Source organism: Methylomonas defluvii (genome assembly GCF_033949435.1).
GTDB lineage: Bacteria > Pseudomonadota > Gammaproteobacteria > Methylococcales > Methylomonadaceae > Methylomonas > Methylomonas defluvii.
In genome coordinates this window covers 1-57671 of the sequence record NZ_JAXARY010000006.1, presented here as the reverse complement: position 1 = coordinate 57671, position 57671 = coordinate 1, and the positions used below count along the sequence as shown (strand labels likewise).

The 57671-nt window shown below is 52.4% G+C and carries 51 protein-coding genes and 3 tRNA genes (1 of these 54 running past the window's edge); 32 read left to right on the top strand and 22 right to left on the bottom strand.

Going from position 1 to position 57671, the window contains the following annotated elements:
- The 3 genes from QLH52_RS08130 to QLH52_RS08120 all read left to right on the top strand — a co-directional run.
- A protein-coding gene (locus QLH52_RS08130) for a Wadjet anti-phage system protein JetD domain-containing protein (protein WP_319961191.1) crosses the window boundary here: on the top strand, window positions 1-842 show its 3' portion. It extends 367 nt beyond the left edge of the window; only the last 842 of its 1209 coding nucleotides appear in the window; its start codon lies beyond the left edge, outside the window; it ends in the stop codon at window positions 840-842.
- Between the two features lie 2 nt (window positions 843-844).
- A complete protein-coding gene (locus QLH52_RS08125) occupies window positions 845-1645 on the top strand; it encodes a 4'-phosphopantetheinyl transferase family protein (protein WP_319961190.1) in 801 nt (266 codons plus the stop codon).
- Between the two features lie 272 nt (window positions 1646-1917).
- Complete coding sequence (locus tag QLH52_RS08120) at window positions 1918-2334, top strand: hypothetical protein (RefSeq protein WP_225893035.1); 417 nt, start codon at window positions 1918-1920, stop codon at window positions 2332-2334.
- An 87-nt stretch (window positions 2335-2421) separates the two neighbouring features.
- Here the strand turns inward: QLH52_RS08120 and QLH52_RS08115 are convergent, their stop codons facing one another.
- Both QLH52_RS08115 and QLH52_RS08110 read right to left on the bottom strand, forming a co-directional pair.
- Window positions 2422-3105, bottom strand: a complete 684-nt coding sequence (locus QLH52_RS08115) for a response regulator (protein ID WP_033158867.1) — start codon at window positions 3103-3105, stop codon at window positions 2422-2424.
- Entirely contained in the window at window positions 3102-4454 is a 1353-nt protein-coding gene (locus tag QLH52_RS08110; protein WP_033158868.1) for a sensor histidine kinase, read from the bottom strand. The genes QLH52_RS08115 and QLH52_RS08110 overlap by 4 nt, the downstream gene beginning before the upstream one ends.
- A gap of 193 nt (window positions 4455-4647) precedes the next feature.
- Between QLH52_RS08110 and QLH52_RS08105 the strand changes: the two genes are divergently transcribed.
- The gene (locus QLH52_RS08105) at window positions 4648-4779 is read left to right on the top strand and encodes a hypothetical protein (protein ID WP_256438966.1); all 132 of its coding nucleotides are present in this window, start codon (window positions 4648-4650) and stop codon (window positions 4777-4779) included.
- Complete coding sequence (locus tag QLH52_RS08100) at window positions 4776-5288, top strand: DUF2380 domain-containing protein (protein WP_033158869.1); 513 nt, start codon at window positions 4776-4778, stop codon at window positions 5286-5288. Before QLH52_RS08105 ends, QLH52_RS08100 begins: the two co-directional genes overlap by 4 nt.
- A 70-nt stretch (window positions 5289-5358) precedes the next feature.
- Here the strand turns inward: QLH52_RS08100 and rpsI are convergent, their stop codons facing one another.
- From rpsI to def, 8 genes are all read right to left on the bottom strand, one after another.
- A complete protein-coding gene (gene rpsI, locus QLH52_RS08095) occupies window positions 5359-5748 on the bottom strand; it encodes a 30S ribosomal protein S9 (RefSeq protein ID WP_033158870.1) in 390 nt (129 codons plus the stop codon).
- A gap of 15 nt (window positions 5749-5763) precedes the next feature.
- Window positions 5764-6192 carry a 50S ribosomal protein L13 gene (gene rplM / locus QLH52_RS08090; RefSeq protein WP_020482941.1) on the bottom strand — a complete coding sequence of 143 codons (429 nt, stop codon included), beginning with the start codon at window positions 6190-6192 and terminating at the stop codon, window positions 5764-5766.
- A 73-nt stretch (window positions 6193-6265) separates the two neighbouring features.
- Window positions 6266-7627, bottom strand: coding sequence for a sigma-54-dependent transcriptional regulator (locus tag QLH52_RS08085; RefSeq protein WP_033158871.1), 1362 nt, complete (start codon window positions 7625-7627; stop codon window positions 6266-6268).
- Complete coding sequence (locus QLH52_RS08080) at window positions 7624-9780, bottom strand: sensor histidine kinase (protein WP_033158872.1); 2157 nt, start codon at window positions 9778-9780, stop codon at window positions 7624-7626. The genes QLH52_RS08085 and QLH52_RS08080 overlap by 4 nt, the downstream gene beginning before the upstream one ends.
- Window positions 9762-10328: a DUF4390 domain-containing protein gene (locus QLH52_RS08075; protein WP_240617952.1), complete on the bottom strand. Its 567-nt coding sequence runs from the start codon at window positions 10326-10328 to the stop codon at window positions 9762-9764. The genes QLH52_RS08080 and QLH52_RS08075 overlap by 19 nt, the downstream gene beginning before the upstream one ends.
- On the bottom strand, window positions 10303-11598 hold the full coding sequence (gene rsmB, locus QLH52_RS08070) for a 16S rRNA (cytosine(967)-C(5))-methyltransferase RsmB (RefSeq protein WP_101051811.1): 1296 nt from the start codon (window positions 11596-11598) through the stop codon (window positions 10303-10305). Before rsmB ends, QLH52_RS08075 begins: the two co-directional genes overlap by 26 nt.
- Entirely contained in the window at window positions 11595-12521 is a 927-nt protein-coding gene (gene fmt, locus QLH52_RS08065) for a methionyl-tRNA formyltransferase (RefSeq protein ID WP_101051810.1), read from the bottom strand. The genes rsmB and fmt overlap by 4 nt, the downstream gene beginning before the upstream one ends.
- Before the next feature lie 12 nt (window positions 12522-12533).
- The gene (gene def / locus QLH52_RS08060) at window positions 12534-13037 is read right to left on the bottom strand and encodes a peptide deformylase (protein ID WP_033158876.1); all 504 of its coding nucleotides are present in this window, start codon (window positions 13035-13037) and stop codon (window positions 12534-12536) included.
- Between the two features lie 280 nt (window positions 13038-13317).
- On the opposite strand from def, the gene QLH52_RS08055 reads away from it, so the two are divergent.
- The 4 genes from QLH52_RS08055 (at window position 13318) to topA (ending at window position 18329) form a co-directional block, all read left to right on the top strand.
- Window positions 13318-14349, top strand: coding sequence for a LysM peptidoglycan-binding domain-containing protein (locus QLH52_RS08055; protein ID WP_033158877.1), 1032 nt, complete (start codon window positions 13318-13320; stop codon window positions 14347-14349).
- A 68-nt stretch (window positions 14350-14417) separates the two neighbouring features.
- Window positions 14418-15515 carry a DNA-processing protein DprA gene (gene dprA / locus QLH52_RS08050; RefSeq protein WP_225893038.1) on the top strand — a complete coding sequence of 366 codons (1098 nt, stop codon included), beginning with the start codon at window positions 14418-14420 and terminating at the stop codon, window positions 15513-15515.
- Window positions 15516-15523: 8 nt separating this feature from the next.
- Window positions 15524-15991, top strand: a complete 468-nt coding sequence (locus QLH52_RS08045) for a Smg family protein (RefSeq protein WP_020482932.1) — start codon at window positions 15524-15526, stop codon at window positions 15989-15991.
- Between the two features lie 16 nt (window positions 15992-16007).
- On the top strand, window positions 16008-18329 hold the full coding sequence (topA, locus tag QLH52_RS08040) for a type I DNA topoisomerase (RefSeq protein ID WP_319961189.1): 2322 nt from the start codon (window positions 16008-16010) through the stop codon (window positions 18327-18329).
- 2 nt (window positions 18330-18331) lie between these two features.
- On the opposite strand, the gene QLH52_RS08035 is transcribed toward topA, so the two are convergent.
- Complete coding sequence (locus QLH52_RS08035; RefSeq protein WP_319961188.1) at window positions 18332-18790, bottom strand: DUF192 domain-containing protein; 459 nt, start codon at window positions 18788-18790, stop codon at window positions 18332-18334.
- 69 nt (window positions 18791-18859) lie between these two features.
- On the opposite strand from QLH52_RS08035, the gene QLH52_RS08030 reads away from it, so the two are divergent.
- The 15 genes from QLH52_RS08030 (at window position 18860) to QLH52_RS07960 (ending at window position 35945) form a co-directional block, all read left to right on the top strand.
- Window positions 18860-18943: transfer RNA gene (locus QLH52_RS08030), tRNA-Leu, on the top strand.
- Between the two features lie 108 nt (window positions 18944-19051).
- On the top strand, window positions 19052-20347 hold the full coding sequence (gene tig / locus QLH52_RS08025) for a trigger factor (protein WP_319961187.1): 1296 nt from the start codon (window positions 19052-19054) through the stop codon (window positions 20345-20347).
- A gap of 46 nt (window positions 20348-20393) precedes the next feature.
- Window positions 20394-20999 (top strand): ATP-dependent Clp endopeptidase proteolytic subunit ClpP, encoded by a 606-nt coding sequence (clpP, locus tag QLH52_RS08020; protein WP_171697797.1) that lies wholly within the window; start codon window positions 20394-20396, stop codon window positions 20997-20999.
- Window positions 21000-21102: 103 nt separating this feature from the next.
- Window positions 21103-22380, top strand: coding sequence for an ATP-dependent Clp protease ATP-binding subunit ClpX (gene clpX / locus QLH52_RS08015; RefSeq protein ID WP_033158881.1), 1278 nt, complete (start codon window positions 21103-21105; stop codon window positions 22378-22380).
- A 172-nt stretch (window positions 22381-22552) separates the two neighbouring features.
- Complete coding sequence (gene lon, locus QLH52_RS08010) at window positions 22553-24970, top strand: endopeptidase La (RefSeq protein WP_319961186.1); 2418 nt, start codon at window positions 22553-22555, stop codon at window positions 24968-24970.
- A 207-nt stretch (window positions 24971-25177) separates the two neighbouring features.
- Complete coding sequence (locus QLH52_RS08005) at window positions 25178-25450, top strand: HU family DNA-binding protein (RefSeq protein WP_020482925.1); 273 nt, start codon at window positions 25178-25180, stop codon at window positions 25448-25450.
- Between the two features lie 13 nt (window positions 25451-25463).
- Window positions 25464-25539: transfer RNA gene (locus QLH52_RS08000), tRNA-Val, on the top strand.
- A 6-nt stretch (window positions 25540-25545) separates the two neighbouring features.
- Window positions 25546-25622, top strand: a tRNA-Asp gene (locus tag QLH52_RS07995).
- Between the two features lie 98 nt (window positions 25623-25720).
- The gene (locus QLH52_RS07990) at window positions 25721-27589 is read left to right on the top strand and encodes a SurA N-terminal domain-containing protein (RefSeq protein ID WP_319961185.1); all 1869 of its coding nucleotides are present in this window, start codon (window positions 25721-25723) and stop codon (window positions 27587-27589) included.
- Between the two features lie 359 nt (window positions 27590-27948).
- Window positions 27949-29139 (top strand): enoyl-ACP reductase FabV, encoded by a 1191-nt coding sequence (gene fabV / locus QLH52_RS07985; protein ID WP_319961184.1) that lies wholly within the window; start codon window positions 27949-27951, stop codon window positions 29137-29139.
- Window positions 29140-29313: 174 nt separating this feature from the next.
- Window positions 29314-31170 carry a peptide-binding protein gene (locus QLH52_RS07980; RefSeq protein ID WP_319961183.1) on the top strand — a complete coding sequence of 619 codons (1857 nt, stop codon included), beginning with the start codon at window positions 29314-29316 and terminating at the stop codon, window positions 31168-31170.
- 15 nt (window positions 31171-31185) lie between these two features.
- A complete protein-coding gene (locus QLH52_RS07975; protein WP_319961182.1) occupies window positions 31186-32262 on the top strand; it encodes an ABC transporter permease in 1077 nt (358 codons plus the stop codon).
- Window positions 32255-33436 carry an ABC transporter permease gene (locus tag QLH52_RS07970; protein ID WP_319961181.1) on the top strand — a complete coding sequence of 394 codons (1182 nt, stop codon included), beginning with the start codon at window positions 32255-32257 and terminating at the stop codon, window positions 33434-33436. Before QLH52_RS07975 ends, QLH52_RS07970 begins: the two co-directional genes overlap by 8 nt.
- Window positions 33433-35196, top strand: coding sequence for an ABC transporter ATP-binding protein (locus QLH52_RS07965; protein ID WP_319961180.1), 1764 nt, complete (start codon window positions 33433-33435; stop codon window positions 35194-35196). The genes QLH52_RS07970 and QLH52_RS07965 overlap by 4 nt, the downstream gene beginning before the upstream one ends.
- Window positions 35197-35477: 281 nt before the next feature.
- Window positions 35478-35945 (top strand): hypothetical protein, encoded by a 468-nt coding sequence (locus QLH52_RS07960; RefSeq protein ID WP_319961179.1) that lies wholly within the window; start codon window positions 35478-35480, stop codon window positions 35943-35945.
- 577 nt (window positions 35946-36522) lie between these two features.
- Here the strand turns inward: QLH52_RS07960 and QLH52_RS07955 are convergent.
- The gene (locus tag QLH52_RS07955) at window positions 36523-36786 is read right to left on the bottom strand and encodes a hypothetical protein (RefSeq protein ID WP_319961178.1); all 264 of its coding nucleotides are present in this window, start codon (window positions 36784-36786) and stop codon (window positions 36523-36525) included.
- A 184-nt stretch (window positions 36787-36970) separates the two neighbouring features.
- Here QLH52_RS07955 and QLH52_RS07950 point away from each other — a divergent pair, with 184 nt between their 5' ends.
- Entirely contained in the window at window positions 36971-38050 is a 1080-nt protein-coding gene (locus QLH52_RS07950; protein ID WP_319961177.1) for an acyltransferase family protein, read from the top strand.
- A gap of 111 nt (window positions 38051-38161) precedes the next feature.
- Here QLH52_RS07950 and QLH52_RS07945 read toward each other — a convergent pair whose 3' ends face one another.
- The 10 genes from QLH52_RS07945 to QLH52_RS07900 form a co-directional block, all read right to left on the bottom strand.
- Entirely contained in the window at window positions 38162-38452 is a 291-nt protein-coding gene (locus tag QLH52_RS07945; protein ID WP_319961176.1) for a hypothetical protein, read from the bottom strand.
- Window positions 38453-38624: 172 nt separating this feature from the next.
- On the bottom strand, window positions 38625-40019 hold the full coding sequence (locus tag QLH52_RS07940; RefSeq protein ID WP_319961298.1) for a sigma-54-dependent transcriptional regulator: 1395 nt from the start codon (window positions 40017-40019) through the stop codon (window positions 38625-38627).
- A 91-nt stretch (window positions 40020-40110) separates the two neighbouring features.
- Window positions 40111-41535, bottom strand: coding sequence for a sensor histidine kinase (locus QLH52_RS07935; protein ID WP_033157973.1), 1425 nt, complete (start codon window positions 41533-41535; stop codon window positions 40111-40113).
- Window positions 41536-41593: 58 nt separating this feature from the next.
- Complete coding sequence (locus QLH52_RS07930; protein ID WP_101052904.1) at window positions 41594-42616, bottom strand: PIG-L deacetylase family protein; 1023 nt, start codon at window positions 42614-42616, stop codon at window positions 41594-41596.
- A gap of 20 nt (window positions 42617-42636) precedes the next feature.
- The gene (locus QLH52_RS07925) at window positions 42637-44100 is read right to left on the bottom strand and encodes a carbohydrate porin (RefSeq protein WP_319961175.1); all 1464 of its coding nucleotides are present in this window, start codon (window positions 44098-44100) and stop codon (window positions 42637-42639) included.
- Window positions 44101-44105: 5 nt separating this feature from the next.
- Complete coding sequence (locus QLH52_RS07920) at window positions 44106-44432, bottom strand: P-II family nitrogen regulator (protein ID WP_033157971.1); 327 nt, start codon at window positions 44430-44432, stop codon at window positions 44106-44108.
- Window positions 44433-44441: 9 nt separating this feature from the next.
- On the bottom strand, window positions 44442-47510 hold the full coding sequence (locus tag QLH52_RS07915) for an efflux RND transporter permease subunit (RefSeq protein WP_319961174.1): 3069 nt from the start codon (window positions 47508-47510) through the stop codon (window positions 44442-44444).
- A 21-nt stretch (window positions 47511-47531) separates the two neighbouring features.
- Window positions 47532-48689 (bottom strand): efflux RND transporter periplasmic adaptor subunit, encoded by a 1158-nt coding sequence (locus QLH52_RS07910; RefSeq protein WP_129871462.1) that lies wholly within the window; start codon window positions 48687-48689, stop codon window positions 47532-47534.
- A gap of 34 nt (window positions 48690-48723) precedes the next feature.
- Window positions 48724-50073 carry a TolC family protein gene (locus QLH52_RS07905; protein ID WP_319961173.1) on the bottom strand — a complete coding sequence of 450 codons (1350 nt, stop codon included), beginning with the start codon at window positions 50071-50073 and terminating at the stop codon, window positions 48724-48726.
- Window positions 50074-50477: 404 nt separating this feature from the next.
- Window positions 50478-52343 (bottom strand): sigma-54-dependent Fis family transcriptional regulator, encoded by a 1866-nt coding sequence (locus tag QLH52_RS07900; RefSeq protein ID WP_319961172.1) that lies wholly within the window; start codon window positions 52341-52343, stop codon window positions 50478-50480.
- A 268-nt stretch (window positions 52344-52611) separates the two neighbouring features.
- Between QLH52_RS07900 and QLH52_RS07895 the strand changes: the two genes are divergently transcribed.
- From QLH52_RS07895 to QLH52_RS07865, 7 genes are all read left to right on the top strand, one after another.
- Window positions 52612-52890, top strand: coding sequence for a BufA1 family periplasmic bufferin-type metallophore (locus tag QLH52_RS07895; RefSeq protein ID WP_205453588.1), 279 nt, complete (start codon window positions 52612-52614; stop codon window positions 52888-52890).
- Window positions 52891-53024: 134 nt separating this feature from the next.
- Window positions 53025-53906, top strand: coding sequence for an MNIO family bufferin maturase (gene bufB / locus QLH52_RS07890; RefSeq protein ID WP_319961171.1), 882 nt, complete (start codon window positions 53025-53027; stop codon window positions 53904-53906).
- Window positions 53890-54666, top strand: a complete 777-nt coding sequence (locus QLH52_RS07885) for an HvfC/BufC N-terminal domain-containing protein (protein ID WP_319961170.1) — start codon at window positions 53890-53892, stop codon at window positions 54664-54666. The genes bufB and QLH52_RS07885 overlap by 17 nt, the downstream gene beginning before the upstream one ends.
- A 3-nt stretch (window positions 54667-54669) precedes the next feature.
- Window positions 54670-55191 carry a DoxX family protein gene (locus QLH52_RS07880; RefSeq protein WP_319961169.1) on the top strand — a complete coding sequence of 174 codons (522 nt, stop codon included), beginning with the start codon at window positions 54670-54672 and terminating at the stop codon, window positions 55189-55191.
- Window positions 55188-55910 (top strand): SDR family NAD(P)-dependent oxidoreductase, encoded by a 723-nt coding sequence (locus QLH52_RS07875; RefSeq protein WP_319961168.1) that lies wholly within the window; start codon window positions 55188-55190, stop codon window positions 55908-55910. The genes QLH52_RS07880 and QLH52_RS07875 overlap by 4 nt, the downstream gene beginning before the upstream one ends.
- A 46-nt stretch (window positions 55911-55956) precedes the next feature.
- Window positions 55957-56889, top strand: a complete 933-nt coding sequence (msrP, locus tag QLH52_RS07870) for a protein-methionine-sulfoxide reductase catalytic subunit MsrP (protein ID WP_319961167.1) — start codon at window positions 55957-55959, stop codon at window positions 56887-56889.
- A 3-nt stretch (window positions 56890-56892) separates the two neighbouring features.
- Window positions 56893-57522, top strand: coding sequence for a protein-methionine-sulfoxide reductase heme-binding subunit MsrQ (locus tag QLH52_RS07865; protein ID WP_319961166.1), 630 nt, complete (start codon window positions 56893-56895; stop codon window positions 57520-57522).
- Window positions 57523-57671: the final 149 nt, after the last annotated feature.

Sequence of the window (57671 nt, the reverse complement as noted above, 5' to 3'; positions counted from 1 at the left end):
ACGATTTCGCCGCCCTGCGGCCTTGGTTATTGAAATATCCGTTACGTGTCTTGGAGCACGCCGACGAATGGCAAAAATTGTTGAGCGTGGCTGGCTGGGTCGTAAAACATCCTCGGCCAGGCATTTATCTACGCCAAACCAGCCTGCCCCGTATCGACAGCAAATTCATCGAAAGCCGCAAGAAGTTGCTTGGCGAATGGCTGGATTTGCTGTTGCCGGCCGCGGCGATCGATTCTACGCAAACCGGCGTCGCCGGCTTCGAGTTGCGCTACGGCTTTTTGGCGAAGCCGGCGACGATTCGTTTCCGCTTACTGGATAGCCGGCTGCGGATTGCCGGCTTGAGCGATCTGACGGTGACCGCCGGGGAATTCGCGACTTTGAATTTGCAGGTCAAGCGGGTATTCGTCACCGAAAACGACATCAACGGCCTGGCGTTTCCGCCGTTTGCCGATAGCATGGTGATCTTCGGCAGAGGCTACGGGTTCGATGCCTTGGCGCAAGCCGAATGGTTGAAGGATAAGGAAATTCACTATTGGGGTGACATCGACACCCACGGCTTCGCTATCCTCAGCCAGTTTCGCCAGCATTTTCCGCAAGCCCAATCCTTGCTGATGGACGAGGCCACTTTAATCGCGCATCGCTCGCAATGGGTCGAAGAAGCTAGCCCGATTAACGCCGAATTGGCTTATTTGACAGTGGACGAGGCGGCGCTATACGACGTGTTGCGGGATCATCGTTATGGCCGTGGGCTGCGCCTGGAACAGGAGTATGTCAGCTTTGCGCTTCTGTCGGAACGGCTGGCGGCGCTGGATTTGCTAACGGCTGGCGGCGAGGGCGCGTAGCGGTGAGTGCGTATTTCGTGGATGTTTGGCAAGGCAGATTGAGCGTATCTGCCGACACATTAGCGCGATTGGCGTCGCGATTATCGGACGACGAAATGTTGAAGGCGCAAGCGATCAAGCTTCCAACCTTACGTGATCGCTACGTTGCCGCGCGCGGCATGTTGAGAGAAACGCTGGCCGGCTATTTGGCGGTCGATCCGGCGACGTTAAAATTCGTGTCCGGCCCCTACGGCAAGCCGGGTTTGATTGATGAGCCTTTACAATTCAATATCTCGCATACTGCTGATTTATTGTTAATAGCCATCGCTAATTTTGCTGACATTGGAATTGATGTGGAGACGGTTAAGCTGCGGCGCAATTTTGAAAATTTGGCGCAGCGTTGCTTTTCCGTGCGGGAGTATCAAGATTGGTGCGAACTGCCGGTGGAGTGGCAGGCGGACGCATTTTATCGGTTATGGACCAAGAAAGAGGCCTTTGTCAAAGCAGTCGGTCGCGGAATTGCTTTGGGCTTGGAGCAATGCGAGTTTGCAGTGGAGGCGGGTGGGCAGTTGCGAACTATTCCCGACGAGTATGGTTCGGCCAGTGCGTGGCTGGTTCACGAATTGAGTGTTGCTGCTGTTAATTCGGCCCTTAGCGTTTCGTGTTCCGGCGGTGGCTTGAGTTTGGCTCCTGAATTAGAGTCCGGATTTGGCGGTGATGACGGCTCTGGAGTATTGCAGAACCGAGTCGGCAACAACTGCGCGGCATTGGTTACGCCGGCCCGGTGCTATGCTTTGCGGCGGTTGTTGCTGCAAGCCGATTGAGGCTTACTGAAGCCTCGCAATCGGCTTGCAGCGATCGAAAACCCTTTGTGGTTTGTCCCGTCTATGTGGTTGCATTTGCCGGCTATGTGGGTTTTGTAACAAATATCTCTTCCTGTTATTAACGCGCCCCTCTGAATAATTGCCTTTGTTGAGCCACACAGGGCGCCGGATTGCTCACTAAAAGCGGTTTGCCGGCTTTGTTGCTGTCAATTAGTAACTTGGAACGGGATTTGCTGAGTAGACTAAAAAACGGACTATTTAGTGAGGTTGATATGACTATACACATTGCATCCATGATGCCGGACCGTGCGCTTGACGAGAGTGTCATCGCCAAAGCTATTACGAAAATTGCCGTTGATTTGGCAAGATTTCGTGATGAGCCGATACAAAAACGGACGCCGATCCTGGACTTGATATTTCTATTACCCAGCCGCCAGGAGAGGGCTGATTTCGAGGGTTTGCGTTTGCATTCGTTCGATAAAACCTCGCAGACTTTGCGGATAGAATGTGCCGTACCGGAAAAAATGGTGGCATCCACTCACGCTGAGCGTTTTGTGGTCGCGGTGATAATGGACACCATTGATGCCGCTGCAGAATTTTTCACCGAGCAGCGCATATTGTTTAATGCAGCCGGGCATTTGGCATTGGCGGAGGCGCTGGTGGTGCGTGAACACTATGCGATCAATTAATCGATAACTGAGTTTATCGAAGGGCGCGCCCGTCTGGGCTTCGGCGAGCTCAGCGCGAACGGAATACCCGTGATAAATAGCGCCGGGTTAATAGTGGCCTGCTTGAGCTGGATCGGTCAAGTCCAGTAAGCTAACCACATTCAGTTTGATCGCTAACCGCGTCAACTCGATGTCGCTGTTCACTCCCAGTTTGTTTTTGATCAGGTAATGGCAGTTGCCGACGGTTTTCCGGCTGATGTTAAGCGTATTGGCAATCTCGTCTTGCGTGTTGGCTTCGACCAGTAGGCGCAGAATTTCGAATTCTCTGGCGGTTAAACTATTCAGTGCTATCGAATCATTGCCGAGTTTTTCCAACGCCAACGCTTGGGCGATGTCGGTGCTGAGAATGTGTTTGCCAAGATAGACGTGCCGGATCGCCTGCAACAGCAAATCCGGTGTGCTGCTTTTGGTGACATAACCCAAAGCGCCGGCACGGCAGGCTTGGCGGGCAAAGCTGGGGTTTTGATGCATACTGAAAACCAGTATCCTGGCTTTGTGGTCGCGTTGTTTGAGGCGGCCTATCAATTCCAGGCCGCTTGAGCCGGGCATGGTTAAATCGGTTACGACCACGTCGGGTTGGCATTCCTTGTATAGGCAATAGGCGTCTACGCCGTTCGCGGCTTCGGCAATGACCTTTAAGTCTGTTTGTTTGCTGAGCAGCGAGCGGTAGCCCTCCCGGACTATTGCGTGATCGTCTACCAGCAAAATACTGATAGTGGTTTGCTCAGTCATTGGGCGCTCTCCGACTGCGCTGTTGGCAAGCGGGCTTCGATTATCAGACCATGCGGCTTGGCTATGCTTAAATTGAATTTGCCGTTTAAGGCAAGGATGCGTTCGCGCATGCCCAGCAAGCCTATGCCGTCGCCTGGCACAAACGGCAAAGTGCTGGCGTTGCCGTTGTCTTGTATGGTGATCGATGTCTCGGTGCCGTTGATTGTTAGTGTAATATCGGCTCGGCTGGCAGAGGCATGTTTGGCGATATTGCTGACGGCCTCTTGGGTGATGCGAAACAGACTGATTGCCAGCGATTCCGTCAACGTTCTGCAATCGCCGATGATGCGCAGGCTAAAGTGCGTCTTGCCCAGACGGTTCCAGCTTGCCACCAGGGTGCACAGGCTGGCGTCCAAGCCTAATTCTTCCAGCTCCGCCGGGCGTAAGCGAGTCAATAAGTTCCGCACACTTTGTTGCATGGCTTGGGTAAAGCGGGATATTTGCTCGGCCTCTGTGACTAGCTCAGGACAATTTTGCTGCGCCGTTTGAGCGATGACCGTCGTGACGGCGTGGATTGCAGTCAAGCATTGGCCTAATTCGTCGTGAAGTTCGCGTGCCAGGCAGTGGCGTTCCTCTTCCTGCAAGTTCATCAACATCACAGCCAGTTTTTGCCGTTCCGCTAAGAGTTGTTGCTGATTGTCGGCGAGTTGGTTGATTGCCGTGGCGGTGTGCCGCCATTCCACTAAGTCGAACGCGGGTAGTCGGAACGCCAAATCGCCTGTACTGAGCCGGTTTAATCCCGCCACAATAGTCTGAGCGGGAAGTAAGGCCCGGCTGATGGCCAAGTAAACCAGCAAGCAAACCGCTGTGATCGTTACCGCCGACAACGCCAGTAAATCTCGGACGTCGTCCCAAGCGCGGGTTATTGACAACTCTGCGCTAACCGAAACAGTTAATACGCCGTAAGCCTGGCCGTTGTAAGTTATCGGCCGCTGCCAGTCGAAGTTCGGTCCAAAAATTCGTCGATATAGTTCGGAAAAATACTCAGGATAGTGATGGGTGGACAAGTCGATGCCTTTGCAGTAGTTCCGCATCGTTTCGCCGTCATTAGCCAGATAGCTGGCACAAATGCCCGGTTCGCTAGCGGTCTGTTTCCATAAGTCAAAATCCGGGAAGGGGTTGGCCGGGTTTTCGCCCGCGCTGGCTTTGAATAACTGTAACTCCAGTTGTTTGCCCAGCGCGGCTAAGGTGTTTTGTGCTTGCGCTGCCGATTGTTGAGCGCTGCGATGCAGCACATAAGTCAGCGTCGCGAGTAAACACAGTAAGGCTACCCCCGCAATGCGGGTTAACAAATACAGTTTTAGATTCATGATCGATTCGTGGCGCGCTGATAGTCGGTGGATGTTGCTGAAAAGGCATTTTAGGTAGTTGAGTGGGTGCTGAATAGCTTGATAGCGAGATGCGGGCAATTTGCCCGAGTTTGCCGGGTGAATGTCGGCTTACGGGCGGCAGTTGCTTACTTAAGCTGAGATCCTCTAAATCGGCTTAATTGGGAGGCTCAACATGCTTAAAACAGTGACTGTCAGAAATATTATGGCTATACCGCGCGAAGCGGTATGGTCTGCGATGGCCGGTATTGGGGGTTTGGAGCGATGGTTTCCGGTGAGTCGTTATCTGGGTTCGGAGGTATTATGAATATTGTCAGCTTGATTAAATGCGTGTCGTTGGTTGTGGGTATGTCAGCCGCAGAGGTCAACGCCGCGCCGCGGATAGCGGTTTTGGATTTTGAATTGAACGACATAACGTCGCTGCCGAACACGTCGACGGAAATTAGCCGCACTTCCAGTATGGCGCCTTTGTTGATGGCAGCCTTAAGCCGGTCGGGTGCTTATCAAATCGTAGCTGTCGATGCGGAAAGTCAGAAAACCGCCAACAGCGGCTTTGGCTACTTGTTTCGCTTTCACGATTTGGCAGCAGACTTGGGGCAGCAGCGGGGTGCGGATTGGGTGCTGGTTGGTCAACATAGCAAACCGAGCTTTTTGTTCTCGTATCTGTGGGTATATTTGATCGACGTTAATAAGCGAGCGGCGGTAGCGCGTTATGACATCGAGTTGAAGGGTAGTCATCAGAAAGTCACTCAGCACGCTATCGATACCTTGGCTGGAAAGATCAGAGCTACGCTTGCTGGGCACAGGGTCAATTAGTTTTACGGTTGCAATAGGTATAAAAAAAGCCGCTGAGTAGCGGCTTTTCTTTGTTCCCAATAAGAAACGTTTAACGTTTTGAGTATTGAGGACGTTTTCTGGCTTTGTGCAAGCCGACTTTTTTACGTTCAACTTCACGAGCATCGCGAGTTACGTAACCGGCTTTTCTCAATGGTGGTCTCAAGGCTTCGTCGAAAACCATCAATGCACGGGTCAGACCGTGGCGAATGGCGCCAGCTTGGCCTGAAGGGCCGCCGCCGGTAACGACGATGTTGATGTCGAAATCACCGGTTTTACCCAACAACTCCAAAGGTTGTCTGGCAATCATTTCGTCGGTTTTGCGGCCGAAATATTGTTCAACAGGGAGTTTGTTGATGGTGAATTTTCCTGAACCGACTGTGGCGTAGACGCGAGCGATTGCGCTTTTGCGACGACCTGTTCCGTAGTATTGAGCTGCCATAAACTATCTACCTGCTTAGAATTCTAAAACTTTAGGTTGCTGAGATTGATGATTATGCTCAGAACCTGCGTAAACTTTCAATTTTTTGAACATGGCGCGGCCCAATGGATTTTTGGGCAGCATGCCTTGTACGGCGGTGGTGATGATCCGGTCCGGGAAAGTTTGTCTTAACTTGCCCAAAGAAGCTGACTTCATGTTGCCGACATAACCGGTATGGCGGTAATACATTTTGTCTTTTTCTTTGTTGCCGGTCACGCCGATTTTTTCGGCGTTGATGACGATAATGTAATCGCCGGTGTCAACGTGTGGTGTGAATTCGGGTTTGTGTTTTCCGCGAAGACGTCGTGCAATTTCAGTAGCAAGGCGACCTAATGTCTTTCCTTCTGCATCAATCACGTACCAATCGCGCTTAACTTCTGCGGGCTTTGCACTAAATGTTTTCATCTTTGCTTTTTAGTCTGTTGAGGCTATAAAAACCGTGAATTGTACTTAATAGGGGCGTTAACTTCAAGTCCAATTAAAGCTTAATTTTCAGGGAGTGCAATTTTCGGTATAAGTGCGTGCGCTCCATGCCGATAGCCGATGCCAGTTTGGCGACGCTGCCGCCGGTTTTTTCGAAATGATATTCCAGGTAGGATTTTTCGAAATGGTCGCGGGCTTCCTTCAGCGGCAAATTAAAAAACTCCGGTACATTCAAGCCTAGTTTGGGTTGTTCGGCGATCGAACCCAGCGCGGTTTTGACTTCGTCAAGCTCAATGTCGTCGCCGGCACCGAGTATCATCAGCCGCTGTACCAGATTACGCAGTTCGCGTACATTACCCGGCCAGCTGTAATTACGCAAATAATTTTGCGCGGCCATCGAGAAACGCCGGAACGGCAGCTTTTCCTGGGTGACGAAATGATCGACATAAAAATTCAACAGGCTGGGTACGTCTTCACTGTGTTCGCGTAGCGGCGGAATCTCCAGTGTCACGACGTTCAGCAAATAGTAAAGATCCTGACGGAAGCGGCCGCTGTTGACTTCTTCTTCCAAAGACATGCGGGTGGAAGCGACGACTCGTACGTCAACACGCACCGCTTGGCTGCCGCCAACCCGCAGGAACGAGCTGGATTCCAGCGCACTGAGCAAGCGAGTTTGAGTTTCCGGGTCCATGCCGCCGATTTCACCCAGAAATAGCGTGCCGCGATGAGCTTGTTCCAACAGGCCGCGATATACTCGGCCGTTGTCTTCGCGGCCGAAAAACTCCACCGCCGAGTTTTCCGGGGAGATACTGCCGACCGACACATCAACAAACGAGCCGTCGCGCCGCGAACTATTGTTGTGCAAATAGCGGGCGAACATTTCCTTACCGACCCCGGCTTCGCCGACGAATAACACTCTGGCGTCGTGCTGAGCCAGGCGCTTTAACTTATCCTTGGTACGTTCCACCACCGCGCTTTTGCCGACCGGGTCCACGCCTATCATCAGCTGTTGTTTCAAGCCGGCGTTTTCGCGCTGCAAAGAGCTGGTCTCCAGTGCGCGTTCGACGATCAGCAGCAACTTAGCCAGCGATAATGGCTTTTCCAAAAAGTCGTAGGCGCCAAGCCGAGTCGCTTCCACGGCTGATTCCACTGAGGCATGTCCGGACATCATAACCACCGGACATAGTGCGTCATCTTCGCTGACCCATTCCCGCAGCAGCGTGATGCCGTCGCTGTCCGGCATCCAGATGTCGAGCAGGATCAGATTGGGCGGGCGCTGATTTTTCAGGGCTTTAGCTTCCGTGGCGTTTTCCGCCATGGCGACATCGTAACCTTCATCCTCAAGAATTTCCGACACCAACTGACGAATGTCCTGCTCGTCATCGACCACCAAAATATACGGTGCTTGCTTATTCATTTAAAGTTCCCAAATTCAAAAACCGGCAGCTGGAGTAAAAACCCCGCGCCGCCATTATAAGACGTATCCACCCAAATCACCCCGCCATGTTCTTCCACGATCTTTTTGACAATAGCCAGGCCCAGGCCGGTACCTTTGGCCTTGCTGGTTACGTAGGGGTCGAAAATGGTTTCAAGCTGTTCCGCGTTCAAGCCGTTGCCGTTGTCGTAGATGCCCAATTCGACATAGTCGGTGTTGTTCCGGCTGACTTTGGCGATTTTGATCTCGATGCGGCAGGGCGCCGTGGTGGCCTCTTGGGCGTTTTTGATCAGGTTGTGCAGTACTTGGCGCAGGCTGACCGGGTCCGCTTCGACCAGCACCCGGTCGCTTGCAAACTTGGTGCTGAAAACAATGCCGGAGGGCAGGTATAAAGCCACGACTTCCTGAATCAGATCAACCAGATTGATTTTTTCCACTTGTTTCTTGGACGGGCGGGCGTATTCGGAAAAATCGTCCACCATCCGCTTCATGGCTTCCACCTGTTGGACGATGGTGCGGGTGCCGCGTTGCAGAAATTCGGCGGAACCGTCCTGTAATTCCTTGGAGAGCTTGTGCTGTAAACGCTCGGCGGACAGTTGGATCGGCGTCAACGGATTTTTGATTTCATGCGCCAGACGCCGCGCCACTTCGCCCCAGGCTGCGTTTTTCTGTGCCTGAATCAGGTCGGTGACATCGTCGAACACTACCACCGCGCCGGTGCGGGCGCCGTGCTGCGAGAACAGTGGCGTACCTCGGCACAACAGTTCCTGACGGCCGTTGGGGCCGAGAAACACGATGCGTTGCTCCCAAATATCGTCGGCTTTTTCCAGCAGGCTTTGGATCGCATTCAGTACATCGGCCAGTTCGCTGTGCAGGGTCGCCAAAGTCGGTAAAGTCTCGCCGACGAAATGACTGACCGGGATATGTAAAATCCGGTAGGCGGCCTGGTTGGCGGTACGGATGTAAAAGGCGGCGTCAAAACTGATGACCCCGGCCGTGAGATTGGCCAGGATGGTTTCCAGATACGCGCGTTGGTTTTCCACTTCCAGACCGGCAACACGGGTTTCGTCGCGGGAGCGGGCGATGCGCCGGGTCATTTGATTGAAGGATTCCACCAAAAAGCCCAGATCATCCTGATTCATCACCGGTAGTTGTTGCTGATAATCGCCGTCGGCGACCGCTTGCGTGCCTTTTACCAGCTCTTTAACCGGCGCGACGATGTTGCGGATGCTGATAAAAGCCACCCAAATCGCAGCCAACAGGCTGAGCAGCAACACCAGCAGCAGGATTAGCGAGAAGCTGGTTTTCAGTGAGTCGCGCAGGAAATTCATTTCCTGGTAACGGATGAAGGCAAATTCAATCGAGTCGGCCAAGTCGGTTACCCGCACCGGAATCGGAAACAAGGCTTGCAAAAATCGGCTTTGATCCGCTTCGATAGCCACGATGATACGTACCAGCATTTCATCATTATCGCCGGGATCGAAAGCAAAATATTCCTTATTCTGCCGCAGCTGTAGCCAGATTTGTTCATCGGGAAGGTGCGGCAAAATATCGCTGGGGTTGACGCTGCTGGAGGCCAATACCCGGCCTTGGTTGGAAAATACCGCAATCTCCAATGCCCCGGAATCCGCCCACAGCGAGCCCACTTCCATCGCGATCAGGGCCTCCGATTTGTCGCGGAGTTGATCGGCCATTTGCTTGGTTTGCTTGATATGCCAGTTCATGCGTTGATTCAGCGAGGACTGGCTCAACTCCAGTGCATCGTCCATCGCCCGGTCTACTTCCACGTTAAACCAGCTGTCTATGCCTTGATGCAGAAATTGCACTGAGAAATAAAACACGATGGCCGCCGGCGCCAAAGCCAGCAACACGAACAAGGACACCATGCGCGTGGTCAGCCGAGAGCCGGCCTCCTTTTTCTTTAATTCCCGCACCAGCGAATAGGTGTTGAACGCCACCAAGCCCAGCAAAATCACCGATCCCAGCGTGTTGATGACCAACAGCCAGGAATACATTTCGCCGAGTTCCGATGATTCTTGGGTGGCGCTGCTCATCAATTGCAGCGACAGCAATACGAAGCCGAACAGCAGGATAATCGTGGCGCTGGCCGGTAATTTTATTTTTGAATGGGCCATGTGTGCCAGGCGCTAGAAAGAAACCACTGGTTGTCCAGATAGGCGACCGGACGCAGCGGTATTGGCAACTGCTCGCGGTTGAATTGAGTTTTTACCGCCAGCAGGTAAGGCGTGCCGGCTGTCACTTGTTCGGCGGGAATTGGCATGCTGTCATGCACGGCCGCCATGAAATTCATGGCCGCGCTCAAGGTTAAAAACATTTCGCTGCGGTCGAACGGGGTTTGCACCACATATTGATTCAGCAAGGCATGGAATTGCAGGCTGTAAGTCAGTTTGTGTTTATGGATTATCGTATCCCACAGCACCCCGGGTTGGCGCAGTTCTATCGCGACGTCCCAGGTTAACCGCACACCTTTGTGCAGCGCTTCTTTGGCAGTCGGACTGAGCTGGTAATCGATATGAGCCTGCACGTCATAACCGTCATCGACACGATCCAAATCGGCATATTCGATGCGCGCGGCATATTCTCCGGCTTCAGCCATGCCTGGCGCAATGTGCAGGCAGAGCATCAATGCCGCGTAACTAAGGGGCTTTGTAAAGCTTGGCATAATAAAAGCCGTCCATTTGCCGGTCACCGGTGATGATTTGCCGGCCGTGCGGACGGGACATGCCCCAGTGCGCCTCGATATGAATTTCGCTGGCATTGCTATGCCGAGCCAGGAAAGCGGCGATTTGCTCTTCGTTTTCCTGTTTTAGGACCGAACAGGTGGCATACAGCAAGATGCCGCCGGGCTTCAGTAATTGCCAGGCGTTATCAAGAATCTTGGTTTGCAGCGCTTGCAGGGCGGCAATATCGTCGGCGCGGCGCAGTAATTTGATGTCCGGATGCCGGCGGATCACGCCGAAGCCGGAGCAGGGCGCGTCCAGCAGTATCCGGTCGAATTGGCGGTCGCCAGCCCATGATCCGGATTGACTGGCATCGGCGGCTAAGGTTTCGGCTTGTAAGTTTAAGCGCTGTAAATTATCGGTCACGCGCTGCAGGCGTTGTTGATCGACATCGACCGCCAACAGGCCGCCCAAAGCGGGTTGGTGCTCCAGAATCGCCGCCGTCTTGCCGCCCGGCGCGGCGCATAGATCCAGCACCTGTTGGCCGGGTTGCGCATCAAGCAGTTCTGCGGCCAGTTGGGCGGCAGAATCCTGTACTGAAACTCGGCCTTGACTAAAGGCGGGCAATTGCTCGACGGCCAAGGCTTGGTCTAGTCTTATCGCCGTCTCGCAGCAGTCTACCGGTTGGGCGGCGATGCCTTGCGCGGCAAGTTCGTCCAGATAAGCGGCTCGGTTGCCTTGCAACAGGTTGACACGCAAAGCCATCGGCGGTGCCTGGTCGTTGGCGTGGAGGATTTTTTCGTAATGTTCCGGCCAGTCGTGCTTCAGCACATCCACTATCCAGTTCGGATGGTTGTAGTGGGCTTGGGTGTCCGCGGCGCAGGCTTGCTGCAAGGTTTCGGCCTCGCGTAAATATTGTCGGAGTATTGCGTTAACCAAAGACTTGGCCCAAGGTTTATGGCTGGTGGCGGCGACCGTTTCCGACACGGCGGCGTGCGATTTAACCCGCATGTGTTGCAGTTGATACAGGCCGATTAGCAGCAATGCTTTAATGTCGCCGTCTTTTTGTTTGAGCGGCTTGCTGAGCAAGCGGCCCAGCATAAAATCTAGTGCGTAGTAATGGCGGATGACGCCGTAGCACAAGGCTTGGACGAAAGCTCGGTCTTTGACATCCTTGATTTTGGGCAGGCCGTGTTCCAGCGCGGCGGTCAGTGATTGGCCGTCGTTGAGAACGTGGGCGAGTATCTGTGCCGAGCAGCCGCGCAGATTCATAGGCCAAGCATAACGCGGTCAGAGGGGTGGGCATTCATAAAGTCTTTGCCGGATATGCGTTTGCCACCGGGGAGTTGCACTTCCAGCAGGCGCAGCACACCGTCGCCGGTGGCGACATCCAGTGCATGTTCCGCGCAACTGATGGTGCCGGGTGCTTGTTCTGCGGGTCGATCAAGCACCTGGCTGCGCCAGACCCGCAATACTTGGCCTTGATACAGGGTTTGCGCCACCGGCCAGGCATTCAGGCCGCGGACTTTACGATCCAGTTCTACAGCAGAGTTTTGCCAATCCAAGTTGGATTCCTGTTTTTCCAATTTGTGGGCGTAAGTAACCAGCGCTTCGTCTTGCGGTTCGGCTTGCAACGAGTCATTGGCTATCTGGTCGACCACTTTAACCAGCCCTTCGGCGCCCATTTGCGCCAATTGATCGTGCAGGCTGCTGGATGTGGCGTCGGCGCTGATCGGGCATTCGGCTTTGTATAGCATGTCGCCGGCATCGAGTTTTTTTACGACTTTCATGATGGTGATGCCGGTTTTAGCGTCGCCCGCCATGACGGCTCGGTGAATCGGTGCCGCGCCGCGCCAGCGCGGCAGCAGCGAACCGTGCACATTGATACAGCCTTGTTGAGGTATGTCCAAAACCGCTTGCGGCAGAATCAAGCCGTAAGCGACGACGACCATTAAATCGGCATCCAGTGCCGCTAATTGGGCGATAGATTCTGGGCTTTTGAAGTTTTCCGGCTGATACACCGGAATGTTGGCGGCTACGGCCAGGGCTTTGACCGGGCTGGCGGTCAGCTTGCGGCCGCGTCCGGCGGGGCGGTCGGGCTGAGTATAAACCGCGCAGACTTGATGCGGCGAATCCAGCAAGGCTTGTAGGGTAGGAACCGCAAAATCCGGCGTACCGGCGAACACGATTTTCATGAAATGTCCTGATTAGCCTTGCGACTTGTGAATTTTATCCAACTTAGCTTTGATACGGTTGCGCTTGAAAGCCGAGAGATAATCAACGAATAACTTGCCTTCCAGATGATCCATTTCATGCTGAATGCAGACAGCCAACAAGTCGCGCGCTTCCAGTTCAAAGCTTTCGCCGTCGCGGTTTAACGCCTTGACTTTGATATGTTCGGCGCGGCTGACTTTTTCGAAAAAGCCCGGTACGGACAGGCAGCCTTCTTCGGACTCTTCGACGCCGTCGCGCTCTATGATTTGCGGATTGATCAGGCAGATCGGTTCGTCCTTGTTCTCGCTGACATCCATCACGATCACGCGCTTATGCACATTTACCTGGGTAGCCGCCAAGCCCACGCCCTTGGCGGCGTACATGGTTTCGATCATGTTATCGACCAAGGTTTTGATGCTGTCATCGACTGTGTCTACCTCGGCCGCGACGTTGCGCAACCGTTTATCGGGAAACTCCAGAATTTTAAGAATACTCACCCATCACTCCACTTGCGAACTGTAATAGCGGGATTTTATCCGAAATTGCCTTGGGTTTGAATGTGAAGACTAAATAGGGCCGTGTTTAGTCTGGAACGGCTCGTGCTGGCATAATGCCCGAATTAATCTAAACTGTGCGGCAAATCGATGGTTGATTTTTTACGCATTTGTTTCAAATTGGACTGGGCGGCATGCAAAGCAGCGGCGCTTGCCGATTTTGCCTTTGGACGCTTCGTCCGGCGGATTTTGAACGGTTTTATAAGCTCTGGCAGGATAAATTATGTTTTTTCGCGCGATACTGGGAATATTGATACCACTGGTTTTTGCCGCAGTGGCTTGGGCCGACGAGCTGAAAATAAACCCCAATCATCCCGATCAGTACACGGTTGTTAAAGGTGATACCTTGTGGGACATTTCCGGGAAGTTTTTACAGCACCCCTGGGAATGGCCGCAGCTATGGCATAACAATCCGCAAATCAAGGATCCGCATTGGATCTACCCGGGCGACACCTTATATTTTTCCTACGTGAACGGTGTGCCGCGCTTGAGCTTCTCACCGGATGGTAATGACGAAAAACTGTTGCCGCGCGTGCGCGAGTCAGATATTGATCAAGCCATTAAAATGATTCCCAGCGATGCCATCGTGCAATTCTTGAATTCGCCGAAAGTCGTCACAGCGGAGGAGTTGCAGCAGGCGCCTTATGTCATCGGCTTTGTCGGTGAACATTTGATCGCCGGGGCAGGAGACGGTGTTTACGTTCGGGCCATCGAAAACCCGCCAGGCTTGGGGTATACCATTTACCGGGCAGGCAAGGCCTATGTCAGTCCGGTTACCAAGGAAATTTTGGGCTACGAAGCGCAATATATCGCTGATACCACGCTACAGGAACCGGGTGATCCGGCCACCTTGCTGATTAATAAATCCGATATGGAAATTCAACGCGGCGACCGCTTGATGCCTACTTCTGAGGGTGAGTTAGCCTTAAATTATTTTCCAAGACCGCCTAAACATCAGGTGGTGGGCAGCATCATTCAGGTGAAGGGTGGTGTGTCGCAGATCGGTCAGCGCGATGTAGTGGTTATCGATAAAGGTACTGCCGACGGTTTGGAAGTGGGGCATACCTTGGATGTGTATCGCAAAGGGCATGTCGTTGTGGATAGGTATCAATCCCAGGAAGCTGTGGCGGTGAAAATGCCGGATGAACTGGCTGGCGTGTTGATGGTATTTCGGCCGTTCGAACGGGTTAGCTATGCTTTAGTGATGCAGGCAACCGCTGCGATGCACACGCTGGATAGAGTGCAGACACCCTAATGGATGCCCGAGCTAACGATATTCAATCGGGTTGGTTTAAGCCGCTCCGGTTTGTTCTTTAACCTGTTTTGGAAGCCGCGCTCAATCCGCAAATCAAGTACTGGCTGGCGATGCTGCGTAGTCCCGGCGTCGGCAGTCAGGCCATTCAGCGCTTGCTGGCACATTTTGAGCCAGAACAGATATTCTCGGCGTCGCGAACCACTTTAACTGGCTTGGGTTTCAGCGAAAAGCTCATCAATGCGCTGCAAAAACCGGATTGGCAAAAGGTCGAAGACGATATTGGTTGGCTGGAGCAAGCCGGAAATTATGCGTTGACCTTGGACGATGCCGACTATCCGGCGCAACTGAGAGAAATTGCAAATCCTCCCCCGGTTTTATTTGTTAAAGGCAATCCTGCATTGTTGCTAGAGCCGCAGTTGGCAATAGTTGGTAGCCGTAACCCTTCTCCCGTCGGCGTCAGCACGGCAATTCAATTTGCAGAGACATTGGCTGCAGCTGGGTTTGTCGTAACCAGTGGCTTGGCCTTGGGCATTGATGCCGCGAGTCACCAAGGTGCTTTAAACGTAAACGGGCAAACCATAGCCGTGGCCGGCACCGGTTTGGATCGCGTTTATCCGGCTTGCCATAAGCAATTGGCTACCCAAATAGTTGAGCATGGTGCGCTGGTCTCCGAGTTTCCACCCGGTACTGGTGCCAAAGCCAATCACTTTCCCAGGCGAAACCGCATCATCAGCGGTTTGTGTGTCGGATTGTTGGTGGTCGAGGCCGCCCAGCAAAGCGGTTCGTTGATCACCGCGCGCTTGGCGCTTGAGCAGAATCGTGAGGTTTTTGCGATTCCCGGTTCGATCCACAACCCTTTGGCGCGCGGTTGTAATGCGTTAATTCGCCAGGGCGCCAAATTAGTTGAAACCGCGCAAGATATTTTTGAGGAATTAGGTCATTATAATCAAAGGTATATGCGATCCGAGTCGGAATTAGCGCAGACTTCGCTTGACCTGGAGCAGCAAAATCTATTGAAATTGATTCCGTACAGTCCCACAACGGTCGATGCTCTGGTCCAAGAAAGCGCTTGGTCGGCGGAAGAAGTTTCCTCGACGCTGTTGGTGCTGGAGTTACAAGGCTACATTGCCGCACTTGCCGGTGGTGGCTACCTCAGAGTCAAATAAAGGTTCTAATGAAAGAAGATATTTTCGATGTGCTCATTTATCTGTTTGAGAATTATCTGGATGGCGACAGCGATAACTATCCGGATACTGCCGTGATTGCCAGCGAGTTGCTGGATGCGGGTTTTCAGCAGCCTGATGTCAACAAGGCGTTCGATTGGCTGGAATCTTTAGCTGAAATTGAGAGCATCACACCGGCGGTTTCCTCTTCGTTCCGCATTTTTAGCGGTCAGGAAATCTCCGTGTTCGACATGGAATGCCGGAATTTCTTGATGTATCTTGAGCACAGCGGCATCTTGACACCGATTAATCGCGAGATAGCGATTGATCGGGCAATGGCCTTGAAAGACGAAAATATTACGCTGGATAAATTGAAATGGATTGTATTGATGGTGTTATTAAGTCAACCCGGCGATAGTGCCGCTTTTTCCCGAATGGAAGACATAGTTTACGATTTGATACCTACTTCTTTACATTGATCCTTCCACGGATAGCATGAGCAAAAGTTTAGTCATTGTAGAGTCACCGGCAAAATGTAAAACCATCGAAAAGTATCTGGGTAAGGACTTCCAGGTGCTGGCCTCTTACGGTCACGTCCGCGACTTGATTCCCAAAGAGGGCGCGGTCGATCCGGAAAACGGTTTTGCGATGAAATACCAGGTGATTGATCGCAACCAACGCCATTTGCAAGAGATAGGCAAAGCGATAAAAAATGCCGATACACTGTATCTAGCGACTGACCCTGATCGCGAAGGCGAGGCGATTTCCTGGCATGTGTTCGAGCATCTCAAGGAAAAAAAACTGCTAAAAGACAAGGAAGTGCGGCGGGTGGTGTTTCATGAAATCACCAAAAAGGCCGTCACCGAGGCTATCGCTCACCCCACCGAGTTATCCAATAATCTGGTCAATGCGCAACAGGCGCGGCGAGCTTTAGACTATTTAGTCGGTTTTAATTTATCGCCGTTGCTGTGGAAAAAAATCCGCCGCGGCTTATCCGCTGGTCGCGTGCAAAGCCCGGCGTTGCGAATGATCGTCGAGCGCGAAATGGAAATCGAGGCGTTCAAGACCCGTGAATACTGGTCGCATACCGCAGAAGCCAGCGCGCAAGGCTTGCCGTTTAAAGCCAAATTAACGCATTTCAACGGTGAAAAGCTGAGTCAATTCAGTTTTACCGACGAAGCGCAAGCGACTGAAGTCAGGCAAAAATTATTGGATGCCGCCGACGGTCAGTTGATTGTCGCCAAGCTGGAAAAGAAACAGCGTAGTAAAAATCCGGCGCCGCCTTTTATCACTTCGACTTTGCAACAGGAAGCAGCTCGCAAGCTGGGTTTTACCACCAAACGGACCATGATGGTGGCGCAACAGCTTTACGAGGGTATTGATTTGGGTGGCGAAACCGTCGGCTTGATTTCGTATATGCGTACCGACTCGGTCAATCTGGCCGAAGAGGCGCTTGCCGATATTCGGGCGCTGATCGCGGAAAAATATGGCGCCGATGATGTGCCGAAAGAGCCGCGCCGATTCAAAACCAAATCTAAAAACGCTCAGGAAGCTCATGAGGCGATTCGGCCAACGTCCGTGCAGCGCTTGCCCGAACAGGTGAAAGACCGGCTCAGCGCGGAGCAATTCAAGCTTTACGACCTGATCTGGAAACGTACCGTTGCTTGCCAGATGATTCATGCCACTTTGAATCAGGTGGCTGTCGATCTGAATTGCGGCAGCGATAAAAACGTATTTCGCGCTACCGGTTCTACGGTGACCAATCCCGGTTTCATGAAGGTGTATCTGGAAGGTGTGGACGACAGCAAGGAGGCAGCCGACGATCAGGATAGCCTGTTGCCGCCGATGGAAGAAGGACGGCCTGTTGTATTGAATGAAATTGCAGCTACCCAGCACTTCACCGAGCCACCTCCGCGTTACAGCGAGGCGAGCCTGGTAAAAGCCTTGGAAGAACATGGCATCGGCCGGCCGTCCACTTATGCGACGATAATCTCGACCTTGCAAAACCGAGAATATGTGACAATCGACAACAAGCGGTTTTATCCGACCGACGTGGGGCGAATTGTTAACAAGTTCTTGACCGAGCATTTCACAAAATACGTCGATTACAGTTTTACCGCTAATCTCGAAGACGATCTGGATGCCGTGTCGCGCGGCGAGAAGGATTGGATCCCATTGATGAACGACTTCTGGCGGCCGTTTACTCAGTTGATCAACGAGAAAGAAGAAAGTGTACAGCGCAAGGATGTGACTCAGGAAAGTATCGACGAAAAATGTCCGGAGTGCAGCAGTCCGCTGTCGATTCGTTTGGGGCGGAATGGCCGTTTTATTGGATGTACCAATTATCCGACGTGTTCGTATACACGAAATTTGGGGGATGACAATGCCGGCGCTACGTCTGCGGAACCGGAAGTGGTGGAAGGTCGGGTGTGTCCGAAATGCGAGTCGACGCTGGTTATAAAGACTGGCAAGTATGGCAAGTTTGTCGGTTGTAGTGGGTATCCTAAATGCAAACACATCGAGCCCTTGGAAAAGCCTTCAGATACAGGGGTTGAATGTCCGCAGTGCAAGAATGGGGCGATCCTAAAACGCAAGGCGCGCAGCGGGAAGATTTTTTATTCTTGCTCGGAATATCCAAAATGCGATTATGCCTTGTGGGACGCGCCGATCAAGGAAAGTTGCCCAGATTGTAATTGGCCGATTTTGACCTTGAAAACCACCAAGCGTCGTGGCACCGAAAAAGTCTGTCCGCAGAAAGAGTGCAAATACGCAACACCGTACGAGGGTGATCCGGACGACGCAAACGGACCGGCTTGAGCCTAGGGTAGTGCTACTGTTTGCCCGACCTGAATTGCGTGTTTGTCGATAAAGCCGGCTGGTAGTTCCAGTATGTATCTGGCCGGGACTTTTGAATCATAAATTCGGCACGGGTCTTTGGTACAGGGCTGTAAATCTTTTAACAGCCCTACAATTTGGCCGCCTCCCGCTAAAAACACTACATCCAAAGCCAGTAGGGTATTTTTCATCCATATCGCGCGATGGGTCTGATCCGGATAGACAAACAGCATGCCCTGGTCCTCGGCTAGTGTCTGCCGAAACATCAGTCCGTGCTCGCGTTCGCTTTCGTTAGCGGCGATAGCCGCGTAGACGATACGTTGTTGATCTACAAATCTGATGGGGTGGTTGAACTCGGTAAACCCGTTTGCTGAAGCCTGCGCGCTGCTGAGTGTCATAATAAAAGCGATGCCGAAAATGGTGCTGGAAAGATAAGAGTGCATGCGCGATGTCAGTAATATAAGGTTGTCTTTAAAGATGCGGCTGATTATAATGCCGCGTTCAATTATTTAGCGAGCGTGGCGAAATTGGTAGACGCGCTGGATTTAGGTTCCAGTGGTAACCCCGTGGGAGTTCGAGTCTCCCCGCTCGCACCATATCCTGCGTTATTCGTAACGATACGACCTTAAGTTCCCCAGATCTAAACATCGCCGGCCGGTCTCCCAAAATATAAAACCGTATTTTTAATTTTTTGAGGTAATGCAATGCAAGTTTCTGTCGAGAAGACATCAGAGTTAAGCCGAAAAATGACTGTTAGCATTCCTGATGCCGTGGTTCAGGAGAAAATGGAAACTCGCTTTAAAAAACTCGCGCGCGAAGTCAAAGTGGACGGATTCCGTCCGGGTAAGGTGCCCGCGAGTATGGTAAAAAAGTTGTACGCCGATAGAGTGAGAAACGAAGTAACCGGTGACTTGATTCAATCGACTTATTTTGAAGCGTTGCAACAACAGGATTTAAACCCCGCCGGTCATCCGCATATCCATCCTACCGAGAAAGCCGAAGGTTTTGAATATATCGCCGAGTTCGAAGTTTATCCGGAGATCGTTCTGGACGGCGTTAGCGCATTGAAAGTGGATCGCCCCTCAGCAACTGTGGAAGAGGCTGATGTCGATAACATGATCGAAAAACTGCGTCAGCAAAAGAAAACCTGGAATACGGTCGAGCGCGCTTCGCAGGATGCTGACCGCGTAACCATTCATTTCTCCGGCGTGGCCGACGGCGAGAATTTTACCGATGGTAAAGTCGAAAATTACCAGGTGGAAATCGGCGGCAAACAAATGATTCCCGGTTTTGAAGACGAATTGAAAGGCTTGGTCGCCGGTGCGAGCAAAACCTTTTCTGTGACATTTCCAGAGCAATACAACAGTGAAAAATTAGCCGGCAAAGTGGCCGAATTTGAGATCGAATTGGTTAAAGTAGAAGAGCCGGTTTTACCTGTCGTCGATGCGGAATTTATCAAGGCTTATGGCGTTGAAGACGGTGATGCGGCCAGTTTCCGTAGCGATGTGCGGGCTAACATGGAAAGAGAGCTGAACCAAGGTCTGAAAAACAAGTTAAAAAATGCGGTGATGGATGCGTTATACGAGAACATCGTGATAACGATGCCTAACGCATTGGTCGATCAAGAAATTCAAGCGTTGATGAAGCCTTATGCCGAACGCGCGAAAAACATGCGTCTGAAATTGGAAGACTTGAACTTGCCTAGGGATGCATTTGAAGCTCAGGCCAAGCGTCGAGTGGCCTTGGGTTTGATTCTGGGTGAAATCATCCAAAAGAATGACATCAAGGTCGATGCCGATAAAGTGCGTGCGGTCATTGATGATATGGCGAAGAGTTATGAGCGCCCTGAAGACGTTGTGAACTGGTATTATGCCGACAAGGCCTGGCTAAATGATGTGCAGCAGATGGTCTTAGAGGACCAAGCTGTTGCATGGATTGTCAGTCAGGCTAAAATCACCGACGTAACAGTTGGTTTTGATGATGTCATGGAAAAACAGTAACGAATGAGGGCTAAACGTGTTTAACCAAAATGTGATGAGCGAAATGATGGCGCCGCAAGCGGCGGGCGGTCTAGTGCCTATAGTGGTTGAACAAACAGCCCGTGGGGAAAGATCGTTCGATATTTATTCCCGTTTGCTGAAAGAGCGGGTAATTTTTCTAGTTGGTCAAGTGGAGGATTACTCGGCTAATCTGGTGGTAGCGCAATTGCTGTTCCTGGAGTCCGAGAATCCGGATAAGGATATACATTTGTATATCAACTCTCCCGGTGGCTCAGTGACAGCAGGGATGTCGATTTACGATACCATGCAATTTATCAAGCCGGATGTCAGCACCATGTGTATCGGTCAGGCCGCCAGTATGGGGGCGCTGCTGTTAGCGGGTGGTGCGCAGGGTAAGCGCTATTGTTTGCCTCATTCCAGAGTGATGATTCATCAGCCTTTGGGGGGGTTTCAAGGCCAAGCCTCGGATTTTGATATTCATGCCCGGGAGATTTTGGCTATTCGTGAGCGTTTGAATAAAATCTTGGCCCATCATACCGGGCAACCCTTGGAAAAAATTCAGCAAGATACGGATCGAGATAACTTTCTGAGTTCTCAGCAAGCGGTTGATTACGGTTTGATCGACAAAGTATTGACTAGTCGTATTGCCTGATAAGTGTCGCGTCGCTTCGTCAAGACTGCGACGTGATTTGAATGTTGGTTTTTGATATATTTCATCGCCATGACGAGGTAATGTATCACGGTGGAGTCTGTCTATGAGTAGAGACAAGAAAGGTAAAGACGATGAAAAACTTCTTTACTGTTCTTTTTGCGGTAAAAGTCAAAATGAAGTCAGGAAACTGATTGCAGGTCCATCCGTTTATGTTTGCGACGAATGTGTGGAATTGTGCAACGACATCATCAGAGATGAGTTGCTGGAAGATGAAATGTCCGTGGCCGGTGGTGCGTTGCCTAAGCCGAAGGAAATCAAGCAAGAATTGGATGGTTATGTCATCGGTCAGGAAAATGCCAAAAAAATTCTGGCCGTGGCTGTTTACAATCATTACAAGCGCTTGCGCAGCAACAGCAAAAAGAACGAAGTCGAGTTGGCGAAAAGTAATATCTTGCTGATTGGGCCCACGGGTTCCGGTAAAACCTTGTTAGCCGAAACATTGGCCAGATTGCTGGATGTGCCGTTCACCATAGCAGATGCCACCACGCTGACCGAGGCTGGTTATGTCGGTGAAGATGTTGAGAACATCATTTTAAAGATTCTGCAAAAGTGCGATTACGACGTGGAAAAAGCGGAGACCGGGATCGTCTATATCGACGAAATCGATAAAATCTCTCGCAAATCCGATAATCCGTCGATTACTCGCGACGTTTCCGGGGAAGGAGTGCAGCAGGCCTTGCTGAAGCTTATCGAAGGCACTGTCGCTTCTGTCCCGCCACAAGGCGGTCGCAAGCATCCACAGCAGGATTTTTTGCAGGTCAACACTGCCAATATCTTGTTTATCGTGGGTGGGGCTTTTGCCGGTTTGGATAAGGTCATCAAACATCGTACCGAGAAGGGTGGCATCGGTTTTTCGGCGGAAGTTAAAACCAAGGACGATAAACGCAATGTCGGCGAGATTTTTGCCGATGTGCGCTCCGAGGATTTGATCAAATATGGTTTGATTCCGGAGTTTGTTGGTCGTCTGCCGGTTATCGCTACGCTGGACGAGTTGGATGAAGCCGCGTTGATTCAAATTCTGACACAGCCTAAAAATGCTTTGATCAAGCAGTACAAGCATTTGTTTGGAATGGAAGGTGCGGAGCTGGAGTTTAGAGATGATTCGTTAGCGGCGATTGCCCGCAAATCGATGGAACGAAAAACCGGTGCCAGAGGTTTGCGAACAATTGTCGAGAATGTGTTGTTGGATACGATGTACGAACTGCCTTCCAACGACAAAATATCGAAAGTTGTCATCGACGAAAACGTCATTTTGGGTAATTCGGAGCCAATTTTGGTTTACGAAGCAGAGCAAAAGCTGGTGGCTTCGGACGCTTCTTAGATAAGGGGCTTTGAACGTTTCTCGCGCTCTCGCGAAGAAATAACCAAAAAAGGGGGCTTTTTCAATAAAGCCCCCTTTTTTTTGCCTGAAATTAAAGATACTTGTTTTCTGGGAGTTCATCCTCATATAGGATGACATCTAATGTTTTGAGCTGCTCAAGGGAGCAAATGAAATGACCGAGTTAAAAACCAAAGATGAATTAATTCCTGTCTTGCCGTTACGGGACGTGGTGGTCTATCCGCATATGGTGATTCCATTGTTTGTCGGTAGAGGTATGTCTATTGATGCCCTTGATGCCGCCATAAAACAAGACAAACAAGTGTTGCTGATTGCCCAGAAACAGGCCGATGTCGATGAACCGGGTTTTGATGACTTATACAGGGTCGGGACCTTGGCCAACATCCTACAACTGTTGAAATTGCCGGACGGTACGGTGAAAGTATTGGTTGAAGGCAGTCAGCGCTGCTCCGTAACAAAATACCAAGAAGTTGATAATTATTGCGCGGCCAGCGTCGTCGAGTTGAGTGACGAATTAAATATTTCCGAACAGGAAGCGGAGGTTTTGCAGCGCACGGCGATTAATTCGTTTGATCAGTATGTGAAATTGAATAATAAAATTCCGCCCGAAGTGCTTAATTCCCTGGCCGGCATTGACGACCCAAGCCGCCTGGCCGATACGATGGCGGCGCATATGGCTTTAAAAGTTGAAGAAAAACAGCTGATGCTGGAAATGGTCGATGTGGCTAAACGTCTGGAAAATTTGATGACCTTGATGGAAGGTGAAGTCGATATTCTGGAGATGGAAAAGAAAATTCGCGGCCGCGTTAAAAAGCAGATGGAAAAAAATCAGCGCGAATATTATTTGAATGAGCAAATGAAAGCTATTCAAAAAGAGCTGGGCGAGATGGACGAAGCCAGCAACGAGATCGAAGAACTGGAAAGAAAAATTGCCGCGGCCGGCATGTCCGCCGAAGCGAAAACCAAGGCGACGGCCGAGCTGAATAAACTGAAAATGATGTCGCCGATGTCAGCCGAAGCCACGGTGGTGCGTAATTACATAGACTGGATGGTCAACGTGCCTTGGAAAAAGAAAACCAAGGTGCGGCACGATTTAAAACTCGCGGAAGAGGTATTGGAAGCCGAACATTACGGCCTAGATAAGGTTAAAGAGCGGATACTTGAATATCTCGCCGTGCAGCAACGTGTTAAAGCGTTGAAAGGGCCTATTCTGTGTTTGGTCGGTCCTCCGGGGGTTGGTAAAACCTCTCTCGGCCAGTCGATTGCACGGGCCACCAATCGCAAGTACGTGCGGATGGCGTTAGGCGGGGTAAGAGACGAAGCGGAAATTCGCGGACATAGGCGTACCTACATAGGCTCTATGCCCGGTAAAATTCTGCAAAATCTGTCGAAAGTCAAAACCCGGAATCCCATGTTCTTGCTGGACGAGATCGACAAAATGGCGGCAGATTTTCGCGGCGATCCGGCTTCGGCGCTGTTGGAAGTCCTTGATCCGGAGCAAAACCATACTTTCTCGGATCATTATCTGGAAGTCGATTTCGATCTATCCGACGTGATGTTTGTGGCTACCGCGAATACGATGAATATCCCGCCCGCCTTGATGGACAGGATGGAAATAATCCGTTTGGCTGGTTATACGGAAGATGAAAAAATCAACATCGCCCTGCGCTTTTTGATTCCGAAGCAGATCAAAAACAACGGTCTGGCAGAGTCGGAAATTTCCATCTCCGAAGCAGCGGTCAAGGATATTATCAGGTACTACACGCGGGAAGCGGGTGTGCGCGGACTGGAACGGGAAATTTCGAAAATTTGCCGGAAAGTCGTGAAAGACCTGTTGTTGAAATCCCGCAAAAGTCGAACCTCGGTTACCGAGAAAACACTGGACAAGTATCTAGGCGTCAGACGCTTTAGCTATGGCATGGCCGAAGACAGCGATCAAATTGGTCAAGTAACCGGTTTGGCATGGACTGAGGTCGGCGGTGAGTTGTTGACGATTGAAACTGCGGTAATGCCGGGTAAGGGCAAACAGCAAACGACCGGTAAGCTCGGCGATGTGATGAAGGAGTCGATTGAAGCGGCGGTCACGGTGGTCAGGAGTCGAGCTAATATCTTGGGAATCGACAGCGATGTGTTCCAAAAAAATGATATTCACATTCACGTTCCTGAGGGTGCGACCCCAAAAGACGGGCCTAGTGCCGGTATTGGCATGTGTACCGCCATTATCTCCGCTTTGACCAAAATTCCAGTGCGTGCTGATGTGGCGATGACCGGAGAGATTACCCTGCGCGGTGAAGTGCTACCGATTGGCGGACTGAAAGAGAAATTGTTGGCTGCGCATCGCGGCGGCATTGCGACAGTGGTGATTCCGGCGGAAAACGAAAAGGACCTCGCCGAGATCCCGGAAAATATCAAACGTAATTTGGCGATTAAGTGTGTCCGTTGGATAGATGAAGTGTTGGAGTTGGCTCTACAGCATATGCCCACCCCCATTGCTGCAATCCCGGTGGCAGAAATAACTGAAACAGCTACCAGCAAAGCAGAGGTAAAAAAGCCGGGTGTTGTTGCTCATTAAAAGTCGAGTCGGGTCGGCGGAAACCATCAGCGTCGTGGCTTCCGCGGACTTCTGTGCTTGACATCGCTTGCAGGCGATTGATATAAATGTCGACCTCTCGCACCAGGAGAGGCTGTAAATCGGGTTGGTGGAAAACCGGTTAGTGGACAAATCCAAACATTTGTTTGCTGAGCATAATTAATACAACGACATCCTAAGGGGAAATAAATGAATAAATCGGAACTTATCGATGCAATCGCCAGTGCGTCCCAGTTAACTAAAGCTGATGCAGGGCGGGCTTTAGATGGTTTTATCAAAGCAGTAGAAGATGCTTTGAAACAGGGCGATTCCGTTGCCTTGGTTGGCTTCGGCACATTCGATGTTAAAGAAAGAGCTGAGCGTAAAGGCCGCAATCCGCAGACCGGTGAAGAGATCACCATTAAAGCCGCGAAAATTCCTTCATTTAAAGCTGGCAAATCTTTAAAAGATGCTGTAAACTAGCCGCTCTTTAGTCGGGTGCTTAGCTCAGCTGGGAGAGCATCGCCCTTACAAGGCGAGGGTCGGGGGTTCGAACCCCTCAGCACCCACCAGACTTTGGAGCGGTAGTTCAGTTGGTTAGAATACCGGCCTGTCACGCCGGGGGTCGCGGGTTCGAGCCCCGTCCGCTCCGCCAAAACAGAAACCTCGGGCCGTATGGTCCGAGGTTTTTTTTTGCCTGTTAATTTTATGGCCTGAAGCATTCGGGTTTAATACTGTTTAAGGACAGCGTTTATGCTTTTAGAGATTAGAGAAAAGGTGCACGGTCTGTTTGCATCAATCATATTGATTTTGATTTGTGTGCTTTTCGGATTGTGGGGCATCCAAAACTACCTTGGCGGCGGTAAAGAGGCCCCGGTGGTGTCTGTGGGAGACAAGGAGTTTTTTCAGCGGGATGTCAGTCAGGCCTATCAGCAATATGCGCAAAATCTGGCAGGCATGAAATTCGACGAAGAGACGATAAAAAAACAGGCTTTGCAAAAGCTGGTTCGCGACGAGGTGTTGTTGCAATACGTTCAGGATCAAAACCTGTTGGTTAGCGATGAGACGGCCAGGGACTTCATTCAAACTCTCGAGTATTTTCAAAAAGACGGAAAGTTTGATAAGACGCAATACCAAACCATGCTCGGTTCGCAAGGCATGTCTTCCGCCGAGTTCGTCAATCGCATCAAAAAAGCTTTGGTGATGGAGCAATTCCAAAGAGCCGTGGTAGATAGCAGCTTTGTCACGCAGGCGGAAATCAACAACTTCTTTAAAATCCAGAACCAAACCCGCGATGTGGAATATTTGACCGTGCCGTTAACGGCTGTCAGTCAACAGCCTGGCGAAGAGGAAATTACCGCTTATTATCAGCAGCACCAGGACTCGTATCAGACTCCCGAGCAGGTGGCTATCGAATACGTTGAATTATCATTGGATAAATTGGCCGCAGATATTAGCCCCACCGAAGAGCAGTTAAAGGCTTACTACGAAGAACAAAAAGTCCAATTCACCACGAAAGAGCGCAGAAAAATCAGCCATATTTTGTTCGCGTTCAGCAAGGATAAAACGGCTGACGATTTAGCGTTGCAAAAAGCCCTGAAAGCCAAACAAGATTTGAAAAACAAGGATTTCGCTGCCTTAGCCGCCGAAGTGTCCGACGATAAATTAACCGCTAAAAATGGCGGCGACCTGGGTTTATTTAATGTCGACGTGATGGAGAAAGCCTTTGAAGATGCCGCAAGCAGCTTAAAACTGGGCGAAGTCTCCGAGCCCGTTAAATCGGCTTTTGGTTATCATTTAATTAAAGTCACCGAATTGATACCGGGCGACGTAAAGCCTTACGAAGCGGTAAAAGCCGAAGTCAGCAAGGCTTATCAAAAAGCCCAGGCCGAAGCCAAATTTAACACCTTGGCCGAGAAAGTTGCCGAAGTCAGTTATGAAAATCCTGATAGTTTAGCGGCGGTTGCTCAACTGTTGGGTGGAGCGACCAGCAAGACCGAAGCGTTTACTCGCACCGCGGGTGAAGGTATCGCTGCCGATGAAAAAGTTCGGGCGGCTGCGTTTTCCGAAGATGTGTTAAAAGGCAGCAACAGCGAGCCGCTGGAAATTGGCGGCGACAAAGTCGTGGTGTTGCGTATGTTATCGCATCAACCTGCCGCCAGCAGAGAGCTCAAGGAAGTTAAGGCTGAGGTCATTGCCGCGATTCAGCAAGAGAAAGCAAAACAACAGGCCGTCGCCACTGCCGATAAAGTTAAGCAGGAATTGACGGGCGGCAAAACGCTCGCGCAAATCGCCGAAGCGCTGCATTTGCAGACCAAAAAAATCAATGGCTTGACACGCACTGCCAGCGAATTGCCGGCGGCTGTTACTCAAGAGATTTTTAGAACAGCCAAACCAAAGGCCGGTCAGCCTAGCGTGGCAGTAATCGACGAAGCCAAGGGTGGTAAATTGGTGGTTAGTGTCAACAGTGTACATGAGGGTGTCATGTCGGATAGCGACAAGAGCAAACAGGCCTTGATTGCCAAAAACATCTCGGCCGCCTTTGGTAAGGCGCAGATGGAAGCCGTATTGAATGCGTTGCAGACTAAAGCCGAGATCGTTATCAATACGCAAAAACAGTAAACCGTTAGGTGGACCTGCAAAAAGGGAGCTTAGCGCTCCCTTTTTTTTGCTTGATTAAGCGGTTAGCTGCTTAGCAAAGAGGATGTTGTTGCGGATTCTAGGCAAAGACTTCGGGGCATCCCGCTATAACCGTTGCCCGGTGCGTGAATAGCTACCAGCGTTCAACCCGCATTGGCTTTTAGGCTGACGTTTATTAACATAGTCGCGGATAGCCGAATAGGGCGATTTTTCGCTTCGGATACCATCGATATTATTTTCCTGTTCAGCCATATCATGGGATAAACTTTAAAATTTGTAACAAACATCGCTGCGAAAGCGACACTCGTCTTAATTTTTAATAGCTTGATTTAAGGATCAACATGATTATCAAACCTCGCGTACGCGGATTTATGTGCGTTACCACCCACCCAGTCGGCTGCGAAGCCAATGTCAAACAGCAAATCGACTACGTCAAAAGTTTCGGCGCTATTCCCAACGGCCCCAAAAATGTGCTGATTCTGGGCGCTTCCACCGGTTATGGCTTGGCCTCGCGGATTGTCTCGGCGTTTGGTTCAGGCGCGAAAACGCTGGGTGTGTTTTTTGAGCGCGAAGGGACTGCCGATAAGCCAGGCACCCCAGGTTGGTACAATTCCGCAGCGTTTCATAAATTTGCCGAAGCCGAAGGCCTGTACGCCAAAAGTATCAACGGGGATGCGTTTTCCGACGAGATCAAACAAAAAACCATAGACGCCATCAAGCAGGATTTGGGCAAAGTCGATCTGGTTATTTACAGCTTGGCAGCCCCGCGCCGGACCAATCCCAAAACCGGCATCACCCACAACTCCACGCTAAAACCAATCGGCAAAGATTTGGTACAAAACGGTATTGATACCGACAAAGAAATCATCAAATCCTTTACCTTGCCGGCTGCGACCCAAGAAGAAATCGACAACACCGTCGCCGTGATGGGTGGTGAAGACTGGCAAATGTGGATCGATGAATTAGCCGATGCCGACGTCTTAGCGGAAGGTGCTAAAACGACGGCTTATACCTATCTGGGCGAAAAAATTACTTGGGATATTTATTGGGACGGCACCATCGGCGCAGCCAAAAAAGATTTGGACAAACGTGTCATCGATATCCGCAGCAAATTAGCTACTTTGGGTGGCGACGCTAGGGTGTCGGTACTAAAAGCCGTGGTTACCCAAGCCAGTGCGGCGATTCCGGTCATGCCCTTATATCTGGCCTTGCTATTCAAAACCATGAAGGCTGAGGGTACACACGAAGGCTGTATCGAACAGGTCAACGGCTTGTTCCGCGACAGTCTGTACGGCGCCACTCCTATCCTTGACGATACCGGTCGCCTGCGCGCTGATTTAAAAGAACTGCAACCGCAAGTACAAGATAAGGTCAACGCCTTGTGGGCGCAGATCAATAACGACAACATCAATGAGTTGAGCGATTTCGCCGGTTACAAACACGAGTTTCTCAAGTTGTTTGGTTTCGAGGTTGACGGCGTGGACTACGATGCCGACGTCAACCCCGAGGCGCCGATTGCCAATTTGCTATAAAAGATGTACCCCGGTGGCTAGTGCTGCGACCAGTCACCGGCTTAAAAAGTAAGGACACCTGACGATTTTGCCAAGACAGCGTTTTCGGCCGCTCTCAGACCGATTCGCGTGGTTTTGACCATTTGTAAAAGCGTCGCTGACGTTTCTGTTTAATTTCTGCGAAACACTGGACACATGCAAACACCATCCACTACCCGAGACTGGATTCTCTATTCGCTGCTCAGCTTGACCATTGTGCTGATCATATTGGCCATGTATCAAATCGACCGGCAATGGCTGAAATTGACTGAAATGCAAACCGCGCTGTCCGAGCAAGCCAAGGATATGCGCGAACTGCGCGGGGCATTTGCCTCCGGGGCGATTGCCGCCGCCAACTCGCCCGCTAACGCCACCGCGAGCAGTGAGGTTTCTCAAGCATTTCAACGCGCGCATGCTGCGAGTCGTATGCCGGATTACGCCCAGGGCGACTGGAGCGTGGAAGCCTTTGGGACCAACCTAAAAACCATCACGCCGCTGGTGTCCAGTGATGCTTATGCATCCAATGTGCAAAGCTATGTGTTGGAGGGCCTGATCACCCGCAACCCCGACACCCTGGAATGGGAGGGCCTGGTCGCCAAGGACTGGACGATTAGCGAGGACGGTTTGGTGATTACTTTCCGGATGCGCGAAGACGTCAGTTTTTCCGACGGCAACCCCTTAACCGCCAATGATGTGGTATTCAGTTTCAATTTCATCATGACTGACGCGATCCAGGCGCCGCGGGAAAGGGCGTATCTGGAAAAAATCAAGAGCGTCAAAGCGAATGGCAAATACGAAGTGGTGTTTACCTTCAAAGAGCCGTATTTCGAAGCGTTGTCTTTGGCCGGTAGCATCGGCATCCTGCCCAAGCATTTTTACGAGCCGTATTTAAAAGAGCCGCAAAAATTCAACGAGTCCAAAGGTTTGTTATTGGGCAGTGGTCCTTACCGATTAAATGATCCGAAAAACTGGACGCCTGACAAAGGCAATGTTGAGCTGGTACGCAACGAACGTTACTGGGGAGATGTGCAGCCGTCCTACCATCGGATTCTCTGGAAGATCATCCAAAACGATAGCGCCCGCTTAACCACTTTCCGCAATGGCGACATCGATTCCTATTCGGCTAGACCCGTCGAATATCAGGAATTAAAAAAAGACCCGCAAATCCAGGCCAAGAGCCAAAACTTCGAATACATGCCTCCGGTGGTGGGTTACAGCTACATTGGCTGGAACCAAGAGCGCGGCGGCAAGCCAACCCGTTTTGCCGACAAGCGCGTGCGCCAAGCCATGACTTACCTGACCGACGTCAGCCGGGTAATAAAGGATGTGATGTTGGATTACGCCGAGCCTGCGGTCAGTCCGTTCAGTAAAACCAGCAAGCAGCATGATGTGGCCTTGCAGCCGTATCAAGCGGATTTGGATAAAGCCAAAGCCTTGCTAAAAGACGCCGGTTATCAGGATAAAAATGGCGACGGCGTATTGGAAGATAAGGCCGGTGCGCCCTTTGAATTTAAACTGACCTACTTTCAAGCCAACGAAGATACCAAACGCATGGTGCTGTTGCTGAAAGACTTGTACGCCCGCGCCGGCGTCAAGTTGATTCCCACGCCGCAAGAGTGGCCGGTGATGCTGGAAAATCTGGACAAAAAAGACTTCGATGCCATCACCCTGGGTTGGACCAGCGGTATCGAAACCGATTTGTACCAGATGTTCCATAGCTCACAAGCCGTCAGCAAGGGCGATAACTACGTCAGCTACAACAATCCGGCTTTGGATAAATTGATCGACGATGCCCGTCGTACCGTCGATGAAAGCAAACGCATGCCGCTCTGGCAGCAGGCCGAACATATTCTTTACGAAGACCAACCCTATACCTTTCTGATGCGCCGCAAGAGTCTGCTGTTTGTGGACAAACGCATCCACAATCTGCAAATGACCAAGCTGGGCTTGAACTTCGGCTCCTTGCCGCTGGAAAATTACGTGCCGCTGGCGCAGCAAAAATACAGCCAATAGGCCAAGGATTCGCCGATGTTGACCTATCTGTTGCGGCGCTTGCTGTTGATGATCCCCACCTTGCTGGGGATTACCGTGCTGGTGTTTAGCGTGATGGCCATGTCGCCGGGCGGCATCAGCGCCCAGACTTTGATCGGCGGCATGGACATGAAGCCACAGGAAAAACAGGCTTTGCTGGACTATTACAACAAACGCTATGGTTTGGATCAGCCGGCCCCGGTGCAGTATCTGCGCTGGTTGAATAATGTCTCGCCGATTGGCTTTGTCACCGACACCCAAGGCCAGCGAGGCGAGTTTTCCTTCAGCAAGGGCATGGATCTGGGCACCAGTTTTCAATACGGCCGGCCGGTATCGGACATTTTGGCCGAACGCATCCCGATTACCTTGCTACTCAATCTGGTCACCCTGCCGTTCACCTATATCATCGCCATCATGGTCGGCATGAAGGCCGCGACCCAACGTGGCAGCGCTTTCGACTTGGGCGCCGGCATGTCAATGTTGGCCTTGTGGTCGATTCCGACCATGTTGGCTGGCGTCTTGCTGTTGGGATTTTTTGCCAACGTCCAATATTTTCAATGGTTTCCCACAGCCGGCATCAGTAGTCGAGAAGCGCAGGATATGCCCTTCCTGCCGCATTGGGACGAGGGCGGTTTTGTAAGAGGTTTCTTGTTGGACAGAGTCTGGCATTTGATTTTGCCGGTGATCTGTTTGTCCTACGGCGGTTTTGCCGCGCTGACCAAACTCACCCGCACCTCGATTCTGGAAAATCTGCATGCCGATTACGCCCGCACCGCGCGCGCCAAGGGCCTTGCGGAGAACGATGTGCTGTGGAAACACGTATTTCGCAACAGCCTGCTGCCTTTGATTACCGTCTCCGCTGGCTTGTTACCCAGTTTGCTGGCCGGCTCCTTGATCGTCGAAAATATTTTCAGCATCAACGGTATGGGGCAATTGGCGGTGGAAGCGGTGAAAGGCCGCGACCGGGAGTTGGTGCTCTCGATTACCTGGATCAGCGGTTTTCTGACCTTGATTGGTTACTTGATCGCTGATTTCTGTTACACCCTGGCCGATCCAAGGGTGAGTTATGACTAAGCCGGTGATCAGTCGCGAATCTTTTTCTGCGCGTATCTGGCGCAAAACGCTGGCCAGCGTCGGTGTCAAATTTGGCTTGGGCTGGGTGGCGCTGTTAGTGTTCTGTGCGGTGTTCGCGCCGTTTCTGGCCAACTCCATGCCCTTGCTGATGAGCAAGGACGGCGTGATTTCCGCGCCTGTGCTGGAATATTTGTCGGTAGAAGACGCTTGGATCCTGGCTAGTTTTTTCATCGCCCTACTGGTGTTCCGGCTTAACATCGACGGCGGTAAACAGATTTTGCTATTTTTGCTGGGCAGCGCCCTGGCTGCCGTGCTGGTGAATAGCCTCGTCAAACCGCCGGCACTGGTAATTTACGACGATTTCCGCAGTGCCGCTTACACGCAAGTGGACTGGAAAATCATGCCGCCCGTTCCCTATGCCCCCGTCGATTACCTGCGGGATTTGGGCAGCAAAGGCCTGGAAGCGCCGTTCGCTACGGAAGGTCATACCCATTTGATGGGCACCGAAGAAAACGGTGCCGACGTGTTAAGCCGGATGATCCATGCCTGCCGCATTTCCTTGAGCATCGGCCTGATTGCCTCCGGCATCGCCTTGGCTATTGGTATCGTGGTTGGCGGCTTGATGGGCTATTTCTCCGGTATCGTCGATATGTTGGGCATGCGCCTAGTGGAGATTTTTGAAGACATTCCGACGCTGTTTCTGCTGCTGACTTTCGTGGCTTTCTTCGGCCGCAGTCTGTACATGATGATGGTGATCATCGGCGTCACCGGCTGGTCCGGCTACGCGCGTTACGTGCGCCAGGAATTTCTGAAGCTGCGCAAGCAGGATTATGTGCAGGCGGCGGTAGCCAGCGGATTGCCCTTAAGCTCGATTTTGTTCCGCCACATGCTGCCCAACGGCGTCGCGCCCTTATTGGTGGCCGTTAGTTTTGGCGTGGCCGGGGCGATTCTGTCGGAAGCGACCTTAAGCTTTTTGGGCTTGGGCGTGATCGATGCGCCATCCTGGGGGGCGATGCTGGATCAGGCCGTCAAATCCTCCACGTTTAACTGGTGGATGGCGGTGTTTCCCGGCGGCTCTATCTTCATGACGGTGTTTGCCTACAACCTGATCGGCGAAGCGTTTCGGGACGCGATTGACCCGCGCTTGTCTGACAAGGCCGGGGTCAAATCATGAGCCAAGTCTTGCTGGAAGTCCGCAATCTGCGCACTTATTTAAGGTCCGGCGGCGGCGAAGTGCGGGCGGTGGACGACATCAGTTTCAGCATCCCCAAAGGCGAAACCTTTTGCCTGGTCGGCGAATCCGGTAGCGGCAAGTCGGTCAGCGCCTTATCGGTGATTCGCTTATTGCCGGACGGTGTGGCTTCGCATCCCAGCGGCGAGATTTTGCTGAACGGGCAGGACTTGCTAACCCTGGACGATCCCGGCATCCGTGCGGTGCGCGGTTTACAAATCGCCATGATTTTCCAGGAGCCAATGACTTCCTTAAATCCGGTCATGAGCGTAGGCGAGCAAATCACGGAAGCGCTGCAATTGCATCATGCCGATATGGACGATGCCGAAGCCATGGAACGCACCATCAAGGCCTTGGAACAGGTGCAAATCCCCAATGCCTCCAGCCGTTTTGCCGACTACCCGCACCAACTCTCCGGCGGTCAACGCCAACGGGTGATGATCGCGATGGCGCTGGCCTGCCAGCCGCAATTGCTGATCGCTGACGAGCCGACCACCGCGCTGGATGTGACCGTGCAAGCTGAGATTTTACGCCTGATGCGCAAACTTCAGGACGACACCGGCATGAGCATGTTGTTCATCACCCACGATTTCGGCGTCGTGGCACAGATGGCGCATTGGGTAGGTGTGATGCAGCAAGGCAAACTGGTGGAAGTCGGCACATGTCAGTCGGTATTGCGTCATCCTCAGCATCCCTATACCCAACAATTGCTGGCGGCGGTGCCGGAGAATCTGGCCAAGCCGGTGGTCGAGCCTGCGCAAGCCGAAGACCCCGACCCAGCCGACGACGAAAGCCTGAGTGACAGCGATAAAAAACTGCTGTCGGTGCTGACGCGCGCCGGGTTACGTGGAAAGTCTAAGCAGCCTGTTTCGTTGGTCCCTACGCCCGGAGCGCCGCCAAGTGCAGATGAGCAGCCCTTGCTGCAAATCCGTGATTTGAAAGTCTGGTTCCCCATCAAAAAAGGTTTGTTCCGGCAAACCGTCGATTATGTTAAAGCCGTGGATGAAGTATCGCTGGATATTCCGCGCGGCGAAATCGTCGCTTTGGTCGGTGAATCCGGCTGTGGCAAAACCACCTTGGGCCGGGCAGTGTTGCAACTGGAATTGCCCACTGCCGGCAGTATCCGCATCGACGGCCAGGAACTTACCGGCCTGTCCGCGCGCGAACTGCGGCCGCTGCGGCGCAGGATGCAGATTGCCTTTCAAGACCCGCAATCCTCGCTCAACCCGCGTTTGCTGGTGGAAACCACCTTGACCGAACCCATGAAGGTGCATGGCATTGGCGCCAATCAAGAACAGCGTATCGAGCTGGCCGGGCAATTGTTGGAAGACATGCAACTTAGCCGCGAATCGCTGTGGCGTTACCCGCACGAGTTTTCCGGCGGCCAACGGCAACGCATCGGTTTGGCGCGGGCCTTGGCTTTGAATCCGGAGTTTGTGGTGTGCGACGAAATTACCAGCGCGCTGGATGTGTCGGTACAGGCGGAAATTCTGCAATTGCTGCTCGACATTCGGCGGCGGCGGAATCTGACCTTGTTATTCATCACGCACAATATTGGGGTGGTGGAGTATCTCAGTGATCGGACGGTGGTGATGTATAAGGGGAAGATTGTAGAAGAAGGTTTAACTGCGAAGGTTTGTGGGGCGCCGGAGCATGCTTATACGCAGAGGTTGTTGGCGGCGGTGCCGAGGTTGGTGATGTGAGTTGCTCGATGACACGGGGTAAAGTCATGTTTCATTTCTCGGCGTCCCACTTTAGTAATGAAATAATTCAGGTATGTTTATGTTGAAGCGATTGCGTAAGTGGTATGCAGGCAAAGATATTCCTGTTAACCCAGATGAGCCTGACTCCATTGGAGGCATGACGGTCTTGCATGAAACAAAAAAAGAGTTTCATTGGTCGGCTAAAATTTTTCGCTCCTTGGTTTCTTTTTACTTTCATCATTGGCAATGGCTTTGGGGTACCGCAATAGCAGTATGTATAGGTGTCGCAACAATCATTTGGCAAAGGTAGTTTAAGTGCATTTTGTTTTAATCCTTTGCCACGTAAAGTGTCGGCGGGATTGTTACCCGGCCTAAGAATTTGGTCGAAGGGAAGTGCCGCCTTGGCGGTTTTAACGTCCGTTTTTTGTCAAGGTTCGGCGGCTTCGTTTAAGCTTTCTAGGCGTAGCCACCTCTACCGTAATGTTGGGCATAGCAAACTAAGGGGATCAAGCGTGGGTAAATCAATTCGTGGTTGGGTGAATGTCCGTGAGTATCCATCGGACAAAAAAGCAGAAGAGTCTTACATTCGCCATAAGGACGTTCAGCGGGTTTCGATAGTTGAAAACGGAGACGAGACAGTTTCTGTCCTTGTCCATGCCTTGGGAGGTACGTACCTAGTTACGATTTTAGAAACATTACCTGAAGCCTTACGGCAACTTGAAAGCTTGGTTAAAGAAATCAGTGACTAATAACTAGCCGCTTAGGCTGGGCACGGCTTTTTTTGCCCACGCGGTGATTGGGGGGGATGTGTCGCTATCGCGACGGCTTGTTTTAATGTCGGGTCTCGGCCCGACAGCCGAGATACTTTCTTTTGTTTGGCCAAAAGAAAGTATCCAAAGAAAAGGCCACCCGGATGCCGCTTATTCCCTGCGCGCCTCGCTTTTGAACGGGGTTGCCGAAAGGGGCTTCCTGCCCCTTCGGCAACGCGCCGCATCCCTGCGGCGCCCCTGCGGGCTAATCCGTTCAAAAGCTCCGGTGCTCGGCGCGGCATGCGGGAAGAAAACCATCCTGATTTCACGGTAAGGTCGTGAGGCGCAATTCGTAGGGCGTCAATAGGCGTAGCCGTATTGCGCCGTATGTTGGCTTTCAATCATTCGGCGCATGACGCTATCGCTAATGCGCCCTACAAAACTTTGGGTCCTACGCATGCAAGTCGGCTATCTTGCCGATTGGCTCGTTCAAAAGCTCCGATGCTTGGCACGGCATACGCGAAGAAAACCACCCCGATAAAACCATCGGCTGGAATAATCGTGAGCGTTTCCGGCTTTAGTCTGCGACTCGGCATTGCTCCGGTTTCCCGTCTTTGAAGGACGGCGAGATACTGATCGGTTCGGTCAAACCTTTCATCAGCAGTAGGTAGGCTTGCTGGTCGATACATACCTTATTCAGTTTCCAGGTTCGGACCTGGCCTTGAAGGTCGATGTGTTCGATACTGATCTGCTCCAGCGGCAGGGAGCGGGCTTCTGGAGGCTTGGCGTAGCTAAGTTGGGTGATGGCGGCCAGTAGTGTACTAAAAACCAATTTTCTCATGGTTGTAATCCGGGGTAAGTTTAAGAATAAGGCCGTAAGATACTCTGTTCCAAGTCAGCAAAATTCCATCGCTTTATTCATTCAGCAATGATCGATCCCGGAATGGTGTAAAACCGTGTGTTATATTTGGACATGGGTTTGGCTAAAAATACATGTTAACTTTTTGTAAGGTGCTTATTTAATAATGGATAATCGGTATCGAAAAACTATTGTTTCTCACCACTCTCTGAGAGGGATTGCTGCAGTATTGGTTGTGTTTTTTCATATTAGGGAAGTATCTTACGATAAAGGTGTGGCTCTTGATTCGGTAACGTCTTTTTTTAGTATGGGGTACTTATGGGTAGATTTCTTTTTTATTTTGAGTGGGTATATTCTTTCGTATGTCTATGCTTCATTGTTTTTGTATGATTATAAGAGTAGTTTGATTAAATATTTTTACGTTGCACGCTTTTCTAGAGTTTATCCTCTTCATCTTTTTACACTTATTTTATACCTTTTTTTAGAGTTCTCTTTTTACTTTTATCGGCGTGAAGTGGTTGGTATGCCTGGTGTAAGTTTTGAAAGCTTAATTGCGAGTTTGCTTTTAATTCAGGGCTGGATCTTATCTGATTTGACCTTGGCACCCTTGAATAGTCCTGCCTGGAGTATTAGTACGGAGATGGCTTGCTATTTAGTTTTTCCTTTTATAATAAAATGGCTACGGTTCAATATGTTTTTTGTTGGCATGATAGTTGTTGGCTTATCTATCGCGTTGTATTTAATATATTATGGTGAGAAGGACGGTTTTGTTGTTATTCGTTGTTTTGCAGGCTTTATGTTGGGTATTTTTGTTTTTATAGTATATAAGGAAATGCCGGTTACTGACTATGGGGTTGCTACGAGCTTGCAGTTAATAGGCGGGAGTGGCGTATTGTTTGCGATGCATTTTAGCTTGAGTCACTCTGTGGTTATTGCTTCCTTTGGCTTGTTATTGTATTCAACAGCGAGTGATTGTGGCTTCCTAGCGAAACTTTTAAATACACGAATATTTGTACTTCTTGGTACGCTGTCTTATTCGATTTACCTCAATCATTGGATTATTTATAAGGCATACTTGTTTTATGGTGTTTATGTTTTTGGCGCGCTGTCAAGTAACTATAGTCCTATGAATGTTTCAATATTAAAGTATTTTTCTTTGATGTTCGTAATATTCGTGCTCTCATTTATAACCTATCGTTATATTGAAATTCCAGCTCAAAAGTACCTTAAAAGGAAGCTTCAATAAAGCCGAGGCTGGACACAGTTTTTGTACCCATGCGGTTTGATTGTTCGAGCGCCAGATATCCGGCTTTGACCGCTTGGTGGTTTGAATTCGTCGGCGGGAAACCCTGCTTGGTTATTCTGGCATTTCTTCTAGATGCGTCGAGTCTTTTTCTCCACGGTTCTCCAAAACAACTCGAGCATTCTCGCCGGGGGCTCGTTGATTGGCGTAATTTTGTGCAATCGCTGAGTTCCAAGCGAGAGCGGCCCGCAAATTTTGGCGAATGCTGCGCTTCGTGAACGCAGCATTCGGTGTGGACACACCAATTGAGCCATCCTGGTGCAAAACAGCCGGATTTTGGTTGTATCTGGTGCAAATCTCCCGGCGTTTTATCGGCTGCCATTCGCATAAGTCCATAAAAATCAAGGCGTCGGCTATTTGGCATCAACTTTGCTCTACTTAGATCGTGTTGTTACTCCTACCTGTTCTCATGTGTGGACGTGGCGCTCTGTTTGGTCGAAGTTCTTCGGACAGGCAGGGCGCATTTTTTTGCCCGAGATAAATCTCTTCCGTATTAGCCAACCAACACCAGCTTTGCTCAAAATTTACATTTCAAATGATATTTCTGCACGCGGTAGCGTAGGGTTTCCCGGGTGGTGCCGAGCATGCGCGCCGCGCCGGTGACGTTGGCGTCATTACGGTTTAGCGCTTCCTGGATGATGAATTTTTCCATTTCGTGCAGGCTGATGCTGCCGTCCAGCGGAATGAACACGCCTTCCTGATTGACTTTGGCGTTGTGTGTGGCCGTCGTCGCTTGCGGGGCTTGTAGCTGCAACCATTCCACCGGCAAATTATGATCGTTGGACAACAACACGCAGCGCTCCAGCACATTGTGCAGCTCGCGGATATTGCCGGGCCAATCGTAGCTTTTCAGCATCTGCCAGGCTTGCTCCGGAATGTGGCTGACCGACTTGGCCGATTTGCGATTGCATTCGGCGATGAATTGCGGCACCAATTGATCCAGGTCCTGCTTATGTTCGCGCAGGGCCGGCATGCGGATGTTGATCACGTTCAAACGATGGTACAAATCGCGGCGGAACAAGCCTTCGGCGACTTTTTCCACCAGGTCCAGGTTGGTGGCGGCGATGATTTGCACGTCGATGTTAATCTCCGCTTCACCGCCCACCCGGCGGATGCGTAGATCTTCCACGGCTTTTAACAGCTTGCTTTGCAAATCCAGGTCCATTTCGCCGATTTCATCGAGAAACAGTGTACCGGTATGCGCCTGTTCAAACAGGCCGCGATGGCGTTTTTTCGCGCCGGTAAAAGCGCCGGCTTCGTAACCGAATAATTCGGCTTCCAATAATTCGCGCGGCAGGGCGGCACAGTTGATTTCGACCAGCGGTGCCGCGGCGCGGCTGCCGGAATAGTGCAGAATCCGGGCGATCATGCCTTTGCCGGTGCCGGTTTCGCCGCTGACGATCAGGCTGGAGAACGGGACGTTGGCGATTTGTTTCAGCATGGCCCGCAGCTGGTTCATGGCCGGGCTGGAGCCGATCAAACTGTCGATGCTGTATTGATGGTTCTGCGAAGCGGTTTGCTGCTCCAGGCGGCGTTGGGCGCGGGCGCTGCGGGCGGCGCCTTCCACTAACAGATTCAAGCGGTCCAGCGAGCAGGGTTTTTCGATAAAGTCGTAAGCGCCCAGGCGCACCGCGCGCACCGAATCGGCGACGCTGCCGTAGCCGGTCAGAAACACCCATTCGCTGCTGCCGATTTCCGGTTTGAGTTTCTCCAGCAAATCCAGGGCGTTGCCGTCCGGCAGGTTCATGTCCGATAACACCACCAGCGGGTCCAGCGCTTGTCCGCTGAGAAACTGTTCGGCTTGTTGCAGGGAATGGGCAATACTGACTTCCCAGCCACCCTTGCTAAAGTAACGCGCCAATTCGGAGGCTAACAGGGCTTCATCTTCAATAATTAACAGGGTATTGGTCATCATGGTTATGGCTGGTTTGCGAGTTACGGCATTGTATGCGATTGACGGGTATTCGCCGGCGCATTGCTGGAATTTGTGCGGGTGTGTCGTTTCAAGTCAAAGGTAAGCTCAGGCTGACCCGGCCGTGGCCGGCGGCATCATTGTCCAGTTTGAGCTGGCCGCCCAGATCTTTGGCGAAGCGCTGCACCATCACCAGCCCCAAGCCACTGCCTTTTTCCTTCAAGCTGACAAACGGACGAATGCCTTGCCGCAAGAAGGCCTCATCGAAGCCGTCGCCGCTATCAATTACCGTCAGCGACAGGCGCTGGGCGTCTTGGGCAATATGCACCGCTACGCTACCGTTGCGGGTGCCGATGGCCTGCACAGCGTTTTGCAGCAAATTTAACAGGGCTTGGCGGAATTCGATTTCCGGCAGCATCAAGGAACTGTCGGCTTTGCCCTGCACCGTAAATTGGATTTTATCGGTGGCCTGGTATTTGAATAGCGTGATCAAGTCGTTGACGACTGCATTCACATCGGTAGGCTGGGCAATTTTATTGCCATGGCGCGCCGAGCTCAGCAGGTCGTTAAGGTGGTTGGTCAAGCGTTGCACTTCGCTATGCAATAGACCGATACGCTGGCGCAGATCGGGGTCGATGGCTTCGGACAGCAAATTTTCCAGCGCAAATTGAATAATCGCCAGCGGATTGCGCAATTCGTGGGCGGTGCTGGCGGCCATTTCGGTCAAGGCTGCCAAGCGCTCGGCTTTTGCCAGGCGCTGGCTTTGTTCGAGTAAAGCGTGACTGGTCTGCCGCACTTGCTGCTCCAGGCGATTGGTGTAATGCAGATGCTCCTGTTCCAGTTCGATCAAGTGCTCGACCAAGTGATTGTAGCGGTCGAACAAGTCTCGCAAGATCGGGTCGGCCGTTTCGCGGGTGATCGGCTGCTTCACGCCTTCCGCCAGGCCGGACAATAAATCGCGTAGCGCATCCAGCGGCTCTAACACATTGTTGCGAAAAAAATAATGGCCGATCCAAAACAGCAGCAGCGGCAAAATGACAGCCAGTTGCAGTTCCAACTGGCTGTCGTCCTCAACGCCGATCAGCATTTTCTCTTCTTCGTTGGTTTGCCGATCCAGGACTTGCCGGATCATATTCACGGAATCGATCAGCGCCTGCGGATCGCCGTTGCTGGCGGCGGCGAATTTGGCTTGCAGGGTGTTCAAATCGACCGAGACCGTGAAATCAGTGCCGTTGTTGTGGGCTTGCAGTAAATCCAGCAGTCGATCTTGTATGTCATTCAGGTGTTCGGCCGACAGGTCAGGATTGCTGCGATGCAAGGCCAATTGCGATTGCAACTCAAGCAACTCGAAGATCGTTTCTTCCAAATGGTGGCCTTTACCAATGTCGGTTTCTATGGTTTGGATGCGTTGATGATTGCGCCAGGTCAGGCGGCCGATGGCCAGCAGTTCGCCGATCACCAATATGCTCATCACGATCGTGACGAAAATGACCGGACGTAGCAAAAGTTTTAGCATATTCGAGATCTCAGGTTGTTGACGGCCAAGCGCAGCGCCAGTTTGCGGGCAGATCCTTTCAAATTTTACGCCGACTCAAGGGATGATTATCAAATGTCTTGCGTACCTGCCGCAATTGCGCCAAAACCTGTTCGATACGGTTGCCGTCGTTGGGCTTGAGTAGGGTAAAGCACTCGCTGCTGCGTACGAAGGCCGACAAAAAATCACCCATAATGCGTTGTTGGGTTTTGTATTCGGCCAGCGCAGCCCGCTTTAAATCAATTTGCGCGGGCGATAGATTGACGCAAGCCCGGCTATGGCCGCGCAGCGGCAAGTCAGCGGGCAATACCAGCGGTTGATCGCTCCAGTCCTGCGCAATGCCCCAATTGGAACCGGTCGGCCAGCCGTGTTGCCAATGAATCAGATAGGCCAGTAATTTGGGTTGTGGGTGTGGTGTCGGGGTTTCCAATAGCCATTGATGGACGGCCAGCAGCGTAAACATACCCAAGCCGGCATGGTCGGAATCGTTTTCCATCACATCCGGGAAGGCGATGATCGTGGGTTTGGTATCGCGCAGAATGGCTACCAGCTCGTTGAGTAGATCCTGGCCGTCTTGGGCAAGTCCCCGATCTTCCGCTTCCCGGTAGGGAACGTGGTCAAAGCCGGTATATTCCGAGCGCATCGGCTGGTTGCGCCGCCAATGCGAGATCAACGCCGAGTAGATACTGCCATCCGAGAAGCCGAGTAAATCCAGATGGATAAAGCCATTGCCGAGCAGCTGAGCCGCGCGCCGCGACTCTTCCAGCCGCTTTTCGCCAAAGTCCAGATAATCCGCTGTAGACGGGTTGCGTTTACCGCTATCCAACATCACCGCGCCGACGTAAGCATCGCCGGCGGTGACGACCGAGCTGCGCACTGTGCCGCCGTTTTGCAATACTTGTTGAATCAGGCCGGCAGCACTCAAACTTTCATCGTCGGGATGCGGGGCCAGCACCAGCAGGCGTTCGCCCTTGCCAATTGCCAAAGATTGTTCCGCTACGCTAATGTCCGGAGTAAGCAGTAACAGCAGACAAATGCTTAGATGCTTTAAAGAGGGGGGCATGGGAACTCCTAAAGTTTTGCCTAGAACTCAAAATGCGCTCTGACGCCATAGACATCCACCGGCCCGCGGTCCGCGTTATAAGCCGGATTGGCGATGTGCTGGTAATCCAGCGTCATCCAGGCCGAAGGAAGCAAGCGCAATTTGTAATAAATGTCCACCACTTGCTCGGGCCGGTAACGCAGATTGCCGTCACCGATAAAACCGTCCACGCCGCCCAGGCGCAAATACTCGGCATGTCCGGCGGAAATCCAGCTGCAAGCGTAAGCGACTCCGAGAGCATCGTAATGCCGGCCCCAACTGTCGCCGCCGATTAAGCTGCCGAAGGATAGCGAGCGATCCGCCGAGGTATAGGAATACACTTCGGTTTTGCCGTCGCTGACCATGCCGCGTAAAAACACGCCGACGCCGTCGATTAACTGTTGTTCCAGATTAATGCCTATGCCGGTTTTGATGTTGGCTTTGCGCACCCAGCACAGATCCGGGGCGCTACTGTTCGTAGAGTCGTAATAGAAGCTTGTGCAATTGGCGGCGTTTTGCGCCGAGTTGGCTTGGTAGGCAGCGATGGCCTCGTCCCAACGACCCATCCGTTCCCGGTTCCGGTAGGCTAACAGCCTGACCGCACCCGGTTGTTTAAATAGGCTGTGGCGATGCTCGATTTCCATTTGATCGCCGTAATATTTGAACATCCGAAAATCCAGCGGCAAGTCGTTCGGATTTTGTGGCGTGGCGAAGCGGCCCAATCGGAAGGTCCAGTCGTCGAAATAATATTCGGCCGCCAAACCGACGCTGTAGCCGCGGGCGTCGGCGGCAAAATCGTATGCGGCATTGGTCAGAAACGCCATGTTCAGAAACTGCTGGCGTAAATCGGCGGCGTAGCTGTTTTTATCGAAAATATCCAGGATACTGAGATTGCCGCCGGTGATCACCAAGCGCCGGCTGTCGGCATTGCCCGCCAATTGCAGTGGGCCAGAGCTGACCGCATGGTTGTCGCCGCCCAGATTAAAGGTTTGTTTTAAGTAAAAGCGCGATTTATACCAAGTTGCGCTGACCGAGCCTGACTTTTGCAACTCAAAGTTTTGGATGCTGCCGCCCAGGCCTTTCAAGTCCGACAAGGGCAGTTCGGAAATCATTTCCGGCGCCAGATAGATTTCGCCGCCTTGCCAGGCCTTTAAGCCAAAGTAGGCCGTGACGGTGCCGGTGAAACTGCGTTCGGCGTTCGGCAGCAGCGAGTGCGGCGTACCGTTGAGGTTGGTGTATTGGGCAGGGAAGGCCGGTTTCCAGCTGGATATGTAAGTGGCCTGGCCATAGGCATTCCAGTGTTCGTCGGCCGTATCGTGCAGGTCGTGGTCGGCCAGCAGCTGCATAAACGAAAAGTTTCCGTCGTCGGCAGCAGGCTGTAATTCCTCGGCATCCGCGTTGGCAAAATAAAGCGTTAGTGCCAGCAGTGTGCCGTAGAAAAATGCCGGGAGAGATCGATGGCTCATGGGGTTCAGCCCAAATCCTTATCCCGTTCGCCGCTGCTGACGCGGCCGCCTTCCAGCACGTCCAGAATATACACCTTGCCGTCGCCATGATGCCCGCTATGGGCCGTGCGCATGATAGTCTCGAAAATAATCTCCACTAAGTCGTCGGGTGCGAAGATCTCTAGGCGTTTTTTCAAGAGAAACGGCTTGTAATCTTGGCTGTGCTCGGTCCGCTCGCGGCCGAAGCCTTCGCAATCCATGATCGACATTCCCGGAAAACCCGGTATTTCCAGTAATGCCATCGTGATCTGGCTGAGCTTGTGCGGCTGCACGTAGGCGCGAATTTCTTTCATAGTAGTCCCCTAAAGCTCGTCAGGCTCGGCAAAATAACGATACAAAGCGGGTAGCAAGGTTAAGGTTAAAATCGTGGCGGTGATCAAGCCGCCGATGATGACGATAGCAAACGGTTTGGCTGTTTCCGAACCGACGCTGGTGGACAGTGCAGCCGGAAATAAACCCAGCATCGCCATTAAGGCTGTCATCACTACGGGCCGTAAGCGGCTCACGGAGCCGTTGACGATGGCATCATGCAATTTTTGGCCGTCCCGGCGCAATTTGTTCAATTGAGAGACCAAAATCACGCCGTTCTGTACCGCAATCCCAAATAAGGCAATAAAGCCGACCGCGGCCGATACGCTCAAATTAATGCCGGTTGCTAATAAAATCAGTAAGCCACCTATCATCGCAAACGGCACGTTCATCACGATCAACAAGGCATTTTTAACCGACATGAACGCCCAGAACAGCAACACGAAAATGAGTCCCAAACTGATAGGTACGATGATGGCCAAACGTTTCATCGCTCGTTGTTGGTTTTCAAACTGGCCGCTCCAAACGATGTGATAGCCGGGCGGCAAATCGACTTGCGCAGCGACTTTTTCCTGTGCTTCAGCGACGAAGCTGCCTTGGTCGCGGTCGATCAAGTTACATTTGATGGCAATGCGCCGCATATTGTCTTCACGGCTGATGCGGGACGCACCTTGGTTGATTTTGATGGTGGCCAGCTCGGATAGCGGAATGCGTTGGCCGGTTGGAGTTTGCACGGTCAAACTTTCCAGATTGGCCACCGAATTGCGGGCGCTATCCTCGTAACGCAAGGTGATGTCGAACCGGCGTTCGCCTTCCAGAAACTGCGAAGCCGCCTTGCCGCCCATGCCGATTTCCATCACCCGCTCCACATCGGCGACATTGATGCCGTAGCGGGAAACCTTAGCCCGGTCGATGTCCACGATCACTTGCGCCAGGCCGGCCTGCTGTTCGGCGGCGACATCGGTGGCTCCCTGTATGCCGGCCAGGATATGCGTAACTTGATCGGCTCTGTCCTGCAAGGTTTGCAAATCGCTACCGAAAATTTTGATGGCGATTTCGCCCTTTACCCCGGAAATGGCTTCTTCGACGTTGTCCTGAATCACCTGGGAAAAGTTTGTAAGTATGCCCGGAAAAATAGCCAGCGCCTTGTCCATGGCCTGCACCAGATCGTCTTTGCGCTGATAGCGCCAGGTATCCTTGGGTTTCAGGTCTATCAATACCTCCAGATTGTTAAAGCCTTTCGGATCGGTGCCGTCTTCCGGCCGGCCCAGCTGGGTGATGACGGTTTTGGCTTCCGAAAACGTTTCCAGCGTGTCCCGTACCTGCCGTTCCAGTTGTTTGGCCGTGCTCAGTGATACCGGCGTGGGCAGGGTGATGGTCAGCCAGATATTGCCCTCGTCGAGTTTGGGCATAAACTCGGTGCCGATCAGTTTCACCGACATGAAGCTCAACAGCAGTGCGCTTATCGCAGTGATAAACACCGCGCGCGCGTGGCTTAACACCCATTCCAGCGCCCGCCGGTAATGATGTTCCATCGCATGTACCAGCGGATTGTGTTGCTCGGCCAGCTTCGGGCCCAGCAAATAGGTCAGCATGGCCGGCATAAAAGTCAGGCTGAACAACATGGACGCCACCAGCGCAAAACTCAGGGTGTAGGCCATCGGCGAAAAGATTTTGGCTTCCACGCGCTGGAAGGTAAAAATCGGCAAAAAGGCGATGATGATAATGGCTTTGGAAAACAGAATGGGCCGGCCCATTTCTTTGGCGGTGGTCAGCAGCGATTGCCGCAGATGCCGCATATCGGCATTGCGCTGTAAATCCAGCGTAACCTGTACCATCACGGCTTCGACCAACACCACCGCGCCGTCGACGATGATGCCGAAGTCGATGGCGCCCAACGAAATTAGATTGGCGGAAATGCCGCCGAGGTCCACCAGGATGAAGGCGAATAGCAGGGAAAGCGGAATAATCAGCGTAACCAGCAAGGCCGCGACAAAGCGCCGTAAAAATACCAGCAGGATAATCAGGATCAATACCGCGCCTTCGATCATATTGTGTTCGACGGTATGGATGGTATGGCCCACCAGTTCGGTCCTGTCGTAGAACGGGGTGATTTTTACGCCGGGGGGTAAACCAAACTCATTGAGTTCCTGGATTTTCTGTTTCACACCATTCAGGACATTGACTGCATCCCGGCCCTTGATCAACAGTACGATGCCCTCGACCACATCGTCGCGCTGGTTCATGCCCACCATGCCGTTACGCGGCTGCGGCCCGACGCTGATGTCCGCGACGTCTTTGATGCGCACCGGTACGCCGTCGTTGGTGGTGATGACGATTTCGCCGATTTCTTCCGCAGACTTTAACAAGCCGGTGCCGCGCACCACCAAGGCTTCGTCGCCGTGTTCGATATAGCCGCCGCCGGTGTTGGTATTGTTGGCGGCAATCGCCTGAAACACCTGATTGAGGTCGATGCGATAATTTTTTAAGCGGTCCGGCTTGGCGGCGACTTTATATTCTTTCACGCCGCCGCCGAATCCAACCACGTCGGCGACACCTTGCACCGAGCGCAAGCGCGGTTCGATAATCCAATCCTGTAACGCACGCTGCTCGACCAAGGGTAAATTTTTGGCGTCGATCACGTAGCGCAAAATTTCGCCGACGCCGGTGGACAAGGGGCCCAGTTGCGGCTTGGTATCGTCGGGAATGTCCGCATATTGCAGCCGTTCCAGGACTTGCTGGCGCGAGAAATAGTCCTCGGCGGCATCGTCGAAAGTCAGCGTTACCACCGACAGACCGAAGATGGATACCGAGCGCATATTCAGCAGATGCGGCAGGCCGTTCATTTCCCGCTCGATGGGCAGCGAAATCTGTTTTTCCACTTCTTCCGGGGCCTGGCCGGGAAACTGGGTGACGACCTGCACAAAGACGTTTTGTACGTCAGGAAAGGCTTGTACCGGCAGATTTTCGAACGCGATGATGCCGGAGACGGCAATCGCCAGCGTGGCGCCGATGACCATCAGCCGTTGTTGCAAACAAAACGCGATAAGGCGCTCGATCATGTGATTGTCCCGGTTATGGCGCTAGGGCTGGTGAGTACTTTCGGTTTCGACTTCTTCTTCGGCGCGCAGCATCAGCGCTCCTTCGGTTACCAACAGTTCATTGGCGTCCAGTCCTTGCGTGATGACCGCTTTGTCTTTCAAACGCAAGCCGATCTCGACCCGGCGCTGCCGGTAGCGGTTGTCGTCTAAAGCCGTGAATACATAATCGGCGTCACCTTCGGTAAACACGGCTGTCAACGGAATCACGAATGCTTTGTCATCCGCAGCGCTTTCCACGCTGATGGTGGCATACATACCCGGCAGCAGGCGGCCATCCGGATTGTCTAATTTGCAGCGCACTTGCACGGTGCGGGTGGTTTCGTCCAACACTTGGCCGATGTATTGCACCGTGGCCGGAAATGTCACACCGGGGTAGGCTGGTACCGACACCGCGACTTGCTGCCCCAGTTTGATTTTGCCGATGTTGACTTCAAACACCTCCAGCAGCACGGTCAAATGTTTGAGATCGGAAACCACAAACAAAGGCGTATCCAAATCCGGGCGTACTTCCATGCCCGGATTGACGTTGCGTTCCACGACGATGCCTGGCAGTGTCGCCCGCAGCGCGAAGCGGCCGTCGGCTTGGCGAGCGGATAAGTGCAGATTTTTCAAGCGGTCGGTAGCGCGTTGCAGGTCGCTGCGGGCGCTGCTCAAATCGCTCTGAGCCTGTTCCAGTTCCTTGCGAGAAATGGCTTTGCCGGCGTACAGTTCCTGTTGCCGATTGAAAGCGTGGCTGGCGAGAGTGGCTGCTGCTTGTGCCTTGGCGAAATCGGCTTCGGCATCCGCGACATCCGGACTGTCGAGTTCCAATAAGGTCGAACCAGTCTGCACCGGCGTGCCCAGGGCAATCGGCGTGGCGACAACCCGGCCGGCGACCGGCGAACTGATGCGCGAGGTCAGGCTTTCGTCATACACGATTTTGCCGGCCAATGGTTCCAGCAAAGGATGTTGCGCCAAAGTCAAATGCGCGGTTTTGACGTAGGCCTTTTTCGGCGAGTCGGGTGCCAGCACCACTTCGCCGGCCGGGGTGGGAGGTTTCGGTGCCTTGGGTTTGTTTTCGGCGGAGTCGGAACAAGCCGCCAGTAGCGCAGCGGCCAGTACAAAGTGGCAGCACAACGAGATTCGGGTGAAAGTTGGCATGGAAGTATTCATATCCGTTATTCGTTCAAGCCTGCTATGGTAATTGAGTAGGTGCCTGCGCCTTGTTGTTGGCGGCATTGTCGTTAGCAATTTCTTCGCCCAAGGCTTTGGCCAGATCGTAATAAGCATTGGCCCGGTTGATCATGGCCTGGCTGTAATCGCGCATCACATTTTTATAGCTGCGTTGCGCTTCGATAAAATCCAGTACGCCGGTAGCGCCCTTGCTATAGGCTAGCTCGGCGCTGTTGCGCACCGCCAGCGCATCGTCGAGTAAGCCGCTTTGAAAACGCTGCACGATTTTGTCCGCGCTGTTCCAGGTGGCTAGAGCATTGGCGACATCGTTGCGAATGCTCAGTTCGGTTTGCTCGACCGCCAGTTGGTTTTGGTTTAATGCGACCGCCGCCTTGTCCGATTGGCCTTGATATTGATCGAATACCGGGACCGGCACACTGACGCCGACAAAAAACGAATTGAGTGCGTTATTGCTGGGGTCGCGCGCATAGCCGGCATTGACGGTGACATCCGGGTATTTCAGGCGCCTGGCCAATTCCAGTTCTCTTTCGGCCTGGGCGGCCCGTTGTTTGTCGGCCAGTAAATCCGGGCGTTGTTGTAGGGCTTTGTTCATCAACTCGTCTTTGGACAGGTTTTGGCCGATGTCCTTGATGTCCGGCCATTGCTCCTTGGCTTCGAAATGCAGGCTGTCGTTCGGCCAGCGCAAGATCACCGCCAAACCGGCTTGCGCCTGTTCTACGGCGGTTTGCGCAGTATCCAGATCGGAGTGGGCGCGCATCGCTTCCATTTTCACCCTTAGAAAATCGGATTCGGCGATGTCGCCGCTGCTCATCCTCAGTTGATTGGCCTTAGAGAGGGTTTGATAATGATCGACAATTTCCTGGGCTAGCCAGCGGTTTTTTTGCGCCAGCAGCAGGTCATAGTAAGCGTCTTCGACCATGTTGGAAAAGATGCGCACCGCATCGCGGAAGTCGCTTTCCGCCGCCTGAGTGGCGAAGCCGCTGCTTTGGATGCGCAGGCCGCGTTTGCCAGCTACTTCAATTAGTTGGCTGAAGGAAAAATATTCGGCAGGGCCGCAGGACACGTTGACATCGTGATTGCAGCCGCTGGCATTGGAGCCCATATTGGGCCGGTTGCTGATTTCGGAAATCTGCACGCCCAGGGTCGGATTGGGTATCGCCGCGGCAATCACCGCATCGGCGCGGGATTGGTCGATGTTGTATTGCGCGGCTATTAAATCCAGGTTGCGCTGGTAAAACAACGTCAGCGCCTCATCCAGGGATATGGGCACATTTTGGGCGTGGACCTGGAAAGTCAGCATAGCACCCAGCAAGCCGAGTGCCGCACTGTAAATGATACGTTTAGTTTGCATGGTCTATCCCGGAGTTGTGCAATTGATCGTGCTTGGTAAGCACTCAAAGCAAGTAGTCTGCCAAAGCCAATGTGAGATCGACAGGCCTGGAAATTTGGCTTATTTCAACCTTATTTGCCGGCGGGAATTAGGATGTTAGCGGTTCTATTGACTAGAAATGGTTTATATAAACCAATCAATGTCGGCGCGTGGCCGAAAAAATTCTAAGCCTTATATGCCTGAGCGGTTCTGAGGCACGCTAATTGAAGCTGCGGATTGTCGGCAAGCAGGGGATACCGAAATGTCGGAGATACCCTGGGGCAAGTTTTTTATCAGTCTTATTCAGCATTCCTGCTGTTTGGGGGGCGACGCCGCCGCTCAGCCCGAAAGGCCTGGGGGATAGCGTTTTCTAGAAACGGCCATCGCTAGCGATTGGTTTTGGCGATCCCCAATTTTTGCATGCGGTAACGCAGGGTGCTTGGTTTTAAATTGAGGCGTTGCGCGGCGCCATTGGGGCCTTCAATGACCCAGCGGGTTTGTTCCAGGACGCTGAGGATGTGCTCTTTAGCGATGCTATCCAGGCTGGTGTCGCCGCCAGCCGTGTTTTTTACGCCGGCGTCGGCCGCCGCGGGTAACTGTTCCGGGCCGATGTCCAATATCGGCGTATCGGTCAGAATCACGGCTCGTTCGATGATATTTTCCAGCTCGCGGATATTGCCCGGCCAGCGATAGTTCTGCAAACGTTGCATCGATTGGGCGCTGACCCCGGTGATTTTTTTACCGATTTTCGGCGCGAATTTAGCGATCAAAAAGTTCACCAACAGCGGAATATCTTCCAGCCGTTCCCGCAGCGGCGGCGTGGTCAGCGGGAACACATTCAGACGGTAAAACAGGTCTTCGCGGAAATTTTTTTCCGCTACTTCCGTCAGCAGATCCCGATTCGTCGCGGTAATCACCCGCACATCCATCTTGATGGGTACTTGCCCGCCCACCCGCTCGAATTCGCGTTCTTGAATCACCCGCAATAATTTGACCTGCACATCCAGCGGAATTTCGCCCACTTCATCGAGGAACAGCGTGCCGCCCTCGGCCAATTCAAAGCGGCCGATGCGTTTGTTGATAGCGCCGGTGAATGCGCCTTTTTCGTGACCGAATAATTCGCTTTCAATCAAACTGGACGGCAAGGCCGCGCAATTGACTTTAATCAACGGCCGGTTTTTCCGGGGACTGGCGGCGTGAATGGCGCGGGCGATCAGTTCTTTACCGGTGCCCGATTCGCCTTGGATCAATACCGAGGCGTCGGTCTGCGCGACGCGCTGGACTTGGTTTAGTAAGGATTGCAGCGCCGGACTGCGGCCTATGATGTCGTCGAAATTATGCGTCGATTTAATTTCTTCCTGTAAATACAGGTTTTGCGCTTGCAGCCTGGCCTGTTCCCGTTTCATCAACACCCGTTCGGTAATGTCGATAAACATGGTGCGCATGTATTGCCGGCTGGGGTCGAGTTTGGACCACCACTGTATCCAAATCGGCTGATCGTTATCCCTGCGGCGCAATTCCAGCACGACACCATCGTTATTCGTGCCGTCTTCGATGGACTTGAGCGCCAACTGCAAGCGTTGTTGCGCTTCGGGCGTGTCGGGTACGAAGGAACTACCAATTAGACCCGGCACTTGTTCCGGCGTGATGCCCAGGATGCGCATGGCGGCCTGGTTGGCGGCCTGGAAACGGGTATCGGTGTCCTCGTGCACATAAGCAATCGGCGCTTCGTCGAACAAATCCTTATAGCGCTGTTCGCTCTGCTGCCGCAGCTCTTCCACCCGAATCCGGTTGAGCTCCGCTGCCGCGCGGGCCGCGAAAATCTTGAAGGTATAGAGCAAGCGGGGTTCTTCGGGCATTGCCCGTTCGTCGAATATCGCCAGGTGGCCGAGGATTTGGCCGTCGGCGTCTTGCAAGGGCACGCCGAGATAACTTTCTATGCCTTCTTCCTTGGGGAAGATTTTCGCCAAGTCCGACGGGTAATGGCACAGCTTGCCGGCCAGCACATCGACGCAGGGGGTGCCGGCCAGTTCCCATTCCTGATTGTCTATAAATTGACCGTGCTCCCAGAAGGCCAAGGATCGTATCCGGGTTTTATCGCTGGTGAATTCGGCGATAAAGCCGTTCGCTACCCCAATGGTCGTGCACAGACTACGCACCAGCGATCTTAAAAAATCCTCGCCGGTGGTTTGCACGGTGCCTTCCACCAGCGCCCGCAGTATGGCCAGTTCCGACGAGTCGACAGTTTGCATGAGTGAAATGGTCCGGTTGCTTGCATTGAATAGCATTCTAACCAGCGGCCGCCACAACACCAAGCCGCAACTATTCGTGGCAGCCACAACTATTGGTGGATTTTCGGCGATTGGGATACGGCTTGAATTTGCTTGGTAATTTATAAGTGTTTGTTTTTATTTGCATGTTTTATTTTAAAGCGTTTTGGCATGCCGCTTGCCATTAGTTAAGCGTCTGCCGGGAAATCGGTGGACTCCACTAAATCATTTAACGACTAGGAAAAGACTGATGAAAAACGTAAACACTGTTGTATCGACCGCCATGGCTTCTTTGATTGTATTAGGGGCATCAGGTTTGGCATCGGTAGCCTTTGCCGCCGACAAAAAAGATATGGAGAAATGTTACGGCGTAGCCAAAGCCGGCAAAAACGACTGCAAAACGCTGTCTAATGCCTGTGCCGGACATTCCACCGCCGATAATCAAAAAGATGCCTTTATCGCCGTGCCTGCCGGCACTTGCGAGCGCATCGTCGGCGGTAGCATGGAAGCGCCCGCGGACATGAAATAACGGCACAGGCGCCGGTTACTAGGCCGCGCGAACCGTTAAAGAGCGCAGTCATGCCGGCAGCGATTGCCGGCATCCCACTCACAAGGTTCTGCGCTGTTTAGACGACACCCTTTCACCATTAAATCGAGTACCACATGACTCTCACGAAGCCACTCGCTAAACAGGTATCAGTGAGCTCGGCGATTCCGGCGCAAGCCGGAATCGGCCTCCGCTCTCAGCATCACCGGGATGCTCTAAACCACCCCGTCCGGCCGGCATGGTTGGAAGTCCATAGCGAAAACTACTTCGGCAACGGCGGTATTCCGTTACGCGACTTGGAAGCCATCCGAGCCGATTATCCGATCAGCTTACATGGGGTTGGTATGTCGCTGGGTTCTGTTGACCCGTTGAATCGGCAACACTTACGGCAACTGCGCGATCTGATTCAGCGGATCGAACCGGGGTTGGTGTCCGAGCATTTAAGCTGGAGTGCCTTTGGCGGCAGGTACTTGAACGATCTGCTGCCTTTACCCTATACCGATGAGACGTTGGCGCATTTGGCTGCGCGCATCTCGCAGGCACAAGATTTTTTAGGCAGACCGCTGTTGATCGAGAATCCTTCCAGTTATTTGGAATACGGCTTTTCCAGCTATACGGAAAGCGAATTTCTCAACGAACTTACCCGGCGTTGCGGCTGCGGGATTTTGTTGGACGTGAACAACCTTTACGTGTCTTGCGTAAATCACGGCTGGCAGGCGCTGGCGTATTTAAACGACATAGCTGCCGACAAGGTCGGCGAAATTCATTTGGCCGGGCATGCCGTCAATCAATTCGGCGGGCAGAGCATTCTGATCGACACCCACAACGCGCCGGTCAGCGATGCAGTCTGGCAACTCTATCAAACAGCCATACAGCGTTTCGGTTGCCGTCCGACCTTGATCGAATGGGATGCCGATCTGCCACCCTGGCCGGTGTTGGTGGCGGAAGCCGCAAAAGCCGACAGGTTTCTGGAGCAGGCTTATGCACAGGCTGCGTGAGTTACAGCGGGATTTTTCCCGCTTCGTGTTGCAAGAATCCCAGCAATTGCCGACGGGCGTGAAGTCGATGGGCCTGAGTGCCGAGCAACGGCTGGCTATTTATCGAAATAATACCCGGCTTGGTTTAACGGCGGCCTTGCGCGACAGCTATCCGGTCGTGAACCGACTGGTCGGTGAGGGCTTTTTTGCCGGGCTGGCTGCTGCTTACATCAAAAGCTACCCGCCGCAATCGGCTTGCCTGTTGGCATATGGCGCGCATTTTTGCGAGCTGATAAGCGGGTTTGCCGCCGCGCAAAGCTTGGCTTATTTAGCCGATGTCGCCAAGCTGGAGTGGCTGTGGCACGAAGCCTATCACGCCGCTGATGCGCGGATAATGTCCGCGGCAGCGTTGGCGCAAATCGATCCCGCTGCCTACGGCCGATTGGTTTTCAAACTGCATCCCAGCGCACGCTTCATTGCCTCGGAGTATCCAATAGCCCGGATCTGGGCCAATAACCAGGCCGATGACGCCGGCCGGGAATACATCGATTTGCGTAACGGAGCTTGTTGCTTGTTGCTGTACCGTCCGGATCGACAGGTGGAAATCGATAGTCTGGATCAAGCGGAATATCAATTTCTACGGTTGTTGGCTGTTGGCACGACGCTAAGCCGAACAGTCGAGACCGTGCTCACTGATCACCCCGATGCAAATGTGCCTATCCTGCTGCAACACTGCTTGCTTAAAGGCCTGTTAACCGATTTTTATCTCGCGGATGTCTAACACATGCATACACACATCATTGCCAAATTATTAGCGCCGTTTTATCGGCCGCAAAGCTGGGGCCGTCGCTGCGGCCTGTTACTGGGCAGTTTGACTCCGTTGAGTAGTTTGCTGCTGCGCTGCTGGGTTGCTTATGCGTTCTGGATTTCCGGTCTGCTGAAAATCCAAAGCTGGGACAGCACCTTATATCTCTTCGAAAACGAATACGCGGTGCCGCTATTGCCTGCCGGGCTGGCGGCGGTGCTGGCCACCGCAGTCGAACTTATCGGTCCGGCCATATTGGCCCTGGGTCTTTGCGGGCGCACCGCGGCAATAGTGCTGTTTTTATTCAATATCGTCGCGGTGATTTCCTACCCGGATTTGGGTAGCGCCGGCATTGAGCAACATAAACAATGGGGTGTCATGTTGTTGGTTTGTTGCTTTCAGGGGCCGGGCAAACTGTCGCTCGATGAATTAATTTGCAGCTACTTGTTCCCGGCGAATGTCGGCGCGGTCAGGTCGGCTTTAAAACGGGAGAATGCATGAACGTCCCGAACGGCGGAGCGCCGCTATCGGGGCAAACCGCGTTGGTGGTTCGCGGCGATTGTGGCATCGGCGCGGTGGTGGCGGAGGCGTTTGCCGCCGCCGGTGCCAAGGTGTTGCTCAATTATCCGCACGAAAGCGCGGCAGCGGACCGCATCGCCCAGCGGATTCGGGTTAAGCAGGGACAAGCCATGATATTTCAGGCGGATCTTAGCCGGGAAAACCAGGTTAACAGTATGTTCGATGTACTTGCCGCCTATTGGGGCCGCTTGAATGTGCTGGTGACGAATGCCGATCTGGCGCTTGCTGTGCCGACTGGTGGTATAGATCAGGAGCAATGGCGGGAAATTTTGCGGCAAAATTTGGCCGAGCAGTTTTTATGCGTCAGACAGGCGCTGCGCGAGTTTACCGAACGCGGCGGGCAAACCGCTAGCGCAGCGGCACCGAGCAACATCATCTGCGTATCCACTATTCAGGGCGGCCCAGGCGATAGCGAGCAACCCTACTATGCAGTCTGTAAGGCCGACTCGGCGCGATTATGCAAGGCTTGGGTTGGTGCGCGTGGTCAAGAAAATGCGGACAGCCCTGTCGGTCCACTCACTGCAAAACGCTTGACTGAAATTTGGAACGGTCAGTCGGCGCCGGACTCGATAGCGCTGGTGTCACCCGATCCGGAGCAAATAGCAAAAACCGCCGTCGGCTTGGCTGTACGCGCAGCTTAAGTCCGCTGGCGAATTACCGTAATTAATAGAGCAGAGGCTCATCGACATGAAACCCTATAAACCACCCGCTATCCCTTCTTCGGAAATCACACCGCAAGCCCTGTTCCTGGCACGGCGAAAATTTATGCAAACGGCAGGCGGTGCCGCGCTGGCGGCCGTGTGGCCGCCGGCACTATGGGCGATGGATAATTTGGGCGAGCTTGGAAAATCTAAATACAGCGTGACGGATGAACTCACACCTCGGCAGGCTGTTACCGAATACAACAACTTTTATGAGTTTGGCACCAGCAAAGATCAGCCGGCCATCAATGCCGGCAGCCTGCAAACCCGGCCTTGGACTATTACGGTAGAAGGCGAAGTGAAAAAATCCAAGGTCTTTGATATTGAAGAGTTACTGAAAATGGCGGCGTTGGAAGAGCGGATTTATCGCCTGCGCTGTGTAGAAGCTTGGTCGATGGTGGTGCCTTGGCTCGGCTATTCGCTGGCGGAATTGCTCAAGCGGGTGGAACCGACCGGCAATGCCAAGTTCGTCGAATTTGTCAGCCTGCACGATCCGGCCCAAATGCCGGGACAAAAGGCCGCAGTGCTGGATTGGCCCTACCGCGAAGGTTTGCGGATGGACGAAGCCATGCATCCTTTGACGTTGTTGACCTTTGGTTTGTACGGGGAAGTGTTGCCCAAGCAAAACGGCGCGCCGGTCCGCATCGTCATGCCCTGGAAATATGGATTTAAAAGTGCCAAATCCATCGTCAAAATCCGGCTGGTTGAGCAGCAACCTCTGACCAGTTGGATGAAAGCCGGGCCGGGTGAATACGGCTTTTATGCCAACGTCAATCCCGAGGTCGATCATCCGCGTTGGAGCCAGGCCAAGGAGCGGCGCATCGGCGAGTTTCTGAAACGCAAAACCTTGATGTTCAACGGTTATGCCGACGAAGTGGCGGCACTGTACGCCGGCATGGACTTGCAGCGGAATTTTTAAGCCATGACGATCAAAAATCTCGACAACCGTGTACTGCTCCGGGTGAAAGCGGCCGTATTTCTGACGGCTTTGCTGCCGTTCGCCAAATTGGCCGTCGCCGCTTATGCGGATGAATTGGGCGCCAATCCCATTGAAAAGATGACCCACGTTACCGGGTACTGGGCTTTGAGTTTTTTGCTGATCACTTTGGCGATCACGCCGCTGCGGCGTCTGTCGGGCTGCTTATGGCTGATGCGCTTGCGGCGCATGTTGGGTTTGTTTGCGTTCTTTTATGCCGCATTGCACTTTGCTATCTACTTGGTTTTGGATCAATTTTTCGATTGGCAGGCAATCGCTAAAGACATCCTGAAACGGCCGTATATCACCGTCGGTTTTAGCGCATTTGTGGCGCTGATTCCGCTGGCATTGACTTCAAATGACGCCATTATCCGCCGCCTGGGCGGCAAACGCTGGCGGGCATTACATCGCTTAACTTATCCGTGCGCGATTGCCGGGGTGGTGCATTTCGGCTGGCTGGTGAAAAAAGATCTAAGCAGACCTATGATGTTTGCGCTTGTACTGGCTTTGCTGCTGGGTATGCGCGTGGCTTACCGCTTGGCCGGTAACCGGACTGCACATCAAAAGACTGTTTAGGATTCCGCCAAAAATAACTTCCTGAAATTAGTTGGTTTGAGGAATAGCCCGATAGTTCCAGCGCGGTAGATGTTCGTCGAAAACGATCCGCATGTTTTCAATGAAATCTGCAGCGCATTTTTTCCCGATCTCGTAGACAGTTGTCAAAA

Excerpts from the sequence above, each read along its gene's own strand:
- QLH52_RS07955 (WP_319961178.1), bottom strand. The coding sequence starts at position 36,786 with ATGAGAAAATTGGTTTTTAGTACACTACTGGCCGCCATCACCCAACTT.
- QLH52_RS07950 (WP_319961177.1), top strand. The coding sequence starts at position 36,971 with ATGGATAATCGGTATCGAAAAACTATTGTTTCTCACCACTCTCTGAGA.
- QLH52_RS08055 (WP_033158877.1), top strand. The coding sequence starts at position 13,318 with ATGTTTTTTCGCGCGATACTGGGAATATTGATACCACTGGTTTTTGCC.
- QLH52_RS08005 (WP_020482925.1), top strand. The coding sequence starts at position 25,178 with ATGAATAAATCGGAACTTATCGATGCAATCGCCAGTGCGTCCCAGTTA.
- clpP (WP_171697797.1), top strand. The coding sequence starts at position 20,394 with ATGGCGCCGCAAGCGGCGGGCGGTCTAGTGCCTATAGTGGTTGAACAA.
- QLH52_RS07865 (WP_319961166.1), top strand. The coding sequence starts at position 56,893 with ATGACGATCAAAAATCTCGACAACCGTGTACTGCTCCGGGTGAAAGCG.
- fmt (WP_101051810.1), bottom strand. The coding sequence starts at position 12,521 with ATGAAAATCGTGTTCGCCGGTACGCCGGATTTTGCGGTTCCTACCCTA.
- QLH52_RS07885 (WP_319961170.1), top strand. The coding sequence starts at position 53,890 with ATGCACAGGCTGCGTGAGTTACAGCGGGATTTTTCCCGCTTCGTGTTG.
- lon (WP_319961186.1), top strand. The coding sequence starts at position 22,553 with ATGACCGAGTTAAAAACCAAAGATGAATTAATTCCTGTCTTGCCGTTA.
- QLH52_RS08035 (WP_319961188.1), bottom strand. The coding sequence starts at position 18,790 with ATGCACTCTTATCTTTCCAGCACCATTTTCGGCATCGCTTTTATTATG.
- QLH52_RS07925 (WP_319961175.1), bottom strand. The coding sequence starts at position 44,100 with ATGAGCCATCGATCTCTCCCGGCATTTTTCTACGGCACACTGCTGGCA.
- QLH52_RS07875 (WP_319961168.1), top strand. The coding sequence starts at position 55,188 with ATGAACGTCCCGAACGGCGGAGCGCCGCTATCGGGGCAAACCGCGTTG.
- QLH52_RS07905 (WP_319961173.1), bottom strand. The coding sequence starts at position 50,073 with ATGCAAACTAAACGTATCATTTACAGTGCGGCACTCGGCTTGCTGGGT.
- tig (WP_319961187.1), top strand. The coding sequence starts at position 19,052 with ATGCAAGTTTCTGTCGAGAAGACATCAGAGTTAAGCCGAAAAATGACT.
- rsmB (WP_101051811.1), bottom strand. The coding sequence starts at position 11,598 with ATGAATCTGCGCGGCTGCTCGGCACAGATACTCGCCCACGTTCTCAAC.
- QLH52_RS07900 (WP_319961172.1), bottom strand. The coding sequence starts at position 52,343 with ATGCAAACTGTCGACTCGTCGGAACTGGCCATACTGCGGGCGCTGGTG.
- msrP (WP_319961167.1), top strand. The coding sequence starts at position 55,957 with ATGAAACCCTATAAACCACCCGCTATCCCTTCTTCGGAAATCACACCG.
- QLH52_RS07980 (WP_319961183.1), top strand. The coding sequence starts at position 29,314 with ATGCAAACACCATCCACTACCCGAGACTGGATTCTCTATTCGCTGCTC.
- QLH52_RS07880 (WP_319961169.1), top strand. The coding sequence starts at position 54,670 with ATGCATACACACATCATTGCCAAATTATTAGCGCCGTTTTATCGGCCG.
- QLH52_RS07910 (WP_129871462.1), bottom strand. The coding sequence starts at position 48,689 with ATGCCAACTTTCACCCGAATCTCGTTGTGCTGCCACTTTGTACTGGCC.
- QLH52_RS07930 (WP_101052904.1), bottom strand. The coding sequence starts at position 42,616 with ATGCCCCCCTCTTTAAAGCATCTAAGCATTTGTCTGCTGTTACTGCTT.
- QLH52_RS07915 (WP_319961174.1), bottom strand. The coding sequence starts at position 47,510 with ATGATCGAGCGCCTTATCGCGTTTTGTTTGCAACAACGGCTGATGGTC.
- QLH52_RS08075 (WP_240617952.1), bottom strand. The coding sequence starts at position 10,328 with ATGCCAAGCTTTACAAAGCCCCTTAGTTACGCGGCATTGATGCTCTGC.
- QLH52_RS07935 (WP_033157973.1), bottom strand. The coding sequence starts at position 41,535 with ATGCTAAAACTTTTGCTACGTCCGGTCATTTTCGTCACGATCGTGATG.
- fabV (WP_319961184.1), top strand. The coding sequence starts at position 27,949 with ATGATTATCAAACCTCGCGTACGCGGATTTATGTGCGTTACCACCCAC.
- QLH52_RS07990 (WP_319961185.1), top strand. The coding sequence starts at position 25,721 with ATGCTTTTAGAGATTAGAGAAAAGGTGCACGGTCTGTTTGCATCAATC.
- QLH52_RS08100 (WP_033158869.1), top strand. The coding sequence starts at position 4,776 with ATGAATATTGTCAGCTTGATTAAATGCGTGTCGTTGGTTGTGGGTATG.
- QLH52_RS08080 (WP_033158872.1), bottom strand. The coding sequence starts at position 9,780 with ATGGCCCATTCAAAAATAAAATTACCGGCCAGCGCCACGATTATCCTG.
- bufB (WP_319961171.1), top strand. The coding sequence starts at position 53,025 with ATGACTCTCACGAAGCCACTCGCTAAACAGGTATCAGTGAGCTCGGCG.
- QLH52_RS07970 (WP_319961181.1), top strand. The coding sequence starts at position 32,255 with ATGACTAAGCCGGTGATCAGTCGCGAATCTTTTTCTGCGCGTATCTGG.
- QLH52_RS07965 (WP_319961180.1), top strand. The coding sequence starts at position 33,433 with ATGAGCCAAGTCTTGCTGGAAGTCCGCAATCTGCGCACTTATTTAAGG.
- QLH52_RS07895 (WP_205453588.1), top strand. The coding sequence starts at position 52,612 with ATGAAAAACGTAAACACTGTTGTATCGACCGCCATGGCTTCTTTGATT.
- QLH52_RS08045 (WP_020482932.1), top strand. The coding sequence starts at position 15,524 with ATGAAAGAAGATATTTTCGATGTGCTCATTTATCTGTTTGAGAATTAT.
- QLH52_RS07920 (WP_033157971.1), bottom strand. The coding sequence starts at position 44,432 with ATGAAAGAAATTCGCGCCTACGTGCAGCCGCACAAGCTCAGCCAGATC.
- QLH52_RS08115 (WP_033158867.1), bottom strand. The coding sequence starts at position 3,105 with ATGACTGAGCAAACCACTATCAGTATTTTGCTGGTAGACGATCACGCA.
- QLH52_RS07975 (WP_319961182.1), top strand. The coding sequence starts at position 31,186 with ATGTTGACCTATCTGTTGCGGCGCTTGCTGTTGATGATCCCCACCTTG.
- QLH52_RS08110 (WP_033158868.1), bottom strand. The coding sequence starts at position 4,454 with ATGAATCTAAAACTGTATTTGTTAACCCGCATTGCGGGGGTAGCCTTA.
- QLH52_RS08105 (WP_256438966.1), top strand. The coding sequence starts at position 4,648 with ATGCTTAAAACAGTGACTGTCAGAAATATTATGGCTATACCGCGCGAA.
- rplM (WP_020482941.1), bottom strand. The coding sequence starts at position 6,192 with ATGAAAACATTTAGTGCAAAGCCCGCAGAAGTTAAGCGCGATTGGTAC.
- topA (WP_319961189.1), top strand. The coding sequence starts at position 16,008 with ATGAGCAAAAGTTTAGTCATTGTAGAGTCACCGGCAAAATGTAAAACC.
- clpX (WP_033158881.1), top strand. The coding sequence starts at position 21,103 with ATGAGTAGAGACAAGAAAGGTAAAGACGATGAAAAACTTCTTTACTGT.
- rpsI (WP_033158870.1), bottom strand. The coding sequence starts at position 5,748 with ATGGCAGCTCAATACTACGGAACAGGTCGTCGCAAAAGCGCAATCGCT.
- QLH52_RS08085 (WP_033158871.1), bottom strand. The coding sequence starts at position 7,627 with ATGAATAAGCAAGCACCGTATATTTTGGTGGTCGATGACGAGCAGGAC.
- QLH52_RS07940 (WP_319961298.1), bottom strand. The coding sequence starts at position 40,019 with ATGACCAATACCCTGTTAATTATTGAAGATGAAGCCCTGTTAGCCTCC.
- QLH52_RS08120 (WP_225893035.1), top strand. The coding sequence starts at position 1,918 with ATGACTATACACATTGCATCCATGATGCCGGACCGTGCGCTTGACGAG.